The following is a 57,671-nucleotide window of genomic DNA, read 5'->3' as shown; positions in this document are numbered from 1 at the left end:
GCCGGTTGCGCGTCGACTCCATCTGCTGCTGGAGCCACTGGCGCGCCTCGGGCTCCTCGATGAACGTGAACTCGACGCCGATCGAGCGACAGTACGTCTCCTCGAGCCGGCGGATGATCTCGCGCAGCGTGAGGACGGGCGGCACGCCGGCGAGGTCGGTCGTCGGGAAGGGCAGCTCGAGGTCCTCGACCCGGAGCCCGAAGTTCGTCAGGTCGAGCTCGGGCGGCGTGGCGGGCGGCAGGCCGAGCGGGTCGACGTGCGCGAAGAGGTGGCCGCGCACGCGGTAGGCGTTCACGAGGGCGTAGACGCGCGCCTTGATCGCGGCCTCCGCGAGCACCTTGAGATCGCGCGAGGACTCGGGCGAGCTCGGGTGCTCGCTCAGCGTCCGTGCGAACGCGGCCTCCAGCGTCTTCGCGGCCTCGCCGTTCGTGTTCGTCTTGCCATTCCCGTACCCGTGCCCGTTCCCGTTTCCGGGCCGCAGCACCTGATGCTGGATGGTCGGCGGCGCCGCCGGAGCGGGCAGCCTGCTCGGCGTCGCTCCGCCGTTCTTTCCCTCGAAAAACGAGCGCCAGCCGGGGTCTACCGACTCCGGGTTCTCGAGGTACTGGGCATAGAGCTCCTCGACGAGCCCTGCATTGATTCCGAAATCAAGCTGCATCGTGGTCGGGCTGCAAATAACGCGTGTCGGGCCGGCACGCTAGAGTCGTTTTCCGATGACTCCGCCTCGTGGGCCGGAACATCGTCCGGGCAAGGGGTTCGACCGCCTGGAGAAACGGTAGGGAGAAGCGGTAGAAGGGGGGCCATGGATCAAGACCGCAGAACCCCGGGTCGAGGACCGGCGCCCGCCGTCCTCCCCTTCGATCGCTTCCGGGACCACCTCTTCCACGATCCCAGCCTCGGTCTCTGGCTGGACGTGAGCCGGATCCGCTTCGGGAGCGACTTTTTTACCACGATGGAACCGCGGATTCAGGCGGCGCTGGCCGAGATGGCGGCGCTCGAGGGCGGGAGCATCGCGAATCCTGACGAGGGCCGCCGGGTCGGCCACTACTGGCTGCGCGCGCCGGAGCTCGCGCCCGAGGCGGCGCTCCGCGCGGCGATCGAGGAGACGAACGCGCGGATCCTGAGCTTCGCCGCGGACGTTCACGCGGCGCGGGTCCGGCCGGAGCGGTCGGCCCGCTTCAGCAGGGTGCTCGTCGTCGGGATCGGCGGCTCGGCGCTCGGGCCTCAGTTCGTCGCCTCGGCGCTGGGGACGCCGGCCGACCGGATGCAGATCCATTTCTTCGACAACACGGATCCCGACGGGATCGATCGCACGCTGGACGCCATCGGGGACGATCTCGGCGCGACGCTCGCGGTGATCATCTCGAAGTCGGGCGGGACGAAGGAGACGCGCAACGGAATGCTCGAGCTCGAGGCGGCGTACCGTCGGCTCGGCCTCTCGCTCGGCGCGCACGCCGTCGCGGTGACGGGGGACGGCAGCGAGCTCGACCGGTATGCGACGAAGCACGGCTTCCTCGCCCGCTTCCCGATGTGGGACTGGGTCGGCGGTCGCACGAGCGAGCTCTCTGCGGTCGGCCTGCTGCCGGCGGCGCTCCAGGGGCTGTCGATCGTCGAGATGCTGCAGGGGGCGCGCGAGACGGACGAGGCCACGCGCTCGAAGGAGGTGCCCCGGAACCCGGCGGCGCTGCTCGCGCTCGCCTGGTACTCGGCGACGGGCGGCGTGGGCCGGAAGGACATGGTGCTGCTGCCCTACAAGGACCGGCTCGAGCTCTTCTCGCGCTACCTCCAGCAGCTCGTGATGGAGTCGCTCGGCAAGCGGCTCGATCGGCAGGGCAAGGAGGTCTTCCAGGGCATCGCCGTGTACGGCAACAAGGGCTCGACGGATCAGCACGCGTACGTGCAGCAGCTCCGTGACGGGCTCGACAACTTCTTCGTCACGTTCATCGAGGTGCTGCGGGATCGCGCGCCGTCGCGCGGCGTGCTCGAGGTCGACCCCGGCGTCACGACGGGCGACTACCTCGACGGCTTCCTCCAGGGGACGCGCAAGGCGCTGACCGAGAGCGGGCGCGAGTCGATCACGATCACGATCGACACGGTCGACGCGCGCGCCGTCGGCATGCTGATCGCGCTCTACGAGCGCGCGGTGGGCCTGTACGCGTCGCTCGTGGGCATCAACGCGTACCACCAGCCCGGCGTCGAGGCCGGCAAGAAGGCGGCGCAGGAGGTGCTCGACCTGCAGGCCAAGGTGCTCGCGGCGCTCGGCGCGAGCGCGGGCCGCGCGCTGTCGCTCGCGGAGGTCGCGAAGGCGGCGGGCACGGACGACGTCGAGACGGTCTTCTGGATCCTGCGCCACCTCGCGGCGAACCCGGAGCGCGGCGTCGCGCGGGAGGTGCCGCAGGGCGGCTCGCCGTTCGACGCGAAGTACCGTCTGGCGCGCTGAGGGGGCGCCGGCGCGGTGCTGCTGGGCGATGCCGTCGAGGTCCGCTCGGGAGGAGAGCATCGGCGTTAGCCAAGCGTTGCTCCGCGTTCTCCTACATCCGAACGTTTACGTGGTCGTGGGTCGTAGTCGTAGTCGTGGTCGTGGTCGTAGTCGTGGTCGTGGTCGTGGTCGTGGTCGTGGTCGTGGTCGTGGTCGTCAACGGTAGGCCGTGAACGACCACGACCACGACCACGTTCACGTAAACGACCACGACCACGACCACGTTCACGTAAACGTCCACGACCACGTTCACGACCACGACCACGACCACGTAAACGTCCACGTAAACGCACATCTCGATTCGATTGCGACCGCCTCGCGTCTGGCTGGCATCATGGCCAGCGCCGTCGCCACTGCCGCGCTCCTCCCATGGCGCGGGGGGAGTTCGAATCCGATGGTCGTGGCTCTCCGCATCGAGTTGATGGGGATTGGCCTTCCCGTGGTTCTCTTCTCGGCGCCCCTCGTCGATGCGCTGGGCCACGCGAGAACCGGGCAGGTGGTCCCGGTGACGAAGGCGGTCGCCACGAGGAGCTTGGCTTTCGGATCGAGGTTGGATCTTGGCCCCCGACAACCCCACACACCGCGATCACCGGAGCCTCTTCACCGCGCCATGCTCCCGCGAGAGAACCCGACGGCGAGCGGACTCCGGTGAGGTCCCGCGCTTGCGCCCGATAGGCGAGCGAGGTTATGTTGAGCGGCTCAGAGCCCTTCGCTGCCGTCGAGGTGCGTGGGCCCCGTGACCACGCGTCGTGCAATCGCCCTGGCCCCTCTCCGTCGTCGCCCTGTCGCCATCCGCCTGCGGCGCCGTTCTGTGGCGCATGCGGGGCGCAGAGCGGCTCACCGTCGTCGTCAAGGCCACCTTTGCCCTCGTGCACGACAGGAGCGCAGAGCTCGCCGCAGCGGCCGATCTGGTCCGCACCGACCAGCTTCGGGAGGGGTGGGGCAGCCTCGAAGAGGCCAGTGAGACAGCACCCTACCTGCCGGGCGCCGGGGTCATTGTGCGCGGGCACGCCTGCGCGCCCGCGGGAACGACCGCCACGGCTCTCCCGGTGCGGCTCGCGCTCTTCCGCGATGGCCGCTGGATCCTCAACAAGACGCTTCATGTCTTCGGCGACCGCACGCGAGAGGCGCCGAGCCCCCGCCCGTTCAGCAGGATGCCGCTCGTGTACGAGCGCGCGTTCGGCGGCCCACGTCTCGATGTGAACCCGGTGGGCGTGGGCTCCGACGCTGCGCTGCCGAGCATCGTCGATCCGGGCGATCCGATGCGGCCGGCGGGCTTCGGCCCGATCGCGAGGCACTGGGCCCCGCGGCGGCATCTCCTTGCGCGGGATCAGGCGGCCGACCCTCCGGCGCTGGATCTCGACGGCAGCTTCGACTTCCGGTACTTCCACGCCGCGCCTGCGGATCAGCAGATCGACCTCCTCCGCGGCGACGAGTGGATCTTCCTCGAGGGCCTGCACCCGCATTGGCCGTGGCTCCGGTCCAGCCTGCCTTCGGCCCGCGGGCTCGCGCGGCTCTATCGGGCCGGGCCGGAAGGGGAGGACCACGGGCAGCCGGTCGAGCTCGTCGCCGACACGCTGACCATCGACGCCGACCGGCTGCTCTGCTCCGTGCTCTGGCGAGGGAACGTCGCCCTGCTGGCGGGCGACACGCCGGCCCGCATGCGCGTGGTCGCGGGCGTCGAGATGCCGGGGCAGCCCCTGGCGTGGCCTTCTGCAGCGGCCGCGCCTTCGCCGCCCCATCGCCGGCATGGAGCGCTCGGCCCCGTCGCGGGCGAGCGGCCGATCGCCAGGACGCTGGTGGTCGACGACAACACGGTCGATGCCCGCGACAGCGGCCTCGTCGTGGACAGGAAGATGAAGTCGCCGTTCGCGCTCGCCGCGCCCGGCAGCGGGCGTGCTTCCCCGGTGACAGCGATCCCGGGGGCGCCCTGGAGCGCCCGTCCGCACCTGGCGCCGCTGCCTCCGCTGCCCGCCGCCATGGCGAGCGGCCCGACAAACCTCGATGCACCGCAGCTCGGCGCTGCGCTCCTCGACCTCACGGTGACGGCGATCACCGAGAACACTGCCGGGCCTGTCGCACCACCGCACGCCCCGGCCGCGCCCGCTGTGGCATCGCCCATCGCGCCCGCTGTGGCTTCGCTCGGCGCGCCCACCGCGCCCGCTGTGGCTTCGCTCGGCACGCCCGCCGCGCCCGCTGTGGCTTCGCTCGGCATGCCCGCCGCGCCCGCTGTGGCGTCGCCCGCCGCGGCCTCGCCCGCCGCCACGTCGCCCGAGCCGGAGATCCGGGGCCTCCGCGCAACGTTGCTCGCCCGCCTCAGGAGCGGCCAGCCGCTCCACGACCTGGAGCTCGCGGGCGCCGAGCTCGACGGCATCGACTTCAGCGGCGCCTCGCTCGAGCGCCTGAACCTCGCCGGCTCGACGCTCACCCGATGCAACTTCACGTCGGCGCGCCTCTCCGGGGCGAACATGAGCGGTACGGATCTGACGGACGCGAGCCTCCACGCGGCCGATCTGACGCGCGCCGATCTCTCCCGCGCCACGCTGGACCGCGCGCAGCTCTCCTCCGCGCTCCTCAAGAACGCCGACCTCGCCTTCGCGAAGGGGTCGCGCGCGCGCTTCGAGGACGCGTCGCTCGAGGGCGCCGACCTGCGGCAAGCGCGCCTCGTCGAGGCCGTCTTCGATCGGGCGTGCCTCGCGGACATCAACGCGACGAAGGCCGATATCTCGCGAGCGAGCCTCGCGGGCGCCAACCTCGCGGGCGCCGTCCTGCGCGCGGCGAAGCTGAAGGAGGCGAGCCTGCCGTGCGCCAACGTCGAGGGCGCCGATCTGCGCGACGCGGACCTCGCGGGCGCCAACGTCTATGGGGTCAAGCTCGCGAGCGCGAAATCGAGCGGCGCCATCCTGCGCGCGCTCGTCGAGATCCCACCGGCGGACGCCGGCATCGACGGTTCTTCGGCAGGTTGACCGCCTGACGGATTCTGCCTAGTTCTATCAGCGAGCTCCTCGGGACGACTGGCGGACGACTCACCTGGTGGCATCGGGCGTGTGCCCTCGAACAACGCAGGGAAGGCCATGGACGACCTCATCAAGATCTCATCGGGCGTGCTCCCCAGCTCCACGCGCGTCGTCGGCTTTCGAGGCGTCGAGGCCATCTCGCGCCCGTATCAGATCGAGATCTTCCTCCTGCTCCAGGGCGAGGACGCCGAGTCCTTGGACCTGCCCGATGCCGTCGGCGCCAAGGCGTCGCTCGTGCTCGACTGGCCCAGAGACAACGTCCCGCCCTTCGTCTTCGCCGGCGTCCTCGCGACCGTGGGCCTGCTCCACGAGCTGGACGGGCGCTCGCTCCTCCGGGCGGTGCTGGTCCCGAAGCTCTGGCTGCTCGGCCTCTCCAAGCGCAGCCGCATCTTCACCAGGCTGTCGCTGCCCGACGTCATGAAGGCCGTCCTCGAGGAGAACGGCATCGGACCCGACGAGTACGAGATGCGCCTCGGCAGCTACGAGGTCGAGGAGCACATCTGCCAATACCGGGAGAGCGATCTCGACTTCCTGGCGCGGTGGATGGAGCGCGAAGGCATCTTCTACTTCTTCGAGCACACGCCCGACGGCGACAAGGTCGTCTTTTGCGACACGAAGTCGTACGAGGAGGACCCCATCGGCGAGCCTGTCCGGTACCACCCGCAACTGGGTTACGACGTGAGCGCGGGGATGTCGCTCCGCACGTTCACCAGCCAGCACACGACCTTGCCGGCGGTGATCAAGCTCAAGGATTACGACTATGCGCGGCCCAACCTGAGCGTCGCCGGGTCGGCGCGCGTATCGCCGAACGGCGCGGGCGAGGTGAGCCTGTACGGCGAGCGCTTCTTCACGCCGTCCGCGGGCGAGCGGCTCGCGAAGATCCGGGCCGAGGAGCTGCTCGCGCGGCAGGTGCTTTACCAGGGGACGGGCACGCGGCTGCACCTCCGGCCCGGCTACACGTTCGAGCTCGAAGAGCACCCGCGCGCGGCGTTCAACGCGAAGCACCTCACCATCGAGGCGCACCATCACGGCAACCAGCTGGCCGGGGCCACCGGGTACCGCGAGCTGCTCGATCTGCCGCACGAGGAGGCCTATTTCGTCGAGATCACCGCCATCCCCGCGAAGACGCAGCTCCGCGCGGAGTCCCGCACGCCCTGGCCCCGCATCTACGGATACGAGAACGGCACCGTCGACGGCCCGGCCGAGAGCGAGTACGCCCAGATCGACGATCTCGGCCGCTACAACGTGAAGTTCAAGTTCGACGAGAGCAACCTGAAGAGCGGGAAGGCCTCGACGTTCGTGCGCATGATGCAGCCGCACGGCGGCGGTATCGAGGGCTTTCATTTCCCGCTCCGCAGGGGCACGGAGGTGGTGCTCAGCTTCCTCGGCGGCGACCCCGACCGGCCGGTGATCGCGGGCGTGGTGCCGAACGCGCTCACGCCGAGCCCGGTCACGAGCGGCAACCACACGAAGAACGTCCTCCAGACCGGCGGGCGGAACCGGCTCGAGCTCGAGGACAAGACAGGGCAGCAGCGCGTCACCCTCTCGACGCCTTACTCGAACACGTACCTTCGCATGGGCGCGCCGAACGACGAGCACGAGCTCATCGTGAAGACGGACGACAACACGCTGCTCGACGCGGGCAAGAACTTCGACCAGACCGTGGGCCTGAACGGCGGAGGCTCCTGGGTCGCCACCATCAAGGACAACTGGATCACCCACGTGCAGTCCGGGATCCACGAGCTCTTCGTCGACGCCAACACCTCGTACACCGAGGTCAAGGGCGACACGGCGCTCCACGTCCTGAGCGGCAACCTCTTCACCGACGTCGACGCGGGCGTGATGACCACCACGGTGAAGGGAGACACCACCACGACGGTGAAGACCGGCAATTACACGGTCAACGTCGAGGCCGGGGACACCCTCGTCGACACGAAGGCCGGGACCACGACCGTCAAGAGCAAGGGCAAGATGACGCTCGAGACGCAGGACCAGTGCGAGGTCAGCGTCAAGACCAACATGATCCAGACGGTCGACGGCAACCTGATGGGGCAGATCAAGGGGGCCGAAGAGCTCAAGACCTACGGTCCGTTCAAGAAGCTCTTCGTCTCGAACAACGTCAACGTGACGGCCGGTATCAAGTCCGACACGTTCCTCGGCCTCTCGAACACCAACGCCGTCGGCGCCAGCGTCTCCACCTTCATCGGCGCGAAGGCGACGCTGGAGCTCTCGGCCGCGCTCACCGCGACCTACGCGGCCAAGCTCGACATCACGGGCGGCGTGGCGCTGGCGTTCAAATGGGGCGCCTCGCTCGCGATCAACAGCGCCGTCGAGGTCACGGTGAAGCCTGTCTCCATCCAGTCGGGCGCGGCGAAGATCTCTCAGCTGCCGACGCGGCTCGCGATGACAGCGCTGCGTTATCACCTCTCCGGCGTCCATGTGCTCAGCTGAGAGAGCGAGCAAGGTCATCTCGTCCAGGAGCTCGGCCTCGACCGCCGGCGCCCGCGGCCAGGCCGCGGCTCGGCGCCCGTGAGCCCGAAGGGGAGATCGCGCAGCGACATGGGTACGATCATCGTCCTCTCTGCCATCCTCGTGCCGCTCCTCGTCCTCGCGGCTATCCTCTTCTTCGTCTTCCGCAGGGAAGAAGCCGGCATCCGCGCAGGGCAAGAGCGGATGACCCAGTTCGCCGCGAGAGCGGCTCGCGCGAGCCTCGCTCAGGCCACGGTGGTGTCGAGCCGGACCCTCGGCACCTTCGAAGACGGCGCCATGGCCTTCGTCGAGCTCCGGCTGGAGGTGCAGCCGCCCGGCGGGGCCGTGTACCTCGCGAGGACGGAGTGGGAGCTGAACATCAGCTCGCTGTCGATGGCGGAGCCGGGAAAGCGCGTCGCCGTCAAGATCGATGGTGACGACCCCGAGCTCGTTTATCCTGACGTGAGCTGGGCCAATCTGTCTCGCTCGTACATCGCGCGCGGGGCGAGGGACAATCGCGTCAATAGCGCCAATAGCGCTACTCGCGCCAACTGAGCGCCTGTCCGGCTTGAGCGACCCCCCATCCCCTATGCGCGTCATCAAACCCCAACGTGTCTCCGTCCTGCAGCGCGTGTTCGAGCTGCAGCAGCAGCGCTTCCTCGCGCTCGGCCTCACGGCGTACCTCCCGCTCGACGCTCCGGAGCTCCCGCTCCCGGAGATCGCGATGTGGCAGGAGATCCCGAAGCAGCTCGGCAAGGACGTCGCGCTCGACGAGGGGCTGCCGAAGCCGCGGGGCGAGGTCCTCGCCTTCGGCAAGGCGTTCGCGGCGGGCGGCACCCCGCGCCCGGCGTTCCGGGCCCGCGTCCAGGTCGGCCCGATCGACAAGGCCGTGTACGTCGTCGGCAAGCGCCGCTGGGAGCGCGGCGTGCCGAGCGAGCCCGAGCCCCTGACCGAGCTCGCCCTCGGCTGGGACAGGGCCTTCGGCGGGCCAGGCTTCGCCCCGAACCCGATCGGGACGGGGTTTGCCCCGGCCGAGGAGGACGGGAAGAGCTACCACCCGCTCCCGCAGCTCGAGCACCCGAAACACCTCATCACCTCGCCAGGCGATCGGCCGCCTCCCATGGCGTTCGGGCCCCTCGACCCCACCTGGCCCGAGCGCCACGCGAAGCTCGGGACGTACGACGCGGCGTGGCTCGAGAACGACTTCCCGGGCTTCGCCCGCGATCTCGACCCGGAGTACTTCATGGTGGCGCCGCCCGATCAACGCCTGCCCGGCTTCTTCCAGGGCGGGGAGCCGATCGCGCTCGAGCAGCTCCACCCCGAGCAGGCCACGCTGACGGGCCGCGTGACCGAGCTCGTCGCGCGTTGCTTCGTGACCCGGACCTCGCGAGAGGACGCGCTCGAGGAGATCGGGACGAGGCTCGAGACGCTCGTGCTCCTGCCCAACATCCGCCGCATGATCGCGATCTTCCGGGGCGTCGCGCGCGTCGAGGAGGACGACGCCCGCGATGTGAAGTGCCTGCTGGCCGCGCTCGAGCGCCGCGGCGCCCCCCGGCCGAAGGAGCACTACGACGCCGTCCTGGCGCAGCGCCTCGACAAGAAGAAGGGGCACCTCGTCGCCCTGCGCGATCGCGATCTGCTCCCGGACCCTGACCCCGACGCCCCCGCGCTGCCGGACGAGAAGATCAGCGACATGGACGAGCTCCTGCGCCGCGAGGGCGTGCTGGAGCGGCGGTCGCGCGACCGGGCGCAGCGGGAGCTCGACAACGCCCGCATGTCCGTGCGGGTGCTCGGGATCGATCCGGACGAGAAGGGCATCCCGCGCGAGCTGCCGCCGCCGGAGGCGCCGCCGAAGCTCGACGAGCTGCCCGAGTACATGGAGCGGGTCGAGGCGGAGGCCGCCCGCCTCGAGGCCGAGGCGAAGGTCAAGCAGGCCGAGGCCCTCGATCAGGCGCGCCAGAACCTCGCCGAGCACGGCATCGACATCGACGAGGTGATCGAGAAATCGAAGCGCGAGGCAGGCGGGCCGCCCAGGTTTCGCGCGGACGAGCACCTCGCCCGCATGCGAGAGACCGCCCAGATCGGCCGCGACCTCGGCGCCCCGATGGACGAGCTCGAGGCCCAGCTCGAGGATCCGGCGTTCCTCGCGAGGCTGCGCAAGCTCGAGGAGGCGCAGATCCTCGCCTACAGGCAGGCCGCGCACCACATGGCGCCCGCGGCGATCCTGGACGACGCGGCCCAGCGCGACCTCCGCGGGCGCGTGGAGGCGGCGGTCGCGTCGGGGAGCCCGATGACCGGCTGGGACCTCACCGGCGCCGACCTCCGCGGGCTCGACCTGTCCGGGGCCGTCCTGCGGGAGGCGCTCCTCGAGCGCGCGGACCTGCGCGACTGCGCGCTCGCCGGCGCGGATCTGTCGGGCGCCGTGCTGGTGCGGGCTCGCCTCGAGGGCGCCCGCCTCGAGGGCGTCCGCCTCGAGGGCGCGAACCTCGGCGAGGTCGAGGCGCGCGGGGCCGACCTCGGCGGCGCGCGCCTCGCCAAGGCGATCCTGCAGCGCGGCGAGCTCGAGGGCGTGCGCTTCGCCGGCGCCGACCTCCGCGGCGCCGACCTGTTCGAGGCGCGCCTCGCGCGCTGCGACCTCGCGGGCGCGCTCGCGGACGAGGTCCTCTTCTACGAGTGCGACCTCGAGGGGGCGCGGCTGGATCGCGCAAGTCTTCGGAAAGCCACGTTTTTCCGGTGCCGCATGGCCGGCGCGAGCCTCGCGGAGGCCGTGATCGAGGGCGCGGCGCTCGTCGAGACGGCCGCCGAGGGCGCTTGCTTCCGAGCCGCCCGCGCGAACAACCTGCGCCTCGTGCTCGCGTGCCAGCTCGGCGGGGCCGATTTCTCGGGCGCGGAGCTCGCCCTCGCGACGATGCGCGGCGCCTCGCTGAAGGGCGCCGGGCTCGCGCGCGTGCGGGCCGACGGCTGCGACCTCAGCGAGTCGGACTTGCAGGAGGCCCGCCTCGCGGGCGCGAGCCTGCAAGGGGCGCGGCTGATGCGCGCGGATCTCGGCGACGCCGAGCTGTCGGACGCGAACCTGATGGAGGCGATGCTGCAAGGAGCGAAGGTCCACGGCGCGTCGTTCCTCCGGGCGAACCTGTTCCGCGCGAACCTGATGGGCACCGAGGGCGACGCGCGCACGAGCTTCAAGGACGCCCACGTCGTCCGGACCTTGTTCCCGAGGCGAAAGCGATGACCAAGGACGATCTCCTCGCCCGCGTCGCGAGCGCGGATCCGGTAGTCGACGAGGATCTCGCGGGCATGGACCTCCGCGGCGCGGATCTCTCCGGAGCCGTCTTCGAGCGCGTGTCGTTCCGGGGCGCCGACCTCACGGGCGCGCAGCTCCACGAGGCCATCTTCTCGGATTGCCGGTTCGAGGGGGCGCAGCTCGCGGGGGCGCGCCTCCGCCACGGCACGTGGGACCGGTGCACGTTCCTCGCGGCCGACCTGCGTGAGGCCGATCTGGTCGCCGCCAGCCTCGTCGAGTGCGATCTGTCGCGGTCCTCGCTCGACGGCGCCGACCTGACCATCGCGAGCCTGATCAAGCCGCGTCTGGAGGAGGCGAGCCTGAAGGGGGCGAACCTCGACCGCGCCGCGCTCGTCGACGCCGACGCCCCGCGGGTGAGCTTCGAGGGCGCGAACCTCGTGCAGACCGTGCTCCTCAAGGCGGACCTGTCGACGGCGCGCCTGCGCGGCGCGCGCCTCGAGAAGGCGATGCTGATCGGGGGCAAGCTCGCCGGCCAGGATCTCTCGGGGATGGATCTCACGCTCGCGCAGCTCATGGAGGTCGATCTCAGCGGCTGCGACCTCCGGGGCGCGCGGATGGCGCAGACGAATTTCAAGGGTGCTTCCCTCGCGGGCGCGCGCCTCGACGAGGCGAGCCTCGAGCGGGCCCTCTTCGCGGAGGCCTGCCTGTCGGACGCGACGCTCAGGAAGGCGAAGCTCGACCAGGCGCTCTTCGTGAAGGCGCGGCTCGAGGGCGCGAGCCTCGCGGGCGCGAGCGCGCAGCAGGCCATCTTCAAGCACGCGAGCTGCGCCCGCGCGACGTTCGCCGGCGCCGACCTGACGTACGCCGATTTCTCGTACGCGGACCTCGCGGGCGCCGACTTCTCGCACTGCACGCTGTTCCGCGCGCGGTTCCACCGGACGCGCGAGCAGGACACACGATTCACGAACCGATCCGCGGCGCTCGGCGACGACGAGGAGCTCAGCAACGCGGAGCGGCGCGCGGAGGGCCGATGAGCTCGGCACGGAGGTACCGATGAGAGACAATCTGGCAAGGAAGCTGGCGTGGCCTGCGCAGGAGGTCGCGATCGTGGTGGGCGTCTCGGGTCGCAGCCTGCGTGTCAGGTCGAGCTCGGGCGAGCTGGAGGCGCGGCGGGCCGCCAGCTGTCTGCTCGATCCCGCCCTCGGCGACGAGGTGCTCGTCGCGCACCACGAGCGCGGTTCGCACGTGCTCGCGGTGCTCGAGCGCGACGACGTGGCGCCGGCGCGGCTCTCGGCCGAGGGCGACCTGGAGATCGCCGCCGCGTCGGGCAGGGTCTCGGTGAGCGGGCGCGATGGGGTCGAGCTGATCACGCCCGCCGAGGCCACGATCGCCGCGGGATCCGCGCGCCTGTCGGCGGCGCGCGCCGACGCGGTGGTCGGGGTCCTGAGCCTCCTCGGCGACAGCCTCACGGCGAAGGTCGACCGCATCAAGACCGTGGCGCAGTCGGTGGAGACGGTCGCCGAGCGCCTCGTCCAGCGGCTCGACCGGGCCTATCGCTTCATCGCGCGCTCCGAGACGGTGCGCGCCGAGTACCTGGAGATCGAGGCGCGGGCCGCGTTCCACGTCAAGGCGGAGACGACGCTCGTGAACAGCGGCGGGCTGACCAAGATCGACGGTTCCCAGATCCACCTTGGCTGAGGGGGCGAGATGTTCGCGAACACGCAGATGATGGGCATGTCTCTCGGCGCACCCGACGTGTGCCTCACGCCGATGCCGGCCCCGACCCCGGTCCCGTACCCGAACATCGCGATGCAGCCGATGGGCATCCCGGCCGCGTACAACGTGCTGTTCATGTGCACGCCGGCGCACAACCTGGCGACCACCGTGCCGCTCACGAACGGCGACAATCCCGGCGTCGCCCTAGGGGTCGCCTCGGGCATGGTGATGGGCCCGTCGCGGCATGTCACGGCGTCGTTCACCGTGCTTGCCGGCGGCATCCCGGCCACGCGATTGACCAGCATGACGATCACGAACTCGACGAACTGCCCGGCCGTATCGATCGTCCCGAGCCAGGTCAAAGTGCTCCTCCTCGCGCCGTGAGGGACCATAGCAGGCACCGCCTGGCGCTCATCACGAGCCGCTATGCGGCGCGGCAGCAAGAGAAGCTCGCGAGCGATCGCCGGGCCTTCGACGACGCCTTCCGGGCGGTGAGCGGCGAGGTGATAAAGCCCGTCCTCGAGGAGGTCGCGTCCGAGCTCCGCTCCGCCGGGCACGTTCCGCGCATCGCGCTCGATGAGGAGCCCGAGGCGCCGAGCATCGCGCTCGAGCTCGGGATCCGGGGAGCGAGCGCCCCGCCGGGGGTGGACCGCATCGCCTTCGCGGTCATCCAGCGGCGCGAGGCGCCGGAGGTCCTCGCCTATCTCATCGTGAGGCCGCCGCCGATGGATCTCCTGCGTTTCGCGAGCCCCGCCGAGATCACCGCATACCAGGTGGAGCAGCTCGTGATCGACGCGATCGAGCACATCTTCGCGTGCCGCTCCGTGTGATGCGCACGGCCACGCACGGTCGGCCCTGCCGCGGCGCGGGCGACGCAGGGTCTAGTTACAGCCCTGGCTGCTGAGCCACGAAACCCCGCGGTTCTTCTCCGAGTTCCCGCTCGATCCGCCTCCGTCCGTGTTCGCGAACGACATGGCGACGCTTCTCCCGGTGGAAACGCGGTCGTAGTCGCGTCGTGTCGTAGTCGTAGTCGTGGTCGTGGTCGTGGTCGTAGTCGTGGTCGTGGTCGTGGTCGTGGTCGTGGTCGTGGTCGTGGTCGTGGTCGTGGTCGTGGTCGTGGTCGTCGACGACACGATCGTAGACGTAAACGTTCTTCCGAAACCTCGGCCGACGACTGTCTCCACCTCCGTTCGATTCCGCGCAACCGAGTTTTACGTCGCGTCGAAATCCCTGCCATGTTCGGATTCCAACGACTTGACGTCTATCGCTGCGCCATCTCGTTCCTCGCTCTCAGCGCTCCGTTGGCAGCTCGATCTCCTCGCGGGCATGGTGAGCTGGCTGATCAGCTGCGTCGAGCGGCGCTCTCCGTTCCGCTCAACATCGCGGAGGGCAGCGGCAAGCCGGAGCGAGATGCGCGCCGGTTCTATGCGATAGCGAGGGGCTCGGCGCTGGAGTGCGCTGCGATCCTCGATGTGTTCGAAGCCCTGGGGCTCGTCACCGCACAGGAGCTCGTGGAGCCTCGCGAACTGCTGGAGAGGACGGTCTCGATGCTCACGAAGATGGCGCTGAGCGAGGTGAATCGTGGGAAATGAGAGAGGACTTCTGGGGGACGTTCACGTTCACGAACGGTCGTTGACGACCACGACCACGACCACGATCACGACCACGACTACGACTACGACTACGACCACGACCACGACCACGTTCGTGACCGTGGGGGGGAGCGGGTTTCACCTGTTTCGCTCGCTCACGCGAGCTCGATCCTCAAAAGCGCACGCGCAGGGTTGCGCCCGCGGGGCCGACGGTGAGCTCGGGGGCTTGGTCTGCCACCTTGTGAGGGATATCGTCGCGCACCCAGACCCGCTGGTTGGAGGCGAGGCCCGCGATGAGCAGCACGCAGCCGGTCACCTGCGTGGCCCCGTCGAGGAGGAGGAGGGCGGCGGCGAGCTGGCCGTCGTCATCGTCGACGTCGACCTCCTCGCCCGTGCCGAGCGTGATGAACGGGCCGCCCACGGGCACGAGCATCGGCGAGTAGCTGACGGCATCCCTGTCTCCCGAGCTGAGGATGGTCCCCGCCGTCAGCGCCGCGAGCGCCCACGCGCTGCCGAGGACGATCGACCCCGCGACCACCAGCCCGCGGTTCATCTGCGTCTCGACGCGATAGCCCGCCGGCCGGATCCCACCTTCCGTGTAGGTCAGCTTTCGCGGCATGCCGAGGATGACGGACGGCGAATACGGCACGTAGCCGGGCGGCACGTGGTCTGGCGCCGGCGCGTATCCAGGCGGCAGCGCGTAGCCGGGCGGCGCGTATCCAGGCGGTGCGTATCCAGGCGGTGCGTATCCAGGCGGCGGCGCGTAGCCAGGCGGCGGCGCGCTCTGTGCGGACGGGGGGGCCTCGCCCTCCGCCGTAGCCGGCGCTGCGAGCGCAAGCGCGCCAACCAGCGCGGCCAGCGAGAGGACGGTGCGGATCGCGGTCACGTGCGTCTCCCTTCGGGGTGAGGGCTGTCGGCGCGGGGGCGTCGGTTCAGAATCGCCATCGGAGCCCAGCGGAGGACGCGCCGATCGAAACCGCAGGCCAGCGGGTCACCGCGGGCCCGGGGTCGCGTGAGCTCACCGTGAACTGGCGCTCGAGGTAGACGTCCTCGTTCGCGAGACCGGCGGCGTACAGGAGGAGCCCGCCCACCTGGGTCACGGCGTCCATCGTGAGCCAGAAGATGCCCGCGCCCTCCGCTTCCAGGGTCCCGGCCGCGAGCATCGGGCCGGCGAACGGGATGAACAGCGGCCCGAACTCGCCGAAATCGTCGTTGTCGAGCGACGCGATGCCTGCGACCGTGAACGTGAGCGCGTACGGGATGCCGAACGTCAGCAGCCCCGCCGTGACGAGCTTGCGGTCCGCCCTGGTCCGGAGCGCGTAGCCGCGCGGGATCGGGTCCCCCTCTTCGTACTCGATGGTCCGTGGGTTGGCCCACGGCGGGAGCGGCGGCGTCGGCAGGTAGTAGCCCTGCGCGATGGGCAGCAGCGCGCCACCCGCCGGAGCGATGGGGACCGGCGCCGGGGCGATCGGGGCGGGCACCGGAGCGATCGGGGTGGGCGCTGGAGCGATCGGGACGGGCGCTGGAGCGATCGGGGCGGGCGCTGGAGCGATCGGGGCACCCGCTGTCGCCGGCGCCGTGCCTGGCGCGGCGGGCCTCATTGCGTCGCCGCGCGGCGGCTTCGGCGCGCCCTGCGCCTGCGCGGCCGCCGGCGCGGCGAGCCCGAGCAGCGCCGCGAGCACCGCGGCGGCCCGCGTGCCGCGGGCGCGCGGCGCGGCGATGCGGTGATGCGGTACGATACTCCCTTTCGTTTGCCCGATCGGCATGCTGGCTCCCGTCACGCTCGCGCGACGACTCCGAGGAACTGCGGGGGGCTTCGGTGCAGCGGGGCCAGGATACGCGGACCGTTCACGAACTCAATCCGCCCGCACACCGTCGACGTGCGCGGCGCTGGAAGCCCCGACGCTGGCGAGCCGCTCGCCCGCTCCGTCGTCGAGCGCGGCCTGAGCGCCCGCGCGGCGCCGCCGCCCCGCCGCGGCGAGTCATGAGTCGCCGGCGACGCGCGGTCCAACCATGCACCTGGGACAACCCTGACGGGCAAGGACCGTAACGAGTGGACGCGTGGGACAACCACGATGCGTAAGGGGCATGGCGAGTGGACGCCTGGGATAACCCTGACAGGTAAAGACTGTATGTCTCTCACCTGCTCTGGCTCAGCTCGCCACCGCCACATCGGGCGCTACGCTGTTGTCTGATCAAGGGTGATGTCGCAGCCGCCCCCATGGCGAGCTCGGCAGAACCATGGCCTTCCATGACATGGCGGCGACGACCGCCCGCGGAGGAGCGAAACGATGACAAGGACCTTATTCATGGTGTTGGCGTGCGCGGCAGCCGCGCTGAGCAGCGCGTCGTGCGGAGGGACGGACAAGGGCAATCGGTCCACGAGCGGCAGCGATACGGGCAGCGGCGATGCGGGCGGCGGCGACGTGAACGGCAGCGACGCGAGCGGCGGCGCCACGTCGGGGACCGGCGCGCAGCCGGGGTCCGGGCAGCAGTTCTCCGTCGATGCGCAGGGCGCGACCTTCACCGCGGAGGACGGCTTCACGATCGACGTGCCGCCAGGCGCGGTGAGCGAGGACACGGTGATCACCATCGAGCGCGTCGACGAGGCGCCCGAGGGCGCGGTGGGGCCCATGTACGTGCTCGGCCCGGAGGGCCTGACGTTCGGCAGGCCGATCACGCTCACGCTGCCGATCACCGTGGAGCTCAAGGCGGAGCTTGGCGACAACACGGTCCTCGGCGCCTATGGCTTCACCGCGCAGGAGGGCTCGGACGATTTCGCGCCGCTCGCGCGACACGACGTCTCCAGGGACAGCGTCGTCACGGAGACGGACCGCCTCTCCAGGATCTATCCCGGGATGATCCTGCCGACCCCGATGGCGAGCCAGCACCGCTACCCGAGCGCGCTGGCCGCCGACGAGTCCTTCCTCTACTTCGCGAGCGGCGGAACCGAGGACGTCGCGACCGGGGACAACAACGACGGGTTCATCTACCGCGTGAGGCTGGGCACCGCCGAGCCAGAGGCGATGATCCCCGCCGATCCCGATCCCAAGGCGCTGTGGGTCGACGGCTCCCACGTGTACTGGGCGAGCGGCGGCGACGATGATCCGGTGATCCCCTCGGCGCTCCGACGCGTCGACAAGGCGAGCCTGGAGGTGGAGACGCTGGCCCAGATCGGCTATGTCGTGAGCGTCATCGGCGACGCGTCGGCCCTCTACTTCGGCGACGGCGACGGCGAGAACATCTACACGATGCCGCTCGACGGCGGCGAGCCGGTCGTCCTCGCGTCGGACGCCGGCAGGCCCGCGTACCTCGCGCAGGACGCAGAGAACCTCTACTGGACCGGCGGAGCCGCGACCAACAAGGTCTACAAGGTGGCGAAGTCGGGCGGGGAGGTCACCGTCATCGCCGACGACGAGGCCGAGCCGGCCGGCATCGCCGTGGACGCGGAGTTCGTCTACTGGGCCAACGCCGGCGACGGCGGCGTCTTCAAGGCGCCCATCGCCGGAGGGCAGAAGACCTTGGTCCATCAGGGGAGCTCGATGTCGGGGCTGGCCCTCCGGGGCTCGACGCTGTTCTCGACGGATACGCGCGGGAACCGCAGCGTCAACGCGCACGATCTCGAGAGCAACAGGACCGTCCTGCTGGCGTTCGGACAGCCCGTCCCCTGGCGCGTCCTCGCCCCGGAGGGGCAGGGCGTGTTCTGGTCCAACGCCGGCGACTACCGCTACCAGGGGCAGGTCGCGTCCTACCACGCTCCTTGATCGTCCGTGTCCCGGCGGCGACCGCGAGCGCGCGAGGGCAGGGGCGAACCCGACGAACGGTGCCTGTTCGCGCTCGCCGCCCTCCGCCGTCGGGATGGGAGCCCACGCGGGCGGGCCCCCCCGCGTGGCTCGCCCTCGTGGTCGCCGTGGGTCAGGGGCCGAACGCCGCGACGAAGGTGTCCTCGTTTCCCGTCAGCGGGCCGGAGCCGAGGTCGAGGGTGCCGGTGAAGGTCCCCGTGGCCAGCACGCGATCGCGCGGATCGACGACGATGCCGAAGGGGCGCTCCGTGTCGAACCCCTCGACCCACAGCACGTGCCCGTCGGCGCCGAGCTTCACCAGGAAGGTGCGCGCGCTGTAGCTCGACGGGTTGTGCCCTGAAGGGAAGGGGATCCCGTCGAAGTCGAGCGTCGCCGAGGCGTCGGCGACGAGCACCCCGGAGGCCACCACGTTCGCCTGGCTGTCGACGTCGATCGAGGTGATGACGACAAGGCTCTCCGGCGCGCTGAAACCCCTGCTCCAGAGGGTGTTCCCGGCCGCGTCGAGCTTCGCGAGGAACGCGGCCTGATAGCCCTCGTTGATGATCGGCCCCGCGCCGAGGTCGATGGGAATGCCCGTCTGCCCGGCCACGACCACGTTGCCCGCCGGGTCCGCCTCGACGTCCTGGATGAAGCCCGACGTGTCTCCGAACGCCCTGCTCCAGAGGTGGTTGCCCGCGGGATCCAGCTTCGCGACGAAGAGCCGAGGGCCCGGGAGCGGCCCATCGCCCAGATCCGCGCCGGTCCCCACGGATCCTCCGAAGAACACGTTGCCGATCGGGTCCGTCGTGAGGGCGACCGACCCGTCGCTGGAGTCGCTCCCGACGCCCTTGCTCCAGAGGGTGTTGCCCGCCGGGTCCAGCTTGAACAGGAAGATGTCCTGCGCGCCAGCGCTGCTCACCGGCCCCGCGCCGAAGTCGACAGTCCCCTCGAACGAGCCGAGGACGACCACGTTGTTTTCGCCGTCGACCGCCAGGCCATAGACGTCTTGATAGGCGGGATCGCCGAAATGGCGAACCCACGCAGGGTTCCCTGCCGGGTCCGTCCTCATGACGTAGATGTCGCTCAGCCCGGCGCTGGGGATCGGCCCGGCGCCGACATCCAGCGAGTCGACGTAGCCTCCCGCGTTCACCAGGCCCCCGTCGGAGAGCGCGGCGATCTTCGAGCCGAACTCGTCCCCAGGGCCGCCGTAGCGCCTCGCCCAGACGAGCTCGCCGTCCGGATCGAGCTTCGCGATCAGCACATCGCGCTGCCCCGCGCTCGTGAGCGGGCCTCCGCCGAGGTCGGCCGTACCGCTGAGCTGGCCAGTGAGGAGGACATTGCTGGCCCTGTCTGCGTTGATGCTCTCGAACGACGCTTCGCCGGGAAAGCTCACGCTCCAGAGCGGCGCGCCCGGCTCCACGCAGGCGCCGTGTCCGTCGCACACCTCGCCCTCGCCGCAGCGATCTCGCGCTCGCGACGGCGGCGGGCCATACGGCGCGGGCGCATGGACGCATGCCCGCCTGACGCGTGCGTCCAGGGTGCATGGGTTGTGATCATTGCAGCTCGCTGCGCCGTGACCGTGGCCGTGACCATGCCGTGGGTGCCTGTCATTCGCCCGGAGCGCGCTCGCGGACGCCGCTGCCCCATCGGGTTCGGGGCTCCCCTGTTTGCTTTCAGGGGGCGCGGCGCAACCGACCATGGCGGATGTCATTACCACGGCGGCATGCATCCTGCTGTTCCTGAGAATCGTCGAGACTTGAGGCATGAGCTCCTCCAGCGCGCCTCGAAACGCGCGCTCTCTGCTCGACCATGACGACCTGCGAGCCATGGGGCGTGCAGGCCATGGTCTCCCATCTAGGGACCAATTTGACATCATCTCGATGATTTCAAATCGATGATGGCCTGGCATCTCGTGTACGCCATCGACCCGAACGCACGGTGGTCCAGGGGAAAGGCGCCACGGCTCCTGAGCGGTTGCAGCCGAGCATCGCGGCGCCTGGTGCCACGACCCGCGCCGCCCTCTACTCAAGCGCCATGACACAAAGGGCACCGAGGTGCTCCGTGCTCCGCATGGGCAATCGATCATCGCGGCCGAGGTGGAGGCGCAAGCCTTCACCGCCCTGCCGATGGAGGAGGCTGCCGCCTCCATCGCTGGGGGCGAGCGGCGGTCTGCCCCACGGCCCGCATCGCGATCCTGCGCTGCGAGATCATCGAAGGCACGGGAGCGCTCAGGGGATGGTCGCAGGCACGCTCCCTGCTCTCTGTTGGAGTGCGAGTGCGGGCGCGGCCGAGAGGCCGGCATACCACGGGGAGTCGAACCATGAAGATTGCTGCGTATCATCTCGGTCTCGGTCTCATCACCTTCTCGATGATCACGGGCTGCGTCGCGGCGGACGACGGCAGCATCGATGAGGAAGACACCGTGGAGAGCGCCGAGGCGCTCGGAGGAAACCCTGACCCCTGCGCGATGGGGACCGACCCGAACTTCACGAGCGCGCAGCTCACCGCGGTCGGAGCAACCGAGAACTACGTCCGCGCCTATCAGTGGATCGACGGCATCTGTCCTGATATCGGGCAGGATCGAGCGACGACGATCGTGGATTTCCCCGTGCCGGGCTATTACCAGCACCAGACCCCGGAGACCTACCGCTTCGACGTGCAGCCGTCCTTCTGGGGGGCCTCTTCCACCTCGTGGAGCGACGCGTCGCAGGCGATGAGCGACTGCGCGAACACCAAGATGGCCACGCGCGTGCAGCGCTGGGACGCGGCCACAAGCCAGTTCGTGCAGCTCACGTACAAGGAGCAGGCGGGCGCCTGGATCTGGGACAACCCGCTGACCGGCCGCGGGCATTGCTCGACGCCGGCGTTCGTCTACTTCCACGAGAACTACGGGACCGCGCAGCAGGTCGCCACGAGCAAGTACCGGGTCCGCACCTGGGCCACGCAGCCCGACGGCTCCCACGCGACCGTCTGGATCACGGGGACGCACACGGGCCTTTGAGCCGCGCGCGACGATCCGCGGTGTCGAGCGGCCCGACCGAACGCTACTCTGGGGTCGAGGAGCGCCCATGTCCGATCCGTACGACCTGCAACGATTCGTGGACGCGCAGGCTCCGGTCTATGCCCGCGTCCTGGCCGAGCTGCGCCGAGGAGAGAAGACCAGCCACTGGATGTGGTTCATCTTTCCGCAGCTGAAGGGCCTGGGTCACAGCGCCATGGCCCAGCGGTACGGCATCGCTTCGAAGGCCGAAGCCGAGGCGTATCTGCAGCACCCGACGCTCGGTCCGAGGTTGCTCGAGTGCGCTCGCCTCGTGAACCAGATCGAGGGGCGCTCGCTGTACGACATCTTCGATAGCCCCGATGACATGAAGTTTTGCTCGTCGATGACCCTGTTCTCCCGCGCGGCCCCCGGCGAGGGGGCGTTCCTCGCGGCGCTCGACAAGTACTGCGGCGGCGAGCCCGATCCGCGAACGCTCGCGCTGCTCAAGTAGCGCTGGCCGTCGTCGGACGCGCCGCTGGATCGCCCCCCGTGCGCAGCGCGTCGATGCGCTCTCTCGCGTCGCGTGTACCGTCTCTATCTGTAATATTCCGATGTCACGGTCTCCGGCGGCTCGCGCGGGAGCCAGCAGGACCGACGTTGCGGACGCCAGGTTCCGGAGGCCAGCTCAAGATTTCGCCCCGGGCGGCCGTCTGGAACCGAGGCAGCGCAATTTCCTACTTGATCCGCCGTCGTGGACGGACGAGTGAGCCGGCGCTCGCTCCGGCCGGGGGCGATCGAGAGGACCATCACCCGTGGATGCATTGTCGTACCAGTCGCTCGTAACGGGCGCCGTCGCGCTCATGGTCGCACGCTCCTTCTACGTGCGTGTCAAGAAGGCCCCTGAAGGCAACGAGACGATGGCGCGCATCGCGCGCTACGTCCGCGAGGGGGCGATGGCCTTCCTCGCGCGCGAGTACAAGGTGCTCGCCGTCTACGCCGCCGCCGTCTTCGCGCTCCTGGCCGCGACGCTCGGGCTCCTGTCCGCGGGCGCCTTCGCCGCCGGCGCGTTCCTGTCGCTCATCGCCGGCTTCTTCGGCATGAAGGCCGCGACGTACGCCAACGTTCGCACGGCCGAGGCCGCCCGCGCGCACGGCAAGCCCACCGCGCTCGTCACCGCGCTCGACGGCGGCGCCGTCATGGGCCTCTGCGTCGCGGGGCTCGGCCTCATCGGCCTGGGCGGCATCTATGCCCTGTTCCGCAGCCACGAGCACCTCGCGACGATCGTCCACTCGTTCGCCGTCGGCGCGAGCTCGATCGCGCTCTTCGCCCGCATCGGCGGCGGCATCTACACGAAGGCCGCCGACGTCGGCGCCGACATCGTCGGCAAGGTCGAGGCGAACATCCCCGAGGACGACCCCCGCAACCCGGGCGTCATCGCCGACAACGTGGGCGACAACGTCGGCGACATCGCGGGCATGGGCGCCGACATCTACGAGAGCTACGTGGCCGCGGTCGTCGCCGCGATCGCGCTCGGCCTCACGCTGCCGATCGCCAAGCTGCAGCAGCTCGCCCCGTCGGTGAGCGAGCAGGAGCTCCGCGCGATGGCCGTGTCACTGCCGCTGCTCCTCGCGACGATCGGCCTCGCGGTCTCGGTCGTCGGCATCTTCATCACGCGCGCGCTCAAGAACCTGCCGCCGGCCCGCGTGCTGCGCCTCGCGCTCATCGTCCCGCCGTTCCTCGTCGTGTTCGCGGCGGCCGGCATCCTCCCCGGGCTCGGCTTCAGCTCCGGCACCGTCATCACCCTCGCGGCCGGCGCGGCGGGCGGGGCCATCGTCGGCCTCGTGACCGATTACTACACGTCGATGGGCCCCATCCACAAGGTGGCCCAGAGCTCGCTCACCGGCCCCGGCACCAACGTCATCCGCGGCATCGCGGTCGGCCTCGAGAGCGTCGCGATCCCCCTCATGACCCTCGTCGCCGTGGGCTGGATCTCGAACCACTACCTCGGCCTCTACGGCATCGCGCTCGCCGCGGTCGGCATGCTCGCGGGGACCGCGATCGTCATGACCGTCGACGCGTACGGCCCGATCGCCGACAACGGCGGCGGCATCTCCGAGATGGCCGGCCTCGGCAAGGAGGTCCGCGCGATCACCGACGAGCTCGACGCGGTCGGCAACACCACCGCGGCCGTCGGCAAGGGCTTCGCGATCGGCTCGGCGGTGCTCACCGTCGTCGCGCTGTTCGCCGCCTTCAACATGGAGGTCGACGCGGTCCGCCGCGCGAAGGGCCTGCCGGAGCTCGTGCTTTATCTGACGGACGCGAAGGTCCTCATGGGGCTCCTCTTCGGCGCGCTCCTCCCGTGCCTCGTCGGCGCGCTCACGATGACCGCCGTCGGCCGCGCGGCCGGGGCGATCGTCGAGGAGATCCGCCGTCAGTTCCGCGAGATCCCCGGCCTGCTCGAGGGCAAGCCGGGCGTCGACCCGCAGCCGAAGGTCATCGTCGACATCGCCACGTCGGCCGCCATCCGCGAGATGATCGCGCCCGGCGCCATCGCGGTGCTCGCGCCGGTCGTCGTCGGCTTCGTGGCCGGCCCCGAGGTCCTCGCGGGCACGCTGGCCGGCGCCCTCGTCGTCGGCGCGGTGCTCTCGCTGATGATGGCGAACGGCGGCGGCGCCTGGGACAACGCCAAGAAGCACATCGAGAAGGGCGGCCTCGACGGCCACGCGAAGGGCTCCGACGCCCACAAGGCCGCGGTCGTCGGCGACACCGTCGGCGATCCCTTCAAGGACACCTCGGGCCCCGGCATCTCGATCCTCATCAAGGTGATGGGCGTCGTGTCGCTCCTCATCGCCCCGCTCATCGCCTGAGCGGACGCGCCGTCGCGGCGAGCGACGATGGAGAACGCGGCCCCTACCGGCCGCGTTCTCGCTTTTGTGGCCTCGCGCGCGCTCGCGAGCGACGGAGGCGGATGTCCTGCCTCAGCCATCGAAGTTCCTCTGCTGACAGCGGAGCTTCCGTGCTGTAAATGGCCTGTCTTCGGCGGGGGAGAAGGATGGCCGGGTGAGGATCAGCCGCCGCTCGCAGGTGCCGCCGTTCGCTGTCATGGAGGTGCTCGCCGCCGCCAACGCGCGGCGCGCGGCCGGTGAGCCGGTCATCAGCCTGTGCGCGGGCCAGCCGGGCTCCGGGGCGCCCGCGGCCGTGCGCGCGCGGGCGGCCGCGCTCCTGGCGGAGGGCGACCTCGGGTACACCGAGGCGCTCGGCATCCCGGCGCTGCGCCGCGCGCTCGCGGAGCACTACGGCCGCTGGTACGGCGTGGATCTCGACCCGTCGCGCGTCGCGCTCACCACCGGGTCGTCGGGCGGGTTCCTGCTCGCGTTCCTCGCGGCGTTCGAGGCGGGCGACCGCGTGGCGCTCGCTCGCCCGGGCTACCCGGCGTACCGGAACATCCTTCGCTCCCTCGGGGTGGAGGTTGTCGAGCTGCCGTGCGGCCCGGAGAGCCGGTTCCAGCTGACGACGTCGCACCTCATGGCCGCGCGCGACGGTGGAAAGCTCGACGGCGTGATCCTGGCGAGCCCGGCGAACCCGACGGGCACGATGGTCGACGCCGCGGAGCTCGACGCGATGGCGCGCTGGTGCGCGGAGCACGGCGTCCGGCTTGTGAGCGACGAGATCTACCACGGCCTCACGTACGGCCCGTGGGCCGGGCGCCAGGCGACGGCGGCGCGCCACGTCGACGCGGGCGCCGTCGTCGTCTCGAGCTTCTCGAAGTACTGGGCCATGACGGGCTGGCGCCTGGGGTGGCTCGTGCTCCCGCCCGAGCTCGTCCCGACGGTCGACGCGCTGGCGGGGAACCTCGCGCTGTGCCCGCCCGCCCTGGCGCAGCACGCGGCGCTCGCGGCCCTGACCCCGGAGGCATACGCCGAGGCGGACCGGCTGGTGGAGGGCTACGCGGCGGCGCGCGACCTGCTGCTGCGGCGGCTGCCCGAGCTCGGCTGGAAGGTCGCCCCGCCCGACGGCGCCTTCTACCTCTATGCCGACGTCGGCACGGACGACTCGGTGGCGTGGTGCGAGCGGCTGCTCGCCGACACGGGCGTGGCGCTCACGCCGGGCACGGACTTCGACGGCATCGGCGGCGCGCGGTACGTCCGGCTGTCCTTCGCGGCCCCGGTCGAGCAGGTCGACGAGGCGGTGACGCGGATCGTCGCCTGGCAGCGTCAGCGCGCGCGGTGAGCGGCGGGGGGTCGCTGGAGGCGCCCGGGGAGCTCACGAGGCGGCGCGCGTCTCATTCGGCTTCCGCCGGCCCTTGGGCATGAGCACGGCGAGCGCCATGTCGATGAACGCGCGCAGCTTCGCCTGCGTCTGCGCGCGGGCGGGGAAGTAGAGGAAGAATCCGGGCCCCGTCGGCGCATGGCGCTCGAGCGCCGTCGCGAGCGCCCCGCTCGCCAGATCCTCGGCGACGGCCAGATCGAACATGTACGCGAGCCCGAGCCCGTCGCGCGCAAGGGACACCGCCAGATTGGCGTCGTTCACCGTGAGCGTGCCAGGAGCGTGCACGGTGATCTCGCGGTGATCGCGCACGAACTCCCAGCGATAGAGCGCGGAGCTCTGGAATCGGTACCGGATGCACGTGTGGGCGAGCAGATCTTCGGGTTCCTCCGGGCGGCCGTGGGCGGCGAAGTACGACGGTGCGCCGACGACGAGCCAGCGGAGATCGGGCGTGAGGCGCACGGCGGTCATGTCCTGGGCGAGGTCCTCGCCGAGCCGGACGCCGGCGTCGAAGCCGCTCTCGGCGAGATCGACCAGGGCGTCGTCCACCGAGATCTCGACGGCCACGTCGGGGTAAGCGCGGCGGAAGCGCGGGAGCACCGGCTCGATCACGAACGGTACGGCCGTCCGAGGGACGGTGAGGCGGAGCAGCCCCGCGGGCTGGCCGCGGAGCTCGTCGAGCGCCTCGAGCGCGGCGCTGATCTCCCCGGCCGCGGGCGCGAGGCGCTCGTGCAGCCGCTCGCCGGCCTCGGTGAGCCCCACGCGGCGCGTCGTGCGCGAGAAGAGCGGGAGGCCGACGCGGCGTTCGAGCGCGCGGATCGCCTGGCTCACGGCGCCCGTGGTCACGCCGAGCTCCGCGGCGGCGGCGCGGAAGCTGCGGTGCCTCGCCACGGTGAGGAAGACGGTCAGACCCTCGAAGCGGTCCGTCGCGCGGTTCATGGCGCGATTGTATAGCAGCGCTAATCGGCTCGTTTGGCGCCGTGGGTCTACCGGTCGCGGCGGGGCGGGTACATCTAACCAGCGCGCGGCGGGGCATGCCGCCCTGCGCGCAGGGAGAGGACGAAGGAGGCAGCATGGCCATCACCCTGGTGAACCCCAGCGGGTTACCGAAGATCGAGGCGTATCGACAGGTGGCGGTCGCCACCGGGTCGAAGCTCGTGTTCATCGCAGGCCAGGTCGCCTGGGATGCCGACGCGAGGACGATCGGCAGGGGCGACTTCGCCGCTCAGGTCGAGCAGTGTTATCTCAACGTCGCCACCGCCCTGGCCGGGGTCGGCGGCTCCTTCAACGACGTGGCGAAGCTGACCATCTATGCCGTCGGCTGGACTCCCGACAAGATGCCCCTGCTGCTGGAGGGGATCGCTCGGGCGGCCGCGAAGCTGGGAGTCACTCCGGTCCCGCCAGGCACGCTGCTGGGTGTCAGCGCGCTCTCCGACCCCGAGCACCTTGTCGAAGTCGAGGCCACCGCGGTCATCGACTGAGCGCGGCGAGGAGCGGAGCCCCGCCCCGCGCCACCATCGGGCCCCAATGTGAACGTTTACGTGGTCGTTTACGTGAACGTTTACGTGGTCGTTTACGTGAACGTTTACGTGGTCGTTTACGTGAACGTTTACGTGGTCGTTTACGTGAACGTTTACGTGGTCGTTTACGTGAACGTTTACGTGGTCGTTTACGTGAACGTTTACGTGGTCGTGGTCGTGGTCGTGGTCGTGGTCGTTCACGGCCTATCGTTGACGACCACGACCACGACCACGACCACGTAAACGACCACGTAAACGTTCGAATGTGGGAGAACGCGGCGCGACGCTTGGTCAAGTGGCCTCGGGCCGGCGGCGCTTTAGCCCGCGAGTTGCGCGCCGCTTCCCCCGTTGCCGGCGAGCTGGGTCTGGTACAACGCGTGGTAGTGGCCCCCTGCGGCGAGGAGCTCCGCATGCGTGCCGCGCTCGACGATGCGCCCTGCGTTCATCACGAGGAGCATGTCGGCGTCGCGGATCGTCGAAAGGCGATGCGCGATGACGAAGCTCGTGCGCTGGGCGCGCAAGGCGGCCATCGCGCGCTGGACGAGCACCTCGGTCCGGGTGTCGACCGAGGAGGTCGCCTCGTCGAGGATCAGGATCGCCGGGTTCGCGAGGAAAGCGCGGGCGATCGTGATGAGCTGCTTCTCGCCGGCGCTCAGGTTGCCCGAGTCCTCGTTGATGACCGTCTCGTAACCGGCGGGCAGGGCGCGCACGAAGCGGTCGACGTGCGCCGCGCGCGCCGCCTCCTGGATGTCGGCCTCGGTCGCGGCCGCGTTGCCGAACGCGATATTGTCGCGGATCGTGCCCGAGAACAGCCATGTGTCCTGCAACACGATACCGAGCTTCGCGCGCAGCTCGCGGCGAGGCAGGCGCGCGATGTCGACGCCGTCGATCAGGATCCGACCGCCGTCGAGCTCGTAAAACCGCATCAAGAGGTTCACGAGCGTGGTCTTGCCGGCGCCGGTCGGGCCGACGATCGCGACCGTCTGGCCCGGCATGATGGTGAGATCGAGGTCCTCGATCAGGGGCTCGTCGGGCTTGTAGCGGAACGTGACGTGCTCGAACCGGACCTCGCCGCTGACCTTCGGCAGGGCCGCGGGCGGGGTGGCGTCGGGGGACTGTCCCTGTTCGTCGAGCAGCTCGAATACCCGCTCTGCGGAGGCAACGCCCGATTGCAGGACGTTCGTGACCGACGCGAGCTGGCCGAGCTGCTGAGAGAACTGGCGCGAGTACTGGATGAACGCTTGCACGCTGCCGAGCAGCATCGCGCCCGACGCGACGCGCAGGCCGCCGACGACGGCGATCGCGACGTAGGTCAGGTTCCCGACGAAATTGACCGCCGGCATGATGATGCTGGACATGAACTGCGCGCGGAAGCTGGTCTCGAACAGCTCCTGGTTCGTGGACTGGAAGCGCGCCTCGACGTCGCGGCGTCGCCCGAGCACGTTGACGAGCGAGTGGCCGGTGAACGCCTCCTCGATCTGGCCGTTGAGCACGCCGACCTGCGCCCACTGCGCGACGAATTTCGCCTGCGCGCGCTTCGCGACCGCCGCGGTGGTGAGCACCGAGAGCGGCACCGTGAAGAGCGTGATCACCGCGAGCACCGGCGAGATCACGACGAGCATGACGACGATGCCGACGAGCGTCAGCGCGCCGTTCATGATCTGCGTCAGCGTCTGCTGCAGGCCCTGCGCGATGTTGTCGATGTCGTTCGTGACGCGGCTCAACAGCTCGCCGTGCGGGCGGCCGTCGAAGTAGGCGAGCGGCAAGATGGCGAGCTTGTCCTGCGCCTCGGCGCGGAGCTGCCGCACGGTGCTCTGCACGACCTTGTTGAGCAGGTAGCCCTGCAGCCAGGCGAACAGCGACGCGCCGGCGTAGAGCGCCATCACGAGCAGGAGCAGCTCGGCGAGCTCACGGAGCTGGATGCCGCGGCCGGGAACGACGTCCATGTGTCCCACGAGCTCGGCGAGCCGCGCCTGGCCGGAGCGCTGGAGCTCGGCGATGGCCTCGGCCTTCGTGGCGGCCGCCGGGAGGCGAGCGCCGATCACGCCGGAGAAGATGATGTCCGTCGCGTGGCCGAGCAGCTTCGGGCCGGTCAGGCCGAGCCCCACGCTGATCAGCGAGCAAGCGAGCACGACCGCGAGGCGCACGCGCTCGGGGGCGAGGCGGCCGAGGAGGCGCCGCGCGGAAGGCGCGAACTGCTTCGCCTTCTGCGGCGGCGCGGCCCCCATGCCGAAGGGGCCGCGGTGCATCACCGGGGAGCGCGCCCCCTCGGGGGCGGCGGGCGGGGAGCCAGCGTGACGCGCGCTCATGCGGCCACCGCCGTGTCGCGCTGCGAGGCCACGATCTCGGCGTACGTCGGGCACGTCGCGAGCAGCTCGCCGTGCTTGCCCTTGCCGACGATCTCGCCGTTGTCGAGCACGAGGATCTGGTCCGCGTCGACGATGCTCGACACGCGCTGCGCGACGATGATCACCGTGGCGGCGCGCGTGCGCTCGGCGAGCGCGGCCCGCAGCCGGGCCTCGGTGGCGACGTCGAGCGCGGAGAAGGCGTCGTCGAACAGATACACGCGCGGTCGGCGCAGCAGGGCGCGGGCGATCGACAGCCGCTGGCGCTGGCCGCCGGAGACGTTCGTGCCGCCCTGCCCGATCGGCGAGTCGAGCTTCCGCGGCATCGCCTCGACGAAGTCGCGCGCCTGCGCGGCGGCGAGCGCCGCCCAGAGCTGCTCGTCGTTCGCCGCGGGGTCGCCGTAGCGCAGGTTCGAGGCCACCGTGCCGGAGAACAGGAAGGGTCGCTGCGGCACGAGCCCGATGCACGACCACACCGCGTCGAGGGCGAGCATGCGCGCGTCGACGCCGTCGAGCCGGACCTCGCCCCTCGTCGGATCGATGAGCCGCGCGATCAGGTCGAGCAGCGTGGTCTTGCCCGAGCCGGTGCTGCCGATGATCGCGGTGACCTGCCCGGGGCGCGCCACGAACGAGATGCCGCGAAGGACGGGCAGCTCGGCGCCCGGATAGCGGTACTCGACGTCTCGCAGCTCGACGAGGCCGGCCGGCTCGACGAGCGTGACGGGCTGGTCGGGGGCGCGCACGGACGGCTCGGTGTCCAGCACCTCGACGATGCGCTCCGAGCAGGCGGCCGCGCGCGGCAGCATGACGGCCATGAACGTCACCATCATCACGGCCATCAGGATCTGCACCAGGTAGGCGAGAAAAGCGGTCATCGAGCCGATCGCCAGCGTGCCGTCCGCGATCCGGTGCGCGCCGAACCACAGGACGGCGACGCTCGAAGCGTTGAACACGAACATCACGGTCGGGAACATCAGCGCTTGCAGGCGCCCGATGCGCAGCGCGGTCTCGGTGAGGTCGCCGTTCGCGTGCTCGAAGCGCGCCGCCTCGGCGCGCTCGCGCACGAAGGCGCGGATCACGCGCACGCCGGTGATCTGCTCGCGCAGCACGCGGTTCACCGTGTCGATGAGGGGCTGCATCCGCCGGAACTGCGGCATCATCCGCGACATGATCGCGACGACGGCGCCGGCGAGCAGCGGCACCGCGATCGCGAGCAGCCAGGCGAGCGACTCGTCCTCGCGCAGCGCCATCACGATGCCGCCGACGCACATGATCGGCGAGAGGACGAGCATCGTACAGCCCATCATCACCACCATCTGCACCTGCTGGACGTCGTTGGTCGTCCGCGTGATGAGCGACGGCGCGCCGAACCGCGACAGCTCGCGCGCGGAGAACTCGCCGACGCGGTGGAACACCGCCGCGCGCAGGTCGCGACCGAAGCTCATCGCGGCGCGCGCGCCGGCGTAGTTCGCGGCGACCGAGCAGACGATCTGGACGCCGGTGATCGCGAGCATGATCGCGCCGAGCTCCAGGATCCGCGACGTATCACCGAGCGCGATGCCCTGATCGATGATGTCGGCGTTCAGGCTCGGCAGGTACAGCGAGGCGAGCGTCGCCACGAGCTGGAGCGCGACGACGAGCGCGAGCAAGCGCGCCTGCGGGCGCAGGTAGCGGCCCAATAGCTGAATCAGCAAGGCTCCTCCTCTTCGGGGCGGCGGCGGATACCATCGAGCAGGACCGCCACGACCTCCGCGGCGGTCAGGGGCATGCCGTCGGTGATCCGCGGGTGGGTGCCCGCGAACGTCATCATGCGCAGTAGCCGCGCTGCATATGCCGGATCGCAGCGCAGCTCGTCGCGCGACGCCTCGAACAGGCGCTCGAGCTGCACGTGAACCTGCTCATCCTGGCGCGGCGCCTGAGCGCACCCGGACTCGGGGCGCACGGGGGGCGGCATCGTCATGCCGAGCATCGATATGAGCTGCCAGATGCCCTCGACGCGGCGCTGCAGGATCTCGACCGCCTGGATCAAGCGATCGCGCAGCGGCGCCGCGAGATCGATGCGCTCCAGCTCTCGCAGCGTCGGCGCCGGATCGAACAGGGTCGCGATCGCGGCCTGGATCAGCGACTCCTTGTCGGGGAACACGCGGAACAACGTCCCTTCCGCGGTACCCGCAGCCATCGCGATCTGCGCCGTCGTCACGTTGCGGCCGTACAAGCGCAGCAGCGGGATCGTCGCCGCGATGATGCTCGCGCGACGCTCCTCCGGACGCAGGGGAGGAGCTCGCCGGCTAGGTGGTGCCATGCGTCCCGTGTACCGGAGTGAGCGCTCACTCGTCAAGAGTGAGCGCTCACTCATTCGGTCAGCAGACGGGATCGGGGCCTTACTTCGTGGGCAACCTCCGGGTCACGGGCCGACGCGTTCCGTCCCTCGACGGCCAGCCGGCGCGTCCGGCGCGCTGGCCTCGCCCTCGCCCGGCGCGCTGGCCTCGCCCTCGCCCGCCGTCCCCGCCGACTCCATCTGCTGCTCGACGACGAAGAGGACCCCATCAAGGGTGTACCCCGCGACCCGGTTGACGAGGCGGATCGCCACGTGGACGCCGGACACCCGCCCCCGGTGCCGGGGCGCCGCGGCCGGCCCCCGCCTCGCCGGCGCGCAGCATCCGAACGGCGAAGAGCATCGACAGGGGATGGCCGAGGCCACGATGAGCCCAGCGCGGAGATTGCCCGGGAAGGCACCGCTGCCGCGAGAAGCGCTGATGCTCGTAGGCTTGCCCATAAAGGGGTCGCGCAGCTCAGCCGAGAGGCCTCCGACGATGGATTCGTCGTTTCGTTCGGTAATGAACGGCATCAACAATCCGGGCACGTCGACCCAGGGGAGCCAAGTGCCGTAGAGGGCTTTCACAGCTTCCTTTGAGCTTGTATGGCGTCTGAACTCCATGTCTTCCTGCTTGCCGCCCCGCAGGGTTGCGGAGTGGAGGTGCCGCTACTGCAGGCCGAGCAAGAACTCCCGTATGCGGGCCGACACCACACCCCCTGCCTCGAGGAGCATCGCGTGGCCTGTGCGGGGCACGATCATCCACTGGGCACCCGGGATGAGGCGGCGCAGCGTGTCGAGATCGGCACGCAAGGCCATCACGTCGCGTTCGGGCGCGATCACCAGGACCGGCACCCGCACATGGGGGAGGACGTCCGACGCGCGTGCCTCCATCAACGACCGTAGAGACGTCCAGTAAGCGCGGAGGTCCATGGTCCCGACGGCGCGGAGGAAATGCTCCAGCTCCTCCCGAGGCGCCTCGGGCCCGAAGACGCCCGCGGCTTGGCCCAGGGGGAAGAGGGCCCTGGACGCCGTGACGCGGCGCACGACCGGCGCGAACCGAGGGACGATGGGGGCCGCTGTCCGCAGCGCCACACGGAGGGCCGCGCGCGCGCCGGGGATCCGGAAGGCGGCGCTCGACGCGTAGGGGTGATCGGCGCCGCCGGCGATGAGCACCATCGCGCGCACGAGATCAGGGCGGCGGCGATAGAGATCGAGCAGCACGGTGACGCCCATGGAAAAGGCGATGTGCACCGGCGCGCCGGCGAACGTGCTGCGAGCACGGACCGCCTCCGTCACCCGTAGAAGGTCGTCTGCGTGGGTCCGAATGGCGTAGTCGCCCGAGCGCGCTATCTCGCTCTGCCCGTGACCCCGGTAGCTCCAGTGGACCAGGTGGGTCGTCATTGCGAGGGCGCTGACGAGGTGCTTCCAGAAGTTCTCCGTCGTGCTGAGGCCGCTCGTGAGGACGACGGGCGGTCGATCTCGCAGCTGCACCTCGTCGCCTGGGCGCTGGTGCGTGTGCCACGCGATGCGCGTCCCATCGCTTGCGACGATGTGCCGCAGAATCGAACCTTCCATCATGGGAACGGACGGTAGCATGCGCGACCTCGCGATCAGGGCTCGACGAGGTTAGCCTTCCACCTGCCGCCTGGCGTCCCAGGTCCGTGTCGTCGTGGTCGGACTGCCGTGCAGAGCAGCCTCGAGTACCGTAGTGTCCGCCGTGAGCCGTACGTTCCGGTCACTATCGCTGAGCGGCGCGGCCTCGCTGGCGCGTTCAGGCGTGTGCGCGCCCCGGGAAGCCCCGCGCACCGCGACGACGTCGGCGCGCCCGTGAAGTCATTGAAATTGTCGACCTGTCCATTGTCCGCTGTCCGGCACCAGGGAAGAAGCCCAAGGTCGAATTTGCCGTGGGGAACCGGTGCGATCGGTCGTTATCGACGGCATTTCGGCGGGGCATGGCGACGGATCGCAGCCCCTCGGAAGGTGTGAGCCCAACGCGGGCCCAATCACCGAGCTTGGCGCCTGGCGAACTCGGGATGACCGAGATGTCGCCTCGGGCCGCCGTCGTCGCCTCGCTCGCCAGCACCCTGAGCCGCGCCGTCGCCCTCGGGGACGTCGCGGCAGCCCGGGTCGTTCACGAAGCGATCGCTCGGCTGCTCGGGCTGCCGGTGATCGAGCTCCGCACGGTCTGAACTGCTGGCTTGTCTCCGGGGGGACGTTCAAGCGAACCTCAGAGTATGGCGCGCACAGCTCCGGTCCCGAACATCCCGGCCATTCCCGGCATGAACCCCGGCGTCTTCGTGATGGGCGGCGGCGGCGGCGGCGCCGGAGCGGGAGGACCCGGCGGCGGCGCCGGAGCGGGCCGGCAGGGCGCTGGGGGCGGGGGCGGCGGGAACCAGGCGCAGGGCGGCGGCAAGGGCGCCCCGGATCCGCAGCGCTTTCCGCTCTGCGGCACGAAGTCGCACCCGGTCGACGTCGCCACGGGGCGCGCGTTCACCCATCCCATCCTCATCGTCGAGCTGCCCGGACCCTTGCCGCTCCAACTGACGCGCAGCTACAGCGCCCAGGCGCACCGCCGCGACGTCGGCCTCGGGTGGGGATGGGCCCACAGCCTCGGCTGGCGCGTCGAGGAGCGCCGCCGCTCCATCGACGTCTGGACGGACCAGGGCACGCGCGTCTCCTTCCCGAAGTCGCTGCGCACGGGCGATGACGTGGTCTCCTCATTCGGCTTCCGCCTCCGCCGTGAGCCGTGGGGCTATGTCGTCGACCCGAACGACGGGCGGCTCTACGCCTTCTCGGAGAAGCTCGGCGAGCACCTCTACCTGCTCACGGCGATCGAGGACAGGAACAAGAACCGCATCGCGCTCGTGTACGAGGATGGCCAGCTCGTCGAGGTGACGGACAGCGCCGGCCGGAAGCTCCGCGTGCGCAGGGACGGCGCTGGGCACATCGCCTCGATCGAGGTGAAGAACGCGCTGGAGCAGGGGCGGTGGATCGCCCTGGAGAGATACGATTACGACGCGTGCGGACGGCTCGTCACGGCGACCGACGCCGACGGCTTCTCCGCGCGCTACGAGTATGACGACGAGGCCCGGCTCACCGCCGACGTCGATCGGACCGGCCTCTGCTTCCATTTCGTGTACGACGCCCAGGGGCGGTGCATCGAGTCCTGGGGCGACTACCTATCCAGCCCCGATCCGAGCCTGGACCCGGACGTTCCCACGGTGCTCGCCTCGGGCCGCCACCCCGCCAGGGGAGTCCACCACTGCGTCTTCGAGTACCTCGACGAGGACTACACGCACGTCATCGACTCGACGCACGTCGGGCATTTCGCGCACAACGCGTTCGGCCTGCTCACCATGGCGCACGACGCCGGGCCGTCGCCCGTGCGCGCCGTGTACGACGCGCGCGGGTTCCTCGCCGTCCTCGAGTATCCGGACGGCGGCTTCGAGCGCTTCGAGCGCGACGGGCGCGGGAACCTGGTTGGCTACACGAACCAGCTCGGCGCCCGTACGTCGATCGTCCGGGATGAGGCGGGCTCCCCCGTCAAGATCACCGACCCGCATGGAGGGGTGACTCAGATCTTTCGCGACGCGTGGGGGAACCCGGAGCACATTGCGAATCCGCTGGGGCAAACCACCACCTACCGCCCCGACCAGCGGGGCCTGCTGCGCGAGCGGATTGATCCGAACGGGGCGAGGACATCGTACCAGGTTGACGCGCAGGGGAACCTGATCGCGGTCGCGTCGCCGAACGGCGCGGTATGGCGCTTCCGGTACGACGCGCTCGGCCGGGTCACAGGGCGCACCGATCCGGCGGGCGCCGAGACGCGCTTCGTCTACTCCGATCGCGGCGACCTCATCGCGGTGATCGACGCCCAGGGAGGCGTCTCGCGGTATCAGTACGACGGGGAGCGGCACCTCGTGCGGGCCCAGAACCCGAGCGGGCATGTCACCGAGTGGGGGTGGGGCGGGTATCACCGGCTCTGCTGGCGCAAGGACGCGAACGGCCACGTGTCCCGCCTGCTCTACAACCGCGAGGGCGAGCTCACCACGGTCGTGAACGAGATCGGGGAGAAGCACCAGCTCCTTTACGATATCTATGGTCGGTTGATCGAGGAGCGCACGTTCGATGGGCGCGTACTGCGCTATCGCCTCGACGCGGCGGGGCGCCCGACGCGGGTCACGACGGGCGAGTCGATGGCGGCCGAGGCGGCGGGGCCGGCCGTGCATACCGATCTCGCGTACGATCTGGCGGGGCGCCTCGTCCAGCGGACGACCCCGGCGGGCGACGAGCATTTTGAGTACGACATGCTCGGCAACCTGGTCGAGACGCGCTGGCCCGGCGGGCGCATCGAGCTCGAGAGGGATCCGCTCGGCCAGATCGTCAAGGAGATCCAGGTCCTGGGGAGCGAGGCGCACGCAGTCGAGGCGCGGTACGACGCGCTGGGCAACCGGATCTCGCGACGCACAACGCTCGGGCACAGCGAGGCGATCGCGCGCGACGCGATGGGCTCGCGCGTGCGCACAGTGCTGGACGATGCGGCGTTGATCGAGCACGGGCTGGATCCCTTCGGTCGCGAGGTCTTCCGGCGTCTCCCGGGCGGCGGCGCGATCGGGACCTCGTACGACCCGCTGGGCCGCCTCTCGCAGCAGCGCCTCACGCGCCCTGGGGAGCGCCCACCGACCGCGCCGGGCCATCCGGCGTGGGTGGGTGAGCCGCCCGACGCCGTCGTAGCGCTGATGAGCTACCGCCATGATCCGACCGGCGAGCTCGTGGCGCGGAGCGGCGGCGCGCGCGGGGTGACGGAGCTCCGCTACGATCCCGTGGGCCAGTTGCTCGCGATGACGCCCGAGGTGGGGCGGCGCGAGGTGTTCCGTTACGATCCCGCGGGCAACCTGCACGAGGGAGACGGCGCTCCGGAGCGCAGGTACGGCAGGGGCGGGAAGCTCCTCCGGAAGGGGAACACGGAGTACCGCTGGGACGCCGAGGGGCGGCTCGTCGAGCGGCGCGAGGACGCAGGAGGGGACAAGCCGCGCGTCTACCGCTACGGCTGGAGCGGCGCAGGGCTGCTCGAGCGCGTCGATGCGCCGGACGGCGCCCGCGTCGAGTTCGAGTACGATCCGCTGGCGAGGCGTGTCCGGAAGCGAGTCCTCGCGTGGGACGAGGCGGCAGGCGCGCTGCGGCTCGCGCGCGAGACGCGGTTCGTGTGGGATGGAGACGTCCTGGTGCACGAGATCGCGCGCTCTCCGGGCCAGAGCGCGGCCGCGCCTGGGGGCGCTGCGGCCTCGGTGCGGACCTATTGCTTCATGGACGACTCGTTCGTCCCGGCGGCGCACCGCGAGGCCGACGGGCGATGGATTCATTACGTTAACGATCCTGTCGGTACGCCGGAGCACCTCCTCGACGACGCGGGCGAGATCGTGGGCTCGCTGGATCGGCAGGCCTTCGGGCTCGAGGCACCGCGCGACGGCGACGCCAGCACCCCGCTGCGGTTCCCGGGGCAGTACGAGGACGCCGAGACCGGCCTTTACTACAATCGCTATCGCTATTACGACCCGGCCGATGGCATGTTCGTCTCCCCGGATCCGCTCGGCGTGGCCGGAGGGTCGGGTTACTACGGTTATGCGGTCAACCCGTTTGCATGGATCGATCCTTTCGGCCTCGCGTCGCTGCGCGAGGCCGAGCGGCTGCTGGAAGACTCCGAGAATCGTAGCTTCGGGAACAACGTGGGGCACGCGCGCGCGCACGTGCCGGGCCCGGGACAGGATCCGTCCGCGCTCGCGACCTCGCGGCCGACAAAGCAGACGAACACGGTCTTCCGCTCGCGCAACCAGGCGCTGCGCTCGCTGCGGGACATCATGACCCGCGACGACGCGGCCCTCCGCTCCCTCGCGCCGGGGCAGGTGCACTCGGGATCCTACACGCCCAGGGAGACGCTAGAAGGGCTGGAGTCCCAGTCAGGGCAGCCTGCGCAGCGCGCGTGCGTGAATCGCGTCACCTACTCGATCGGGCGCCTTCCGAACGGTCAGCTCCACCTGCTACATTTCGCTCCTCGCCAATCATGAGCTCATCCAGCCAGCGAACCCTCGTCATTCTCGACGAGCGCGGCGCCGCCGCGCGCCTCCCGTCGCAGATCGCGTCGCTCGTGCAGGGGTACCGGATCATCTACCTCTCCGACACGCGCCACACCCCCTACGGCACGCTTTCGCGGGTGTCGGCGGCCCGCCTCGTGCTCCTGTGCCTCGACCTGGTGCGGGGATACGGCATCTCCGCGGTGCTGCTGGCCAGCGCGGCGGCGTCCCGCGCGGCGCTCCCGGCCGTGCGGATAGCGTGCGGGCGGGCAGGAATCGCGCTCCACGAGGGCGCCTCGCTGGCCGCCAGGGAGGTGGTCCGCCGGCACCGCTTTGGCGACGTCGCCGTGCTCGGAGGCGAGATCGTGGATGAGCGCGCCGTCGCCAAGGCGCTCGCCGAGGCAGGGCTCTCGGCCCGCGCGCGGGCGGTGCCGCTCGATCTCGCCTCGCTGGGCGAGGCGGGCAAGGACGTGCTGGGCCGGCTCGTGGAAGCGCAGCGCGCGCAGGTGGGGACGTACGTGCTCGGCTCGTCGGGAGCCGCGAGCGTAGCGGATCTGATCCGCCGGTCCGATCCAGACGCCGTGATCGTCGAGACGGACACGGCGCTCGCGACGGAGGTCGCCGTGGAGCTGGAGGCCGAGCCGGCGACGGGGAAGACGGCGTCCTCGGTGATTCGCTGCGCGACCGAGGCGTCCGAGCACTGGCAGGAGCGCATCGCGGAGCTCGCCGGTGTCGCGCCCGACGCCGTGGTCGGCCGGTGGGTCATGCCGGCGGGACCGGGCGAGGGGCCCTTCGCCGTCGCCATGGATGAGGACGGGGATCCGCTCGACTGAGGCGGCCGCGCGACACTGCCCGGGCTCAATGAGCTGGGGAGTCGGGACCTGGCGCGGGTCGCGCACCTCATCCCAGCAGCTTGTCCGTGAACGCGACGGAGAACCGCGCTTCGCTCTTCCCATCGCCTCGGCAACGTCCCGTCTGGCGCCGTCCCCGAGCGACGCTGCCGCCCCCGCCGTGGTGGACGCTGAAGCATCCGACGTCGGCCGGTTGGGTCCGCGTTGGGCCACACCCGAGGAGGATCCAGCCGCCCGTGTCCCGTAGAGGTATTGAGAATTGTTGGCCTTTCCGTCGCTCGCTCCGCCGCACGAGTGACGAGGCCCAAGGTCGTCCGCGGTTGTGTTCCTCCGGTGGTCCCCCGGGTCAGCGCGCGCCGGAGAGCCTGGCGATGAACCCGCGGGACTCGTTATCGCTCTCGCTCCCGAGCGGCGCGTCGAGCCCGTCGAGGTGGAGCGCGCCCGTCACGGTGCCGGCGACGTAGACGGGCCCGCCGAGCGCCCCGTCCACCGCGACGACGCGGAGGGCGACGGTGCCGGCTCCTTCGACCTTGGCCGCGGAGATCAGGTTGCCCTGCGCGTCGAGCCGCATCAGAAACCCCGCCCGCTTCTGGGACGTCGTGAGGCTCCCGGCGCTCCCCAGCGGGATCGCGCCCGTGAACTCCCCCGTGACGTAGATCGCGCCGGCGCCGTCCACCGCCACGCCGGCCGCGACCTGGCTCTCCTTGCCGTCGCCGAACCCGCGGCTCCACACGACGCCCTTCCTCGAGACGCGCGCGACGAAGAAGCTCTCCGTGTCCCCCGCGTCGGGCAACGCCGGGCAGCCGCCGCCGAAGTCGACGACCCCACGGTACGAGCCGGCGATCACGACGTCGCCGCCCGGGAGCAGCGCGGCGCCGTGCTGCGCCACCTGCTGATCCCCCTCGAGGCTCAGCGTTGTCACGTCGACGAGAGCGCCGCTGATCGCCGCGTAGCGCGCGACGAAGACGTCGCGCTGCTCCGCGGCGAAGGGGGTGTCCCCGCCGAACGTGACCGCTCCGTCGAGCGACTCGTAGTCGCCCACGACCGTCACGAGGTTGCCGGCCGCCTTCGGGTTGACGGGGAGCGCCTTGACGGTCACGGCCGCCCGCGGCCCGAGGCGGTGTTGCCACTTGCACGCGCCGTCCGCCGGGTAGAGCGCGGCGAGCAGCGCCGACTCCGCCGGGACGCTCTTCAGCTCGCACGGGCCGAAGCTCCGGGCGGCGTCCGACACGTCGACGGCGAAGACGACCGCCTCGGAGCTCGCCGCCATGGCGCGCGCCGTCGTGTTGTGCTGCGCGTCGAGGCTCCACGCCCACCCGCAACGGCCGTTCGCGTCGAGCGCCGCGACGAAGCTCGTCGTGTAGCTGGTGGCGACCAGCGGAGGGCCGACGCGGCACGCGTCGAGGAGCCCACCGGGGAGATTGGTGGCCCCCGCGGCCTCCCCGGCCACGTAGGTGGCGCCGTTGCTTGCGGCCAGGTGCAAGCCCCAGACATCGTTCGCCGACAGCCCGTACCGGGAATCGTTGGCCCCGCCGGAGGTCCACTTCGCGACCGAGAAGCGAAACGCCCCGCTGGCGAGGACCTCCGTGATGACCGCCGTCAACGCGCCGTCCGACGCCGCGAGATCGCCGACGTCGAAGCCGAGCGTCGCTCCCCAGCTGGCCGACGGCTCGACGAGGGTCCCCTCGGCGTCGCTGCACAGCGGACCCCCGCCGCCGCTGCCCCCGCCGCCGCCCCCGCCATCGCCGCTGCTGCCTCCGCCGCCGCTGCCACCCCCTCCGCTGTCGCCGCCTGCTCCTCCGGCGCCCGCACCCCCGGCGCCCTCACCACCGGCGCCCGAGCCTCCGGCGCCGGGGCCCCCCGAGGAGGAGGCCGAGGCGGCGTCCGCGCTGGACTCCGACGGAGCCAGCTCGCCGACCTCCAGCCCGATGAGCGCGTTGCAGCCTCCCGCCGCCGCGGCGAGCAGGCAGGCGCACGACACGACGGATCGGATGGCGCGCGGTTCGGGTCTCATCGGATCGGCTCTCCGTTGCGTGACATCCTCGAGCCGCCGCCGAGGCAGCGCAGGCTCAATGACATTCCCTGACGTAATTGGGAAAGGTGATGGTCGACTTGCAGGTGAGGTCGCAGGAGCCGAACGGGCCCCGGCTTCCACACGGGACGTCGCTCAGAAACACGCTGCTCTTCGCGGTGCAGACGAGCAGGCCAGTGCATTTGACGGAGTCGAACTCCGTCTCCTCCCCGCCGCTGCAGTCGTAATCGAAGCTGCGTCCCGGAGGGATCGGCGTGTCATAGAAGGTGCTCGGCTGGTTCGGGTGGACCGAGGGGTTGTCGTCGTTGCAATCGTCTCCGCCCTCGCACGCGGTCGACAGATAGCCGTCCCCGTCGGCGTCGCAGTCGACGGTGCCGCCGCTGGCGCTGGAGGTCGCCGGGCCGGCGCTCGTGCTGGAGGTCGTCGAGCCGCCGCCGGCGCCGGAGGTCGCCGGGCCGGCGCTCGTGCTGGAGGTCGCCGAGCCGCCGCCCGAGCCGGAGGTCGCCGGGCCAGCGCTCGCGCTGGAGGTCGCCGAGCCGCCGCCCGAGCCCGCGGAGCTGCCGCCGACGCCCGGCGCGTCGCCGCCGGCGCCCGTCGAGCCGTCGCCGTTCCCGCCGGCGCTGGAGGTCGCCGAGCCGCCGCCGGGGCCCGCCGCGCCCGAGGATGCGGCGGCGGTGCTCGCCGATTCCGTGGCGCCGCTCGCGTCGCCCGTGCCGGTGCTGGAGCGTTCCGTGAAGGTGGCGTCGGGGAATCCACAGCTGAGTCCGGCAGGGAGGGCCAGGCAAAAACAGACGAGGCGGTGGAGCGAGCGCATCCTCTCATGGAAGCTGCCAGTCCCCCCTTCGTCAACCCGGGCCGGAATGCGCGCCGCTGCGGTCCGGTCGCAGGCTCCGTGTCGTCGTGCGGAAATGTCATGGACTGCTCGTGGGGTGCGCAGGCGTCCGCGCATGGCGCTCACGGCAACCCCTTCACCCGGGCGATGAACCCTTCGCCCGACGCAGCGCTGGAATGGTCGCTGGGGACGAGAGAGAACGTCTCCGTCAGCTCACCGCCGATGGTGAAGGGATCGCTGATCGTCGCGCCCGGCGCGACCGCCCACACGCCCACGGTGCCTGTCCCCGCGAACGCGGTCGCGGAGAGGACGTTGCCGCCGGGATTGAGCACGATCAGAAAGCTCTGCAGTTCGTCCGCCCCGGCCGTGAGGCTCTCGCCGTTCCCCAGGGCGATCTCGCCCTCGAGCGTCCCGGCGATGTAGATCGCGCCTGCTCCGTCCACCGCCAGACTGACGACCATCTGATCTCGCTTCTCGTCGCCGAACCCGCGGCTCCAGACCACTCCCTCCTTCGAGACGCGCGCGACGAACGAGTTCTCCGTGTCTCCCGTGGGAGGCAGGAGCGGGCAGTCGTCCTCGAAGCTGAAGGACGGCCCGGTGTAGGTCCCGGCGACCACGACGTCGCCGCCCGGGAGCAGCGCGGACCCGTGCCGCGCCGCCGCCTGGCTCCCAGCCGCCGTGAGCGGGATGAGGCCCGTCAGGGCGCCGTCATCGAGCCGGAAGCGCGCGACGAACAGGTCGCGATCCGGCGCGCGGGGGAGCGTTCTCCCCTGGATGTCGAGCGGCCCGTCCGGCGCATCGTAGTCGCCGACGACGAGCACCTCGCCGGTCTCCGGCGCGGCGATGACCTCCGCGACGTGCACGGCCGCGGAGGATCCGAGCGCGCGGCTCCACCGGCACTTGCCGCCTGCGTTGAAGGTCACGAGATCCGTGACCCCGCGCTGGTCGGCGGCCCCGAGGACGCAATCGTCGGTGGTCGCGCTCGTCGCCCGTGATCGCGAGACGGCGAGGGCGACCCGGTCGGCCGTCGCCGCGAGCCCGAGCGGGTGGGCGTTGGACTCGGCCTCCACGCTCCAGGCCCACCTGCACTTGCCCAGCGCGTCGAGCGCCAGCAGGAAGCTCGGCTTGCGGCCGGTGTCCGCGCCCGCGCTGGCGGTGCACCTGCCGCCGGACGCGAGCAAGGTGAGGGGAGCTTCCGACCAGGCGGCCACATAGGCGAGGTCCGAGACGACGGCCAGGTGCTCGGCCGAGACGCTGCCGAGCATGTCGCCGGTCGTCGTCCCGTACGCGCTATCGCGGACCCCGGACGCGCTCCACCTCGCGACCGAGAACCCCGTCCTGATCTTGGTGGGCTCGCTGGCGAGCTCCCGGCTCTCCTTGATCAGGGCCGTCACCTCGCCGTCTCGCACCGCGAGGCCGACGACCGACAGGCCGGACAGCTTGCCCCACTCTCCCGCGGGTGCCCGGACGGCTCCCTCGCGGGTGTAGCTGCACAACGCCTCGTTCCCGCCGCCCGAGCCGCCCTCGCCGGCGCCGCCCTCACCGGAGCCGCCCTCGCCTGAGCCGCCGCCGCCGGAGCCGCCCTCGCCGCGACCGCCTTCGCCTCCTGCGCCGCCGGCCGACACGCTCGAAGCGGTCGCGCCCGCGCCGCCCGTCGAGGAGTCGAGCTCGCCGACCTCGAGCCCGATGATCGCGTTGCAGCCCCCCGCGGCCGCGGTGATGAGCAGCCCGGCGCAGAACATGGGTCGAGTGCTCCTGAGATCGCGCTTCATCTCCCGTCTCCTGGTGGCGCGGCGTCGCCGGCAGCTCTCGCCTCGCTCGCCACCATCGACTTCATGGCGAGCGTCGCTCCAGGAGTCGAGAGGGTTCCGGCGCATCCCCCACCGAAAGGCGCGCTCTCCGCCGTCCGCCATCGGCCGGAGCGCGCGCCGCGGCGATCCGGTCGCGGCGGCCGACGCGGGGGGCGGGCGTCGAGCGCTCACGGCCCGGCGCGCCGGACAGCGGGGATCACCGCGCGCCCGGGAGCTCGGCGACGAACCCGTGCCCCATCGCGTCGGTGAGCGGCGGGTCGCGCCCGATATCGAGGGTGCTGCCCAGCTCCCCGCCGAGATAGAGGGCGTCGCCGGGGGCCGGGCCGGGCGCGGACGCCCACACGTAAGCGTCGCCCGTCCCCTTCAGCTCGGAGGCGGAGACGACGTTGCCGCGGGCGTCGAGCACGATCAGAAACCCGACCATCGGATCGGCGTCCGTCGCCGGAGCGACGAGCTTCCCGCCGTTCCCGAGGTCGATCTCGCCCTGGTAGTTCCCCGTCACGTAGATCAGGCCATCGGGGGCCGCCGCCACGCTGGTGACCCACTGCCGATGCCCCGCGTCGCCGAACCCGCGGCCCCAGACCACGGACGGGCCGGAGACGCGCATGACGAAGAAGTTCTCCATGTTCGGCGCGTCCTCGTCGGGCGCCGGCGGGCAGCCCTCGCCGAAGTCGAGCGAGCCGGCGTAGGAACCGACGATCACGACGTCGCCGCCCGGGAGCAGCGCGGCCCCGCGCTGGTCCACCTCCTGACGCCCGGGGAGGGGGAACGCGTCGATGCCCTTGAGCGACCCCTCGGTCAGCGCGAAGCGCGCAACGAACACATCGCGATCCTGCGAGGGAGGGAGCAGCGCTCCCCCGACGACGTAGCCCTCCTCCCCCTCGTAGCGGCCGACCGCCAGCACCTCGCCGCGCGCCTCGTCGACGAGGAGCCCTCCGACGGTCACGGCCGGCGACGGGCCGATGGGCATCCCCCACAGGCAACCGCCCGCCGCCGGATCGATCGCGGCCAGCCCGACGGACGTCTCCGCGCCGCCCATCGCGAGGGTGCACGTGCCGTCGTTCACGCTCGGCCCCTTCACCGAGGCGGCGATCACCACCGCGCCGGGCGCCGCCGCGAGGCCGAGCGGGGTGGAGGTGGCGCCGCCGTTCGGCGACCACGCCCACCGGCACTGGCCCTTCTCGTCGAGCGCAGCGAGGAAGCTCGGGTGAGAGAGCGCGCGCCCGGTGATGACGCACCCGGTGGACGCGCCGGACAGCTGGGGGCTGCTGTCCGACCACCCGGCCACATAGGCGAGCCCCTGGCCGATGGAGAGGTGCGTGGCCTTGATGTCGCCTTCCAGCAGATCGGTCGCCGTCAGCCCATACCCGGCATCGCGGGTGCCGCCGCGCGCCCACCGCGCGACGGAGATCGTGCCCTTCTCGTTGACGATGGCCGTCACCCCGTCGCCGTGCGCCGCGACGTCGGCGACGTCGAGCCCGAGGGTCGTGCCCCAGCGCGCCTGCGGCCCGCGGATCGCGCCCTCGCGATCCCCGCTGCAGAACGGCGCCTCGCCGCCGCCCCCGGCGTTGCCGCCCGCGCCCGCGCCGCCGCCGTCGCCGTCGCCTCCGCCGCTGCCGCCCGCGCCGCCGCTGTCGCTGCCGCCGCCCCCGGCGTTGCCGCCCGCGCCCGCGCCGCCCGTGCCGCCCGTTGATGCGTCCAGCTGGCCGACCTCGAGGCCGATGAGCGCGTTGCAGCCTCCCACGCCCGCCGCGACGAGCAGGACGGCGGAGAACACGGCTCGGACGCTCCTCTGATCCCGCTTCACCACCCGGGCCCCTCCCTCGCGGCGGCGCCGCGCAGCTCCCGTCAAAAGACGACCGTCGCCACGGCGCCTCCCGGCACCACGCCGATCGTGGCCCGGGGCGGGGCAGACCCTTGCCCCGAGGAGGGCGCCGTGAAGACGAGCACCGCGCCCGTGCCCAGCGCCGCCGCCCCGACCAGGAATGCGACCGTCGAGATCGTCCCCGCGGTCACGCCCTGCTTCTGCAGCTTGATCCCCTGATCCAGGCAGACGTTGTCCTCGTCGCAGTACGCCTCTGCGTCGGCCTTCTTTCCGATCGCGCGCGCGCCGAACACGGCGCCGACGCCGATCCCGACCGCGCCGACGCCGGCGCTGATCCAGCCGGCCGTCCGCCGGGGCGAGCCTCCCGCCTCCTGCGGCGCTGTCCTCGGCGGGAGCGCAGGCCCCGCGCTCGCGGCGGCCGCGGGCCCCTCCGGCGCCACGAGCAGCTCGATCTGCGCGCCCTCGGCGAGCTGCACCGTGAAGGTCTTCTGCTTCCGGCCCGGCGCCGCTGCCGTCACGTGGACCTCCCCCGGATCCACCGGCAACGGCGAGCCCAGCGAGCCCGCGCCGACCGGGACCCCCGCGCGCTGCACCGCCGTGTCCGCGGGCGCCCCCGGCGCGAGCCGGATCGTGAGCCTCGGGACGCGGGCCTCGAGCGCCGCTGCGCGCGACTGGGCGATGGGGCGGCGGTCGTCGTTCGCGGGCAGATCGCGCGCGAGCTGCCGGAAGATCGACCACGCGGTCGCGACCCTGCCGCGCTTCTCCTCGCAATCGCCGAGGTTCAGCAGGGCCCCGGGCGCCGGATCGAGCTCGTAGCTCTCCCGGAATTTCGGGCACGCGGCGTCGTAGTCCTTCGCCTGCAGCGCCGCCCTGCCGGCGTCGAACAGCGCCTCCGCGGCCGCAGGATCGCGCCCCTGCGCGGAGGCGTCGGGGCAGGCGAGGAGCACGGCTCCTCCCACGGCGAGCACCTCCGCCGGGAATCGTCTACGCGAGCTCGATCTACGCATCCGTGCGGCCTCAACGTCTCCGGTTGTACGGGTCCTCCGCCGGCGTCGGCGCGGGGGCCGGCGTCGGCGTTGCGGGCGCCTTCGTCGCGGTCGCGGGGGATCGCGCCCTGCCCCCGGCGGCGGGCCGCGGCGCGGCCGCGCTCGCGCTCGCCGGCGCCGCGGCCGTCGTGGGCGCGGCCTCGGGCTCCGGCGTGGTCGCGGGCGCGGACGGCGCGATCGCGGGGACCGCATCGCCGGATGGCGCCGGCTGCACGCCGGCCCTGGGCGAGCCTGCGCTGTCGGGCGGCGCCGTCGTGGCCCCGGCGCCCGCGGTGAGGCGCGGCTCGGCCTCCACCGTGGAGCCATGCGACGGATCTTCCGCGCCCCTGGCGCCAGCGCGCTGCCACCACACGAGCGCGACCAGGGCGCCCACGGCCAGCGCGCCGGCGCCGGCGAGGAGCGCGCCCGTGACCGCCGCGCGCGGCGCGGAGCGCTCCCCGCTGGCCGAGCGCTCCACGACCGGCGAGACCGTGCCGGTGCTGGCCGCGCCGCCGCCGGCCGCGACGCCGCTGGCGGTGCCCGCCGCGGCGAACTCCGTGCCGCGCGGCCCGCTCCCGGGACCTCGCGCCTGCGCCGACGGGCGCCCTGGAGGATCCGAGTGCAGGAGCGCGCGCCCGTGCTCCGAGTGCAGGGGCGCGCGTCCGGGAGGGGGCGCGCCCGGGGCCGGATCGAGCGCCGCGCCGCCCCGCGCCTGGCGGAGCGCGCGCTGCATCGCGCTGGCGTTCGGCCAGCGGCGGTCGGGGTCGAACGCGAGCGCCACGTCCATCACGCCGGCGATCGGCGGGGGCAGGGCCGGCAGGACGCTGCCCACGGGCGGCGCCGGCTGCGTCATCGCCGCGAGGAGCAGCAGCGGGAGCGTCTCGGCCTCATGCACGTACCGCCCCGAGAGGAGCTGGTACATCGTGCTCCCGACGGCCCACAGATCGCTGCGCGGGTCGACCCTGTCCCACTGCCCCCTCGCCTGCTCCGGCGGCATGAACTGCGGCGTCCCCATCAGGGTGCCGGCGCGCGTGGAGGCGTTCGCCGGCGAGGAGAGCTCGCGCAGCCGCGCGATGCCGAAGTCGAGCACCTTCAGCTGGCCCTGGCGCGTGAGGAACAGGTTGTCCGGCTTGAGGTCGCGGTGCACGATCCCGCGCTCGTGCGCGACGGCGAGCACGTCGAGCAGGTCGTCGGCGATGCCGAGCACGTCGCTCACGGCGAGCACGCCGCCCGGCTCCCGCGCGCGGCGCGCCTCGACGGTCTCGCCCTCGAGCAGCTCCATCACCAGGAACACGGAGCCGTCCTCGGTGACGTCGTCGTCGAGCACCCGGACGATGCCCGGGTGCTCGACGCGGTTGGCGACGTAGCCCTCGCGCAGGAAGCGCGAGCGCGCCTCCTCGTCCTCGGACAGCTCGCGGCGGAGGATCTTCACCGCGCCGCGCATCCCGTTGCGGTGCGTGGCGGCGTAGACCATGGCCATCCCGCCGAAGCCCAGCAGGCGCTCCAGCCGCCACTTGCCGCGCAGGACCTGGCCTACGAGCGCCTCGGGCCGGAAGCCTTCAGGGTTGACCCGGGTCATCGGCGAGGATCACCCCCGGCCCGGGCGACGTGGGTCGTCGCCTCGCCCGTGAGGCCAGCGGAGCCAGCGAGGCCGGCGCGGCTTTGGCGACGGGGACGGCTGACGGGCGCGCGAGGCATGACCGGCGCATGTTACCCCGGTCTGCCGCCGCGGTGCGTGAAACCGTCCAAGGTACGCCCGCGCGCTCGCCGGAACGGGCGGATCCCGCGCCTCGCGGGCAGCGGCGCGGGGCCCGACGCGCCCGACGACCTAGACGTCGCGCGCGAACGGGGACGCTTCGCCGGCCTCACAGGGGCCTCACAGGGGGGATCGAGCGAGCATGCGCAACACCACGAGGAAGCGCCGGCGCGTCGCCAGCCCGCCGCCCGGCGCGCCGAGGTGACGCGCCTGCGCCCGGGGGGGGCGCTGCCTCCGGAATTCACCGGAACCGCAGGCGCACACGTGCTACGCCCGGCGCCGCTGAGATGATCACGCTCGAAAAGCTCACCAAGCGGTACGGTCCCAAAATTCTCTTCGAGAACGTCACGATGCGCTTCGACCCCGGCAAGCGCTACGTGCTCGTCGGCGCGAACGGAGCGGGGAAATCGACGCTCCTCAAGGTCATCTCCGGCGAGGAGGAGTCGGATCAGGGCTCGGTCGAGATCCCGAAGCAGCTCCGCGTCGGGGTGCTCAAGCAGGACCATTTCGCCTACGAGTCCTGCCGGATCCTCGACACGGTCCTGATGGGCAACCGGGCGCTCTGGGACGCGATGCAGGAGCGCGATCGGCTGTACGAGGTCGAGATGACCGACGAGGTCGGCATGCGGCTGGCCGAGCTCGAGGGCACGATCGGCGAGGAGGACGGCTACACCGCCGAGTCGCGCGCCGCCGAGATCCTCGAGGGGCTCGGGATCGCGACCGCCCGGCACACGAGCGCGGTGAGCACGCTCGCGGGCGGGTACAAGCTCCGCGTCCTCATCGCCCAGACGCTCTTCGGGGGCGCGGACGTCCTGCTCCTCGACGAGCCGACGAACCACCTCGACCTCGACTCGATCCGCTGGCTCGAGTCGTACCTGACCGACACCTTCCGCGGCACGCTCCTCGTCGTCAGCCACGACCGGCACTTCATGAACGCGATCGCGACGCACGTCGCCGACGTCGACTACCAGACGGTCACGCTCTACACGGGCGACTACGACGACTTCATCGAGCAGAAGACGACCGGCAAGCGCCAGTCGGAGGCCGACGCCGCGCAGAAGAAGAAGAAGATCGCCGAGCTCAAGGACTTCGTGGCCCGCTTCGGCGCGAGCGCGAGCCGGTCGAGCCAGGCGCAGTCGCGCGTGAAGGAGATCGAGAAGCTCGAGGCGGGCATCCAGGTGCGGCGCTCGAGCGTCGTGCGCCCGTACATCAAGTTCGAGATCGAGAAGCCCTCCGGCCGCGACGTGCTGCGCGTCGAGGGCCTCTCCAAGGGCTTCGGCGATCGGCGCGTGATCCAGAAGCTCGATTTCAACCTGAACCGCGGCGACAAGCTCGCGGTCATCGGGCCGAGCGGCATCGGCAAGTCGACGCTGCTCAAGCTCCTCGTCGGCGAGTACACGCCGGACGCCGGGGCCGTCACGTGGGGCCACGACACGAACGTCGGCTACTTCGCGCAGGATCACCACGAGGCGATCGAGGCGGGGTTCACGGCCTACGACTGGCTGTACCGCTTCGACCCGACCGCCCCGAAGGAGCACGTGCGCTCGGTGCTCGGGAAGCTGCTCTTCAGCGGCGAGGCCGGGCTCAAGAAGACGGAGAACCTCTCCGGCGGCGAGGCGGCGCGCCTGTTCCTCGCGAAGCTCATCCTGGTGAAGAACAACATCGTCGTGCTCGACGAGCCGACGAACCACCTCGACGTCGAGAGCATCGACGCGCTCCTCCAGGCGCTCGTCGAGTACAAGGGGACGGTCGTCGTGACGAGCCACGACCGGCACTTCGTGGGCAAGCTCGGCACCCGCGTGCTCGATCTGTCGGCGAAGGAGCCGCGCGTCTTCAACGGCACGTACGACGAGTACCTCGAGGGGCCGGGGAACCCGGAAGCGCTGAAGAACGCCAAGGCCTCGTAGCGCGCCCGCCGGAGCCCTGGGCGCGCGAGCCGCCCTGGGCGCGCGAGCCCCGGGACGTGTTCGAAAGCGCGCTCCAGGGCCCGTGCGGAGCCGTTCGTCCGCTCGGGGCACGGCCACGGTGGCTATCACCGTGGCTCGACCTCCCTCTCAACTGCTCTCTCCACCGAGCTCCGACCGGCGCAGACGCAACGAACGCTGGGAGACGCTCACGTACCTGTGCGGGGCGTGGTCGTCCGACGAGAACGGCAGCTGCAGTCGGCGGACCAGGGAGAGCCGCTGCTCGACCCAGGCCAGGACGTCCACCGCGGAGCCGAAGAGCGCCGTGTCGGCCCGCCGCACGGGCTGCTCCGAGAACACCCAGCCTGCCGCGCTCGATCGGAGCTCGTGACCGAAGTGCTCGACCCTCCCGATCGACGGCGGAGGGAACATCGGCACGCTGTCATTGGCATGGATATCGCGGAGCGTAAGGATATGGCGGTAGAGCAGGTGTCCGTAAGTATTCTGACATCTCCGGGCCGAGATCTCGTTTCCGATGCGCGGCTGCCCGTACGTGTAGATGCCGCGCACCACGTTCCTGATGTCCTCGTGCTCCTTGTCCTGGAAGATCATGGCCGCAGCGAGGGCCGCCAGCGCGCCACCCAGGCCGTGTCCTGTGATGTAGAGCGCCTTCAGGTGGTACTTGAGGCGCTCGCCGGCCGCGTCGGAGCCTGCGGGGGCGTCCACCGATACGAGCTCGCCCTCCTGGTCGACGACCGATCGCGCGTTCATCGCCCTCCTCAGACGGCAGGCGATGTAGCGCGCCATCGGCTTGCGGCTGCGGTAAACGCCGCTCCGCACGGCGTCCCACGCGTGGAGCCGATCCGGCGCGACGCTGGCGTCAGCCAGCCGGTCGATGGGGTTCGCCGGCTCTGTGCCGCGGAAACACAGGATCGCCGCCGAGCCATCGACGTGCTGGAGGAGCGATGCGCTCGTCCGCGCGAAGCGGGCATCGTTGTTCAGCGTGATGGCGTAGCACCGGTTCTCGAACCCGAGGCTGTTCATGACGTCGTGGAGCATCTGCGGGTCCGCGTAGGACCACGCCGACGCGAGCGAGAGGGCATACGCGATCGCCTCGTCGTACTCTCGCTCGTTCCGCTCCATCTTGCCCAGCAGGTCGATGGCCCTCCCGCTGGCAGGGGCCCCTTTGCGCTCCTCTCGGCGCTCGACGTTGGTGACGAACATGATGTGCTGTCGCTTTCTGCGCTCGGTGGGGGCGGCGCCACTGTGCCATTTGCTCCGGACGACCCGAGCCGGCCTCGCCGCGAGCCCTCGATGCGTTGAATCCCGAGGCGATCCCTTCGATGACGATGGGTGCGTTTCTGTGCGCGTTCAGGCGACGCAATTCGAATTCGTTGATGGTGATTGCGAGCGCGTGAGTTATCTCACGGCTGCTGGCCATCGCTTGCAGAGTAAGGAATCGCACGCTGCATCAGGATCACGTCGAGCCAGCGGTCGAACTTGTGCCCGACGTCGCGGAGCAACCCGGCGTCCTCGAACCCGAGCGCGCGGTGCAGCGCGACGCTCGCCGCCTGGTCGCCGGCGATCTGCGCGATGATCGTGCGGTGGCCGAGCGAGATCGCGCGGCTCACGAGATCGGCGAGGATGCGGCGCCCGAGCCCCCGCCGCTGGAGGCCGTCGCGCACGTAGACCGAGTTCTCGACGGAGCGGGCGTAGGCCTCGCGCGGGTTCCACTGGGAGAGCGAGCCCCAGCCGACCACGGCTCCGGCCCCGTCGCCCTCGACGGCCACGGTGGCGGGGTGCAGGGGGCCGTGCGCCGCGAGCCAGGCGCGCCGCTCCGCCGGGGTCGGGACGATGGTGGCGAAGGTGCAGGTCGAGCGCTCGACGTAGAACGCATAGATCTCCTCGATCGCCGCGAGATCGGCCTCGGTCGCCAGGCGGATGCGCACGCTGTCGCCTGGCGCCGGGAGGGGCGCGAGGTCGGGCGCGACGAACGCGGCGCGGGCGTCGTCCGAGAGCAGCCGCGCGCGAGAGTAATGGGCGAAGAGCGCCTTGCTGCTGCGGTAGCGGTCGAGGAGGCCCTCCGCGAGGTCGTGGACGGCGGCCCCTCGGTGCTCGGCGGCGTGGCCGGCGACGAGCGTGAGCCAGGCGGCCGTGATCGTCTCGTGGTAGCCGTAGGTCGGCGGGTGCCGGGCGTTGAAGGCCTGCAGCGCGGAGCGCATGCGCGCGAGCGCCCCCTCGGGCCCGTGGGCGCGCACGTAGTGCAGGGCGAGGAGCAGGTGGCGCGCGTGCGAGAAATCGCGCTGCGCGATCGCGGCGCCCTCGATGGCGGCCGCGAGCGCCGCGAGGTCGCGCTCGTCGAGCGGACGCTCGCGGCGATCGCCACGATCGCCACGATCGCCGGGATCACTTCGATCCGCGAAGGGCGGCAGTCTCTCGTCGCTCACGGCGCCTCCTTCCGGGAGGCCCCGCGGCCGGGCGCCTTGCGGGGGCGCGCTTCGCCGTCGCGCGCCTCTTCGGACGGCAGGGGCGGGAGCGCGGTCTCCTTGGCGGTGGACAGGACGACCGTCGTGCGCGTGCGCACCACGCCGTCGTGGGCCTTGAGCTCCTGCGTGAGCAGGCGCTCGAGCGCCTCGGTGTCACGGCAGCGCACCTTGAGCAGGTAGTCCTCGTCGCCGGCGACGTGGTGGCACTCCTGGATCTCGGGCGCGCGCTCGACGGCGCGCAGGAACTCGCCCCGACCGCGGCGGTTCGCGATCGAGACGGAGATGAAGGCCGTGAGCCCGGCGCCCACGGCCCGGGCGTCCAGGCGCGCCTCCCACCCCGTGATGACGCCGCGCTCCTCGAGCCGCCGCACCCGCTCGGCCGCGGCGGGCGCCGAGAGGCCGACCGCCTCGCCGAGGTCCGCCCACGACCGGCGGGCGTCGCGGGCGAGGAGGTGGATCGCTTTCAGATCGATGGCATCCATGGTTGCTGTCATTGGAAGTGAATGCAGAATCGAATGAAAATTTTCGATTTGCAAGTCAGGCGCAGCGAAGCGTCGCGCCGCCGATGCGGCGCGACGGCCCGTGTGAAGCCGCCGCCCTGGGCCGTGAGGCACGCCTCGCCGGTCTTCGCGTCTTGGGTCCGGTGGAGGAGCCGGTCTCGACGGCGTGTGGCGGCGCGGCAGGCCAGCCGCGGGGCGCGAAGAGCTGCGGGGTCGCCGCGCGTGGTCTCGGCGAGCGGGTCGGCTCAGCGAGCCCTGTAGTGGGCTCGGTAATGGGCGATGAGCTGCTGCCAGCGTGCCTCGAGGGCGGAGTCGCCGCGCATCCGGGCCTGCCACGCGGCGTCCGTGGCCTGCCACGCGGCCGCGTCGCGGAGGCCGTACCGCACGTAGATCGTCGCGGCGCTCCGCGGGTGCAGCGAGAGCTCCGCGCAGAGCGCGGCGTACTGCTCCAGCGAGAGGGCGGGCGCCGTGTGGGCCGCGGCGCTCGGCGTGGGCGTGGGCGCGGGGGCGCCCCGCTTTTCGGACGCCGGGACGAAGGGCAGCGCGGCGACGAGCGCAGCCATGTCTGGGAGCGGGGCTGTGCCAGCGGGTGCGGCCGACGCCGCGGGTGTGGCGGGCGCCGCGGGGCGCGGCGCTGGCGCGGCGAGCCGCGGTGCGGCCGGCGCTCGACCGGGCGGAGCGTTCGGCACGAAGGGCAGGGCGGCGACGAGCGCCGGCATGTCTGGGAGAGGGGCTGTGCCGGCGGGCGCGGCCAGAGCCGCGGGTGTGGCCGGCACCGCGGGGCGCGGCGCTGGCGCGGCGAGCCGCGGTGCGGCCGGCGCTCGACCGGGCGGCGCGTTCGGCACGAAGGGCAGGGCGGCGACGATCGCCCGCATGTCTGGGAGCGGGGCTGTGCCGGCGGGCGTGGCCAGCGCCGCGGGCGTGGCCGGCGCCGCGGGCGTGGCCGGCGCCGTGAGGCGCGGCGCGGGCGCGGCGAGCCGCGGCGCGGCCGGCGCTCGACCGGACGGCGCCCTCACCGGCGGCGAGGCCGCGACGAACGCCCGCAGGTGCTCGAGGAAGGCCTGTGTGTAGCGGTTGGTCAGCTCCGAACTGCCGCGCTCGAGCTCCGCGCCCATCCGCTCGAGCCATTCGCGCTGCGCGGCCGTCCACTCGTCCGCCGTGAGCCCGGCGCGCGCGAGCACCTCGTCGCGGAGCCTTCCGGCTTCCATCTGCGCGCGCATCTCCGCGTAGCGCTCCACCGTCAGCGCCGTACCCATGACGCGCATCCTAGCCTGAAGCCTTGCTCTTGCGCTGCGCCGCATCGAGCGGCGCTCGACATCGAGCCCGCCTGCTCGCTGCAGGATTGAGTCCTGCAAGCCGCTCTGGCCTGCACCTGTGAGCTGGTGATTTCGGCGGCGCATCGACGAGCGGTGAGCGTCCTGGCGAGCGCCGTCCCTGCCCGCCGCCTTCCCCGTGCGGCCACGCTGCTCGCGGCGCAGCACCAGAGCAGCATCGCTGCTGTCCCGCGAGCAGCGGCGATCGCGATCTGCCGCGCGCGGGCCCTCGCCGCCCGCGCGGCGCCCCGGCGCGCGGGCCCTGCCGGCGCGCCGCCGGGCGCAGGCACGGGCCCTGCTCGGGCGGCCAGGATGACCACCATCAGCCTCTCTCTCGACACCCCTGAGCTCGCCCAGGCCTACGAGCACGGCAGCGACCGGCAGTTCAACCACGGCAAGCTCCTCATCGAAACGCTGGGCGTGCGGCGCGGCCAGCGTGTGCTCGACGTGGGCGCGGGCACCGGCCGGCTCGCCGCTCACGTGGCAGAGATCGTCGGCCCCGAGGGCAGCGTGACCGCCATCGATCCCCTGCCGCTCCGCGTCGACATCGCACGGCAGAAGGCCCGCGTGAACCTCGCGACAGCGGTCGGCCGCGCGGAGGACCTCTCCGCCTTCGCCACGAAGAGCTTTGACGTCGTGTACCTGAACAGCGTCCTTCACTGGCTGAACGACGCTCAGAAGGAGCGCGCCATCGCCGAGGCGGCGCGCGTGTTGAAGCCGGGCGGCAAGCTCGGATTCAGCACGGGATCGCGGGAGAAGCCGCACCAGCTCGAGCCGATCCAGCGCAAGGTGCTGGCCGACCTCGGGAGAGACGCGCAGGGCAATCGCCCGTACAAGCTGACGGTCGACGAGGTCCGGGCGTTGCTCGAGCGCGCCGGCTTCATCGCCGACACGGTGGAGATCCTCACCTTCGTCGACCACGCCGCCGACGTCGACGAGATCTTGAAGCACAGCGGCTCGAGCTCGTTCGGCAACCACCTCTCGCACCTGACCCCCGAGGAGAAGCGCGAGGTGCGCGAGCGGCTCGCGAAGGAGCTCGAGGCGCTCCGCACGCCGCAGGGCATCCGGCTCGAGCGCAACCTCATCTTCGCGATCGCCCACACGGCAGGCAACTAGCCCGCCCGCCGGCGCCGCTTCAGTCCAGCGTGCCTCGCGCGTGAGAGCTCTGTTAGAATCGAGCGACCATGCGAGGGGAAGAGGGGAAATGCACATGTCGCGGCGCGGGCTGAGCGGTGCGGCGGGGTTGCTGCTCCTCGGTGCTGCGGCCTGTGGCACCACCCCCGACGGCCCGAGCGGAGCGGCAGGCGGCGCCTCCACGGGAGCTTCGAGCGCCGGCGCGGGCGGCGGAGGCGGCGCGGCGGTTGGCAGCGGCGGCTCCGGGGCCGCCGAGCCATCCGGGGGCGGGCAAGCGGGATCTCCCGAGGGTCGTGACTGCGGGACGGCGGGAGAGGTGATCGCGGTGGGCGCGAACCTCCTTCAAGACACGACCGGGCCCGCGCCCGAGCTGGAGCGCTTGCGTGGCTGTACGCGCTTTCTCGGCACGCTGCATCTGCTGGGCCTGGGCGGCCCCGAGGCGATCGACGCGCTCACGGATCTCAGGGAAATAGAGGGATCCTTGCTGCTCTATTCGCCTCCTCAGGATCTCGGACCTCTGTCCAACCTGACGCGGATCGAAGGTCGGTTGCTGGTCGTGACGGCGCCGGAGGCCCTGCGCGGCCTGGAGTCGATCCAGTACGTCTCCGGGCTGTGGCTCTACCAGAGCGGCTTTGCCGACTTCTCGTGGCTTCCTGCTCTCGCGGAGATCGGCGCCTCCATGATCGCTCGGCGCAACGCGAGTCTGACCGCTGAAGCGTTGGAGTCCTTCGCGTCGTCGCACGTGCGCAGCGGCGCGCTGGTGTCCCTCACGAACGCCGTTCCCAAGGAGCCGCCGGACCCCGATGCCGATGCGGTCGTGTGTGGCCAGCCGGGCGATCTGCTGATCGAGCCCTATACGAGCGCGGCCGGATGCACCCGCTTCCGGGGCTCGATCCACCTGAGCGACACGACGGCGGGCGCCTTGGAGCCGCTCTCCTCCCTCGTCCACATCGACGGCTCGCTGACCCTCTTCCGCAACCACACGGACGACTTCACCGCGCTGCGCAACCTGCGCCGCGTCGGCGCGAATTTTCAGATGCATCTGCTGGAAGGCCCGGGCCTCGACGGGTTCGACGCCCTCGCGGAGGTGGGTGAGCTCCGTCTCGTGAGCTCGGGTGAGCTCACGGGCTTCGACTGGCTCCCTGCGCTCACCAGGGTGCGTGAATCCGCGTTGATGGTGAGGGGGTCCCCCCTGTCCATGGAGGCCATAGAATCGCTTCTCTCGCGCCTGGACATCGGGGGCGAGACCGCGGTGATGGCCCTCGACTGAAGCGTCCTCGTTGCGTTCAAATCCGAGCGTCTCGGCTGGCGGGTGTGCACCTCGACTGGCTCATCGCGCCGCCCGCGCGCGGCTGACGAGCGCCGCTGCGGCGGCGAGCCCGGCGAGGCCAGCCACCCAGGGCCAAGGGGACGTCTTCGTCGCCGAAGGGACGGTGACCTTGCCCAGGTCCGTCGCCTCGACCACCTCCTTGATGTGCGGGTACACGCGGATGAAGGCGAGCGCTCCCGCGACCATCCCGAGCAGCCCGAACATCGCGTCGCGTCGGCCTTCGCCGACAGCGGCGAGGGTCGTGCCGGGGCAATAACCGAGGACCGCCATCCCGGCGCCGAACGCCACACCGCCCAGGATCACCGAACGAACCTGGAACGGCTTCACGTCGAGCTCGGTCGCGCCGGCTGCGCGCAAGGTGTGCGTCCCGATCGAGCCGGCAGCCGCCGCCGTCGACATGATCCGCGCGACGGCGCCGTCGCGCAGCAGGAGCTGGCTCATGATGAGGTCGGCGTCCGAGGCCCCTCCTCGCTGGAGAAAGGCGCCGAACGCCGTCCCGGTCGCGAGGCCGAGCGCCAGTTTTCCGAGCGGATCCCGCTTCATCGCCCATCTCCTCGAAACAGGAGCTTCGCCGTCAAGGCGGCGCTCACGCCCATCGCGACGTCGAACGCGAGGCTCGCCGCGGCGAGCTGCATCGTCCCGCTGATGCCGTGCCCGCTGGTGCATCCTTTGCCGAGCCGCGCGCCGAACATCATCAGGGCGCCACCGCAAAACGCGGCAGCGTAGCGCTTTCCGTGGCTCTCCCCGAACCGCGCCCGCCATGCGTCCGGCAGCGTGGATCCTCGCGTGCCCGAGGCGCGCGAGGCGAGGAACGCGCCAAGAACGATGCCCGGGGCGAGCAGCACCTCCCAGTCGATCTTCGGCGTCGCCTCACGCTTGGCCACGAACTCGTTCACTCGGCTGGCCTGCGGCGCGAGCCGGCGCGCCAGCGTGCTCGCCGCCGTCTCGAACGCGGACGTCACGCCGAGAGGCCGCTTCGCGGTCCCCATCGCGAACGTCTCCAGCGCTCCGATCGCGAGTCCTGCGATCTCCGGCGCCCAGCGCGCGCCTCCCTGCGAGCTCATCGTCGTGCTC

General features: G+C 71.4%; 48 protein-coding genes (2 of these 48 only partly in view). 23 read left to right on the top strand and 25 right to left on the bottom strand.

The window, feature by feature from the left end; all coding sequences use genetic code 11:
* A protein-coding gene (locus WMF14_RS31550; protein ID WP_437792237.1) for a 2-oxoglutarate dehydrogenase E1 component crosses the window boundary here: on the bottom strand, positions 1-658 show its beginning. 2,282 nt of this gene lie to the left of the window's left edge; 658 of the gene's 2,940 nt are visible here — the first part of the coding sequence; the start codon lies at positions 656-658; the stop codon falls past the left edge of the window.
* Between the two features lie 144 nt (positions 659-802).
* Between WMF14_RS31550 and WMF14_RS31545 the strand changes: the two genes are divergently transcribed.
* Positions 803-2,440 (top strand): glucose-6-phosphate isomerase, encoded by a 1,638-nt coding sequence (locus WMF14_RS31545; protein WP_437792235.1) that lies wholly within the window; start codon positions 803-805, stop codon positions 2,438-2,440.
* A 91-nt stretch (positions 2,441-2,531) separates the two neighbouring features.
* Here WMF14_RS31545 and WMF14_RS31540 read toward each other — a convergent pair whose 3' ends face one another.
* Entirely contained in the window at positions 2,532-2,774 is a 243-nt protein-coding gene (locus WMF14_RS31540; protein ID WP_437792233.1) for a hypothetical protein, read from the bottom strand.
* Between the two features lie 523 nt (positions 2,775-3,297).
* On the opposite strand from WMF14_RS31540, the gene WMF14_RS31535 reads away from it, so the two are divergent.
* The 8 genes from WMF14_RS31535 (at position 3,298) to WMF14_RS31500 (ending at position 13,755) form a co-directional block, all read left to right on the top strand.
* On the top strand, positions 3,298-5,445 hold the full coding sequence (locus tag WMF14_RS31535; RefSeq protein WP_437792231.1) for a DUF2169 family type VI secretion system accessory protein: 2,148 nt from the start codon (positions 3,298-3,300) through the stop codon (positions 5,443-5,445).
* An 81-nt stretch (positions 5,446-5,526) separates the two neighbouring features.
* Positions 5,527-7,947 carry a type VI secretion system Vgr family protein gene (locus tag WMF14_RS31530; RefSeq protein ID WP_437792228.1) on the top strand — a complete coding sequence of 807 codons (2,421 nt, stop codon included), beginning with the start codon at positions 5,527-5,529 and terminating at the stop codon, positions 7,945-7,947.
* A gap of 108 nt (positions 7,948-8,055) precedes the next feature.
* On the top strand, positions 8,056-8,520 hold the full coding sequence (locus WMF14_RS31525) for a hypothetical protein (protein ID WP_272094604.1): 465 nt from the start codon (positions 8,056-8,058) through the stop codon (positions 8,518-8,520).
* A 34-nt stretch (positions 8,521-8,554) separates the two neighbouring features.
* The gene (locus tag WMF14_RS31520; RefSeq protein ID WP_437792225.1) at positions 8,555-11,197 is read left to right on the top strand and encodes a DUF2169 family type VI secretion system accessory protein; all 2,643 of its coding nucleotides are present in this window, start codon (positions 8,555-8,557) and stop codon (positions 11,195-11,197) included.
* The gene (locus WMF14_RS31515) at positions 11,194-12,243 is read left to right on the top strand and encodes a pentapeptide repeat-containing protein (RefSeq protein ID WP_437792224.1); all 1,050 of its coding nucleotides are present in this window, start codon (positions 11,194-11,196) and stop codon (positions 12,241-12,243) included. Before WMF14_RS31520 ends, WMF14_RS31515 begins: the two co-directional genes overlap by 4 nt.
* Before the next feature lie 19 nt (positions 12,244-12,262).
* On the top strand, positions 12,263-12,907 hold the full coding sequence (locus WMF14_RS31510; protein ID WP_437792222.1) for a DUF3540 domain-containing protein: 645 nt from the start codon (positions 12,263-12,265) through the stop codon (positions 12,905-12,907).
* A gap of 9 nt (positions 12,908-12,916) precedes the next feature.
* Positions 12,917-13,309, top strand: a complete 393-nt coding sequence (locus WMF14_RS31505; protein WP_012238290.1) for a DUF4150 domain-containing protein — start codon at positions 12,917-12,919, stop codon at positions 13,307-13,309.
* Positions 13,306-13,755: a hypothetical protein gene (locus WMF14_RS31500; protein ID WP_272094600.1), complete on the top strand. Its 450-nt coding sequence runs from the start codon at positions 13,306-13,308 to the stop codon at positions 13,753-13,755. Before WMF14_RS31505 ends, WMF14_RS31500 begins: the two co-directional genes overlap by 4 nt.
* 51 nt (positions 13,756-13,806) lie before the next feature.
* Here WMF14_RS31500 and WMF14_RS31495 read toward each other — a convergent pair whose 3' ends face one another.
* A complete protein-coding gene (locus tag WMF14_RS31495) occupies positions 13,807-14,058 on the bottom strand; it encodes a hypothetical protein (protein ID WP_437792220.1) in 252 nt (83 codons plus the stop codon).
* Between the two features lie 102 nt (positions 14,059-14,160).
* On the opposite strand from WMF14_RS31495, the gene WMF14_RS31490 reads away from it, so the two are divergent.
* Entirely contained in the window at positions 14,161-14,517 is a 357-nt protein-coding gene (locus WMF14_RS31490) for a four helix bundle protein (protein WP_373372163.1), read from the top strand.
* Between the two features lie 172 nt (positions 14,518-14,689).
* Here the strand turns inward: WMF14_RS31490 and WMF14_RS31485 are convergent, their stop codons facing one another.
* Positions 14,690-15,403: a hypothetical protein gene (locus WMF14_RS31485; protein WP_437792219.1), complete on the bottom strand. Its 714-nt coding sequence runs from the start codon at positions 15,401-15,403 to the stop codon at positions 14,690-14,692.
* A gap of 46 nt (positions 15,404-15,449) precedes the next feature.
* Positions 15,450-16,283, bottom strand: a complete 834-nt coding sequence (locus WMF14_RS31480; RefSeq protein ID WP_437792217.1) for a hypothetical protein — start codon at positions 16,281-16,283, stop codon at positions 15,450-15,452.
* 525 nt (positions 16,284-16,808) lie between these two features.
* Between WMF14_RS31480 and WMF14_RS31475 the strand changes: the two genes are divergently transcribed.
* On the top strand, positions 16,809-18,281 hold the full coding sequence (locus tag WMF14_RS31475; protein ID WP_437792215.1) for a DUF5050 domain-containing protein: 1,473 nt from the start codon (positions 16,809-16,811) through the stop codon (positions 18,279-18,281).
* A gap of 151 nt (positions 18,282-18,432) precedes the next feature.
* Here WMF14_RS31475 and WMF14_RS31470 read toward each other — a convergent pair whose 3' ends face one another.
* Entirely contained in the window at positions 18,433-19,743 is a 1,311-nt protein-coding gene (locus tag WMF14_RS31470) for a hypothetical protein (protein ID WP_437792213.1), read from the bottom strand.
* Between the two features lie 876 nt (positions 19,744-20,619).
* On the opposite strand from WMF14_RS31470, the gene WMF14_RS31465 reads away from it, so the two are divergent.
* From WMF14_RS31465 to WMF14_RS31450, 4 genes are all read left to right on the top strand, one after another.
* Complete coding sequence (locus WMF14_RS31465) at positions 20,620-21,300, top strand: hypothetical protein (RefSeq protein ID WP_272094594.1); 681 nt, start codon at positions 20,620-20,622, stop codon at positions 21,298-21,300.
* Positions 21,301-21,367: 67 nt separating this feature from the next.
* On the top strand, positions 21,368-21,790 hold the full coding sequence (locus WMF14_RS31460; RefSeq protein ID WP_437792211.1) for a DUF1810 domain-containing protein: 423 nt from the start codon (positions 21,368-21,370) through the stop codon (positions 21,788-21,790).
* A 301-nt stretch (positions 21,791-22,091) separates the two neighbouring features.
* Positions 22,092-24,146 carry a sodium-translocating pyrophosphatase gene (locus tag WMF14_RS31455; RefSeq protein ID WP_437792209.1) on the top strand — a complete coding sequence of 685 codons (2,055 nt, stop codon included), beginning with the start codon at positions 22,092-22,094 and terminating at the stop codon, positions 24,144-24,146.
* Between the two features lie 193 nt (positions 24,147-24,339).
* Positions 24,340-25,509 (top strand): pyridoxal phosphate-dependent aminotransferase, encoded by a 1,170-nt coding sequence (locus WMF14_RS31450; RefSeq protein WP_437792207.1) that lies wholly within the window; start codon positions 24,340-24,342, stop codon positions 25,507-25,509.
* Between the two features lie 33 nt (positions 25,510-25,542).
* On the opposite strand, the gene WMF14_RS31445 is transcribed toward WMF14_RS31450, so the two are convergent.
* Entirely contained in the window at positions 25,543-26,484 is a 942-nt protein-coding gene (locus tag WMF14_RS31445; RefSeq protein WP_437792205.1) for a LysR substrate-binding domain-containing protein, read from the bottom strand.
* A 134-nt stretch (positions 26,485-26,618) separates the two neighbouring features.
* On the opposite strand from WMF14_RS31445, the gene WMF14_RS31440 reads away from it, so the two are divergent.
* Together WMF14_RS31440 and WMF14_RS31435 are read left to right on the top strand one after the other, a co-directional pair.
* Positions 26,619-27,026, top strand: a complete 408-nt coding sequence (locus WMF14_RS31440; protein WP_437323684.1) for a RidA family protein — start codon at positions 26,619-26,621, stop codon at positions 27,024-27,026.
* A 48-nt stretch (positions 27,027-27,074) separates the two neighbouring features.
* A complete protein-coding gene (locus WMF14_RS31435; protein ID WP_437792203.1) occupies positions 27,075-27,308 on the top strand; it encodes a hypothetical protein in 234 nt (77 codons plus the stop codon).
* 74 nt (positions 27,309-27,382) lie between these two features.
* Here WMF14_RS31435 and WMF14_RS31430 read toward each other — a convergent pair whose 3' ends face one another.
* The 5 genes from WMF14_RS31430 to WMF14_RS31410 all read right to left on the bottom strand — a co-directional run bounded on the left by WMF14_RS31430 (position 27,383) and on the right by WMF14_RS31410 (position 33,305).
* Positions 27,383-29,374, bottom strand: a complete 1,992-nt coding sequence (locus WMF14_RS31430; protein WP_437792202.1) for an ABC transporter ATP-binding protein — start codon at positions 29,372-29,374, stop codon at positions 27,383-27,385.
* Entirely contained in the window at positions 29,371-31,104 is a 1,734-nt protein-coding gene (locus WMF14_RS31425; protein WP_437792200.1) for an ABC transporter ATP-binding protein, read from the bottom strand. Before WMF14_RS31425 ends, WMF14_RS31430 begins: the two co-directional genes overlap by 4 nt.
* Entirely contained in the window at positions 31,098-31,712 is a 615-nt protein-coding gene (locus tag WMF14_RS31420; protein WP_437792198.1) for a TetR/AcrR family transcriptional regulator, read from the bottom strand. Before WMF14_RS31420 ends, WMF14_RS31425 begins: the two co-directional genes overlap by 7 nt.
* 102 nt (positions 31,713-31,814) lie before the next feature.
* Positions 31,815-32,015 (bottom strand): hypothetical protein, encoded by a 201-nt coding sequence (locus WMF14_RS31415; RefSeq protein ID WP_437792195.1) that lies wholly within the window; start codon positions 32,013-32,015, stop codon positions 31,815-31,817.
* Between the two features lie 378 nt (positions 32,016-32,393).
* Entirely contained in the window at positions 32,394-33,305 is a 912-nt protein-coding gene (locus tag WMF14_RS31410; protein ID WP_437792194.1) for an alpha/beta fold hydrolase, read from the bottom strand.
* Positions 33,306-33,760: 455 nt separating this feature from the next.
* On the opposite strand from WMF14_RS31410, the gene WMF14_RS31405 reads away from it, so the two are divergent.
* Genes WMF14_RS31405 through WMF14_RS31395 form a run of 3 tightly spaced genes read left to right on the top strand, consistent with a single transcriptional unit; the run spans position 33,761 to position 38,631 of the window.
* Positions 33,761-33,916, top strand: a complete 156-nt coding sequence (locus WMF14_RS31405; protein WP_437792192.1) for a hypothetical protein — start codon at positions 33,761-33,763, stop codon at positions 33,914-33,916.
* A gap of 45 nt (positions 33,917-33,961) precedes the next feature.
* Entirely contained in the window at positions 33,962-37,792 is a 3,831-nt protein-coding gene (locus WMF14_RS31400; RefSeq protein ID WP_437792190.1) for an RHS repeat-associated core domain-containing protein, read from the top strand.
* Entirely contained in the window at positions 37,789-38,631 is an 843-nt protein-coding gene (locus WMF14_RS31395) for a hypothetical protein (protein ID WP_437792188.1), read from the top strand. Before WMF14_RS31400 ends, WMF14_RS31395 begins: the two co-directional genes overlap by 4 nt.
* Before the next feature lie 364 nt (positions 38,632-38,995).
* Here WMF14_RS31395 and WMF14_RS31390 read toward each other — a convergent pair whose 3' ends face one another.
* The 6 genes from WMF14_RS31390 to WMF14_RS31365 all read right to left on the bottom strand — a co-directional run bounded on the left by WMF14_RS31390 (position 38,996) and on the right by WMF14_RS31365 (position 47,753).
* On the bottom strand, positions 38,996-40,663 hold the full coding sequence (locus WMF14_RS31390) for a hypothetical protein (protein ID WP_437792185.1): 1,668 nt from the start codon (positions 40,661-40,663) through the stop codon (positions 38,996-38,998).
* A 55-nt stretch (positions 40,664-40,718) separates the two neighbouring features.
* A complete protein-coding gene (locus WMF14_RS31385) occupies positions 40,719-41,495 on the bottom strand; it encodes a hypothetical protein (RefSeq protein ID WP_437792182.1) in 777 nt (258 codons plus the stop codon).
* Between the two features lie 140 nt (positions 41,496-41,635).
* On the bottom strand, positions 41,636-43,285 hold the full coding sequence (locus WMF14_RS31380) for a hypothetical protein (RefSeq protein ID WP_437792179.1): 1,650 nt from the start codon (positions 43,283-43,285) through the stop codon (positions 41,636-41,638).
* 235 nt (positions 43,286-43,520) lie between these two features.
* Positions 43,521-45,101: a hypothetical protein gene (locus tag WMF14_RS31375; RefSeq protein WP_437792176.1), complete on the bottom strand. Its 1,581-nt coding sequence runs from the start codon at positions 45,099-45,101 to the stop codon at positions 43,521-43,523.
* Between the two features lie 71 nt (positions 45,102-45,172).
* Complete coding sequence (locus WMF14_RS31370; protein ID WP_437792173.1) at positions 45,173-46,108, bottom strand: tetratricopeptide repeat protein; 936 nt, start codon at positions 46,106-46,108, stop codon at positions 45,173-45,175.
* A gap of 58 nt (positions 46,109-46,166) precedes the next feature.
* Positions 46,167-47,753, bottom strand: coding sequence for a serine/threonine-protein kinase (locus WMF14_RS31365; protein WP_437792171.1), 1,587 nt, complete (start codon positions 47,751-47,753; stop codon positions 46,167-46,169).
* A 464-nt stretch (positions 47,754-48,217) separates the two neighbouring features.
* On the opposite strand from WMF14_RS31365, the gene WMF14_RS31360 reads away from it, so the two are divergent.
* Positions 48,218-49,837: an ABC-F family ATP-binding cassette domain-containing protein gene (locus WMF14_RS31360; RefSeq protein WP_437792168.1), complete on the top strand. Its 1,620-nt coding sequence runs from the start codon at positions 48,218-48,220 to the stop codon at positions 49,835-49,837.
* Positions 49,838-49,984: 147 nt separating this feature from the next.
* Here WMF14_RS31360 and WMF14_RS31355 read toward each other — a convergent pair whose 3' ends face one another.
* The 4 genes from WMF14_RS31355 to WMF14_RS31340 form a co-directional block, all read right to left on the bottom strand.
* Complete coding sequence (locus WMF14_RS31355; RefSeq protein ID WP_437792165.1) at positions 49,985-51,058, bottom strand: lipase family protein; 1,074 nt, start codon at positions 51,056-51,058, stop codon at positions 49,985-49,987.
* Between the two features lie 200 nt (positions 51,059-51,258).
* A complete protein-coding gene (locus WMF14_RS31350; protein WP_437792162.1) occupies positions 51,259-52,281 on the bottom strand; it encodes an N-acetyltransferase family protein in 1,023 nt (340 codons plus the stop codon).
* Positions 52,278-52,802: an Lrp/AsnC family transcriptional regulator gene (locus WMF14_RS31345; protein ID WP_437323671.1), complete on the bottom strand. Its 525-nt coding sequence runs from the start codon at positions 52,800-52,802 to the stop codon at positions 52,278-52,280. Before WMF14_RS31345 ends, WMF14_RS31350 begins: the two co-directional genes overlap by 4 nt.
* A gap of 263 nt (positions 52,803-53,065) precedes the next feature.
* Positions 53,066-54,076, bottom strand: a complete 1,011-nt coding sequence (locus WMF14_RS31340; RefSeq protein WP_437792159.1) for a hypothetical protein — start codon at positions 54,074-54,076, stop codon at positions 53,066-53,068.
* 153 nt (positions 54,077-54,229) lie between these two features.
* Here WMF14_RS31340 and WMF14_RS31335 point away from each other — a divergent pair, with 153 nt between their 5' ends.
* Together WMF14_RS31335 and WMF14_RS31330 are read left to right on the top strand one after the other, a co-directional pair.
* Complete coding sequence (locus WMF14_RS31335) at positions 54,230-55,249, top strand: class I SAM-dependent methyltransferase (RefSeq protein ID WP_437792157.1); 1,020 nt, start codon at positions 54,230-54,232, stop codon at positions 55,247-55,249.
* 343 nt (positions 55,250-55,592) lie between these two features.
* Positions 55,593-56,537 carry a hypothetical protein gene (locus WMF14_RS31330; protein WP_437792154.1) on the top strand — a complete coding sequence of 315 codons (945 nt, stop codon included), beginning with the start codon at positions 55,593-55,595 and terminating at the stop codon, positions 56,535-56,537.
* Between the two features lie 60 nt (positions 56,538-56,597).
* Here the strand turns inward: WMF14_RS31330 and WMF14_RS31325 are convergent, their stop codons facing one another.
* The 3 genes in view from WMF14_RS31325 to WMF14_RS31315 are tightly spaced (each overlapping or abutting the next) and all read right to left on the bottom strand, a layout consistent with a single transcriptional unit that may run on beyond the window.
* A complete protein-coding gene (locus tag WMF14_RS31325; RefSeq protein WP_437792151.1) occupies positions 56,598-57,140 on the bottom strand; it encodes a DUF6691 family protein in 543 nt (180 codons plus the stop codon).
* Positions 57,137-57,661, bottom strand: a complete 525-nt coding sequence (locus tag WMF14_RS31320; RefSeq protein WP_437792148.1) for a YeeE/YedE thiosulfate transporter family protein — start codon at positions 57,659-57,661, stop codon at positions 57,137-57,139. The genes WMF14_RS31325 and WMF14_RS31320 overlap by 4 nt, the downstream gene beginning before the upstream one ends.
* Positions 57,658-57,671 carry the 3' portion of an MBL fold metallo-hydrolase gene (locus WMF14_RS31315; protein ID WP_437792146.1) on the bottom strand. 1,396 nt of this gene lie beyond the right edge of the window, so 14 of the gene's 1,410 nt are visible here — the last part of the coding sequence; the start codon falls outside the window, past its right edge; it ends in the stop codon at positions 57,658-57,660. Before WMF14_RS31315 ends, WMF14_RS31320 begins: the two co-directional genes overlap by 4 nt.

The organism is Sorangium sp. So ce693, assembly GCF_051521375.1.
Classification (GTDB): Bacteria; Myxococcota_A; Polyangia; order Polyangiales; family Polyangiaceae; genus Sorangium; species Sorangium atrum.
This window is presented reverse-complemented; position numbering and strand designations above follow the sequence as displayed.

Excerpts from the sequence above, each read along its gene's own strand:
- WMF14_RS31405 (WP_437792192.1), top strand. The coding sequence starts at position 33,761 with ATGACCGAGATGTCGCCTCGGGCCGCCGTCGTCGCCTCGCTCGCCAGC.
- WMF14_RS31325 (WP_437792151.1), bottom strand. The coding sequence starts at position 57,140 with ATGAAGCGGGATCCGCTCGGAAAACTGGCGCTCGGCCTCGCGACCGGG.
- WMF14_RS31345 (WP_437323671.1), bottom strand. The coding sequence starts at position 52,802 with ATGGATGCCATCGATCTGAAAGCGATCCACCTCCTCGCCCGCGACGCC.
- WMF14_RS31380 (WP_437792179.1), bottom strand. The coding sequence starts at position 43,285 with ATGAAGCGCGATCTCAGGAGCACTCGACCCATGTTCTGCGCCGGGCTG.
- WMF14_RS31505 (WP_012238290.1), top strand. The coding sequence starts at position 12,917 with ATGTTCGCGAACACGCAGATGATGGGCATGTCTCTCGGCGCACCCGAC.
- WMF14_RS31400 (WP_437792190.1), top strand. The coding sequence starts at position 33,962 with ATGGCGCGCACAGCTCCGGTCCCGAACATCCCGGCCATTCCCGGCATG.
- WMF14_RS31475 (WP_437792215.1), top strand. The coding sequence starts at position 16,809 with ATGACAAGGACCTTATTCATGGTGTTGGCGTGCGCGGCAGCCGCGCTG.
- WMF14_RS31355 (WP_437792165.1), bottom strand. The coding sequence starts at position 51,058 with ATGTTCGTCACCAACGTCGAGCGCCGAGAGGAGCGCAAAGGGGCCCCT.
- WMF14_RS31460 (WP_437792211.1), top strand. The coding sequence starts at position 21,368 with ATGTCCGATCCGTACGACCTGCAACGATTCGTGGACGCGCAGGCTCCG.
- WMF14_RS31540 (WP_437792233.1), bottom strand. The coding sequence starts at position 2,774 with ATGTGCGTTTACGTGGACGTTTACGTGGTCGTGGTCGTGGTCGTGAAC.
- WMF14_RS31410 (WP_437792194.1), bottom strand. The coding sequence starts at position 33,305 with ATGATGGAAGGTTCGATTCTGCGGCACATCGTCGCAAGCGATGGGACG.
- WMF14_RS31480 (WP_437792217.1), bottom strand. The coding sequence starts at position 16,283 with ATGCCGATCGGGCAAACGAAAGGGAGTATCGTACCGCATCACCGCATC.
- WMF14_RS31445 (WP_437792205.1), bottom strand. The coding sequence starts at position 26,484 with ATGAACCGCGCGACGGACCGCTTCGAGGGTCTGACCGTCTTCCTCACC.
- WMF14_RS31385 (WP_437792182.1), bottom strand. The coding sequence starts at position 41,495 with ATGCGCTCGCTCCACCGCCTCGTCTGTTTTTGCCTGGCCCTCCCTGCC.
- WMF14_RS31545 (WP_437792235.1), top strand. The coding sequence starts at position 803 with ATGGATCAAGACCGCAGAACCCCGGGTCGAGGACCGGCGCCCGCCGTC.
- WMF14_RS31390 (WP_437792185.1), bottom strand. The coding sequence starts at position 40,663 with ATGAGACCCGAACCGCGCGCCATCCGATCCGTCGTGTCGTGCGCCTGC.
- WMF14_RS31440 (WP_437323684.1), top strand. The coding sequence starts at position 26,619 with ATGGCCATCACCCTGGTGAACCCCAGCGGGTTACCGAAGATCGAGGCG.
- WMF14_RS31395 (WP_437792188.1), top strand. The coding sequence starts at position 37,789 with ATGAGCTCATCCAGCCAGCGAACCCTCGTCATTCTCGACGAGCGCGGC.
- WMF14_RS31360 (WP_437792168.1), top strand. The coding sequence starts at position 48,218 with ATGATCACGCTCGAAAAGCTCACCAAGCGGTACGGTCCCAAAATTCTC.
- WMF14_RS31420 (WP_437792198.1), bottom strand. The coding sequence starts at position 31,712 with ATGGCACCACCTAGCCGGCGAGCTCCTCCCCTGCGTCCGGAGGAGCGT.
- WMF14_RS31365 (WP_437792171.1), bottom strand. The coding sequence starts at position 47,753 with ATGACCCGGGTCAACCCTGAAGGCTTCCGGCCCGAGGCGCTCGTAGGC.
- WMF14_RS31525 (WP_272094604.1), top strand. The coding sequence starts at position 8,056 with ATGGGTACGATCATCGTCCTCTCTGCCATCCTCGTGCCGCTCCTCGTC.
- WMF14_RS31520 (WP_437792225.1), top strand. The coding sequence starts at position 8,555 with ATGCGCGTCATCAAACCCCAACGTGTCTCCGTCCTGCAGCGCGTGTTC.
- WMF14_RS31515 (WP_437792224.1), top strand. The coding sequence starts at position 11,194 with ATGACCAAGGACGATCTCCTCGCCCGCGTCGCGAGCGCGGATCCGGTA.
- WMF14_RS31430 (WP_437792202.1), bottom strand. The coding sequence starts at position 29,374 with ATGAGCGCGCGTCACGCTGGCTCCCCGCCCGCCGCCCCCGAGGGGGCG.
- WMF14_RS31320 (WP_437792148.1), bottom strand. The coding sequence starts at position 57,661 with ATGAGCTCGCAGGGAGGCGCGCGCTGGGCGCCGGAGATCGCAGGACTC.
- WMF14_RS31465 (WP_272094594.1), top strand. The coding sequence starts at position 20,620 with ATGAAGATTGCTGCGTATCATCTCGGTCTCGGTCTCATCACCTTCTCG.
- WMF14_RS31490 (WP_373372163.1), top strand. The coding sequence starts at position 14,161 with ATGTTCGGATTCCAACGACTTGACGTCTATCGCTGCGCCATCTCGTTC.
- WMF14_RS31535 (WP_437792231.1), top strand. The coding sequence starts at position 3,298 with ATGCGGGGCGCAGAGCGGCTCACCGTCGTCGTCAAGGCCACCTTTGCC.
- WMF14_RS31510 (WP_437792222.1), top strand. The coding sequence starts at position 12,263 with ATGAGAGACAATCTGGCAAGGAAGCTGGCGTGGCCTGCGCAGGAGGTC.
- WMF14_RS31340 (WP_437792159.1), bottom strand. The coding sequence starts at position 54,076 with ATGGGTACGGCGCTGACGGTGGAGCGCTACGCGGAGATGCGCGCGCAG.